Here is a 56,438-nt window from a genome sequence, read left to right on the forward strand (position 1 = left end):
TAGCGGCGCCATGGCATGTGGCCCACGCCGGCGGCGACCGGGGCGAAGGTGCGCACGATCGGCACGAAGCGGGCGAGGATGACGGTGATGCCGCCGAAACGCTCGAAGAAGGCGTTCGTCCGCTCGACGTTCTTCTTGCTGAACAGGCCCGATTCCTTGCGTTCGAAGACTGCGGGTCCGCCCTTGTGGCCGATGAGGTAGCCGACCTCACCGCCGACGAACGCCGAGAGCCCGATGAGCAGCGCGACGATCCACACGTTGATGCCGAACACCCCGTGCTCCGAACCCGCGATCGGGTGCGACAGGAGTCCTGAGATCACGAGCAGCGTGTCGCCAGGAAGCAGGAACCCGACCAGAAGGCCCGTCTCCGCGAAGACGATGAAGCACACCACGAGAAGCGCCCAGGGGCCGGCCGAGCCGATGATCGTGGCGGGGTCGAGCCAGGGGATGAGAGCGGCGTGATGCATGGATTTCCCGTCGTCGTGCGCTGTGCGGCGGTCAAGTCGTCGGTCGCAGGGGGTGCGACAGATCGGTGCGGAAGGTGGGACTTGAACCCACACGCCCTAGGGCACAGGAACCTAAATCCTGCGTGTCTGCCAATTTCACCACTCCCGCGCGCTGGGATAAGTCTACTGATCGGGGGATCGTGCGTTGCTGGGGATCCGCCCGCAGGAGCACCGCCGCCGCTGTGGATAACTCCGGCGCGTGTCACCCGATCCTTGCGAGGATGCTCGGGTGATCCAGCCCTCCGTCCTCGTCGCCGAGCGCGTTCGTCAGCGGCTACGCGCCGAAGGAACGGATCCGACGTTCGACTCCTCGGCAGCGCGCTCGGTCACGCTCGCCGAGGTGCGCAAGTTCAACGATCTGGCGCTGGCGCGGGGCGCGGCGGTGATCGACGACGAAGCAGCATGCGTGCGTGACGTGCTCGCGGCGGTCAGCGGCTTCGGGCCGTTGCAGTCGCTCCTCGACGACCCTGAGATCGAGGAGATCTGGCTCAACGGCCCCGAGAGCATCCACGTCGCACGCGGAGGGGTCGCCGAGCGGATCGAGATGCGTCTCACGGAATCGTCGTTGCGCGATCTCATCGAGCGGATGCTGCAGTCGACAGGGCGCCGTGTCGACATCAGTCAGCCGTTCGTGGATGCGTCTCTTCCTGATGGCGCGCGACTGCATGTCGCGATCGCGGATACTGGCGGAGTCGCATGTTGTGAAGTGCACTATTCGGCGATGGGCGAGGCACTCAAGTAGAGCGGGACAGGTGCTGACGGCGCGCGTCGAACTGCTCGATCCGTCCGACCTTTGCGCGGCCACTACGATCGGCAGATGATCGGACGGCACGACCGGCAAGAGACGGACGAGCAGATGCAACTCGCTCTGCGCGCTATGCAACAAGCCAGGGGCGCGTATCGGGAACTCGTGGATCAGCTACCAGCTCCGGTCTTGGGGTCAATGCTGGACGCCGAACGTGTACACACGGCCAGAGAGCCTCTGGACACACTCGTGATGATGCACCGAGCGCGGGCCACTGAGAACCTTGATCGGGTCCTTGAGGTGATGTTCGATGACGATAATGGGCGGGTGTTGGCGTATCCGTTCTCGCCCTATGCACTGATCCGGGCTGCGGTTGAGGCCGCAGCAACGGCCATGTGGTTGGTCAAGTCGAATCGCAAGGCTGACCGAGTTCTCCGGGCGCTTCAGCTCGCTTACCGCAACGCACAGGAGGCGCTCCGGTTCGCTGAGGTGATCAAGGGAGTCCGGGACTCTGCCCCTGCGCGTCACGGGACGGCCCAAACCATCCAACGGCTGAACGAGCTCAAGGCCACCGTCGGGCCGCTACGGCAGGTGGAGTTGAGCTCACCACCGAGGTACACAGCCATACTCACGGCCGTTTCGCCGAAACCTCGCGGCTCAGAACCCGGCTACGACCTGTCTTCGCCACTCGTCGTCTGGAAAGCGAGCAGCGCCTTCCTGCATGGGAGCGAACAGGTCATGCGCGCGCTGAGTGATGTCCGCCAGATGGAGGATTTCACCGATGGTGTTGCCTCCTTCGAGATCACGCCAAGCCTGCAGATGCTCGCGGTTTCAATACGCACGTGTGTGGAACTTATCTCCAAAGTCGATGAGCGCTACGTCTACCTCGCCACGCATGACTACAGCGGACACCTCGTCGACCACTGACCAGTCGGAAGCAACTGGAGGGCGGGCCCGGCAGGCGCGCAGCCGAGGCTACTGCTCGGTTCACACCTGTCGCGGTCAGATTCTGCACCTCACCCCGGAAAGGGCGAGTTCGCCATAGTCGCCGCTGCATCCCTTCCAACCGCCAGCAACTCACTCATCGTCGCGGGTATTGAAGCGCACGTCAGGTATGCCCCAAGCCGCTGGCGCTATCCGCTCCGGCAGAGCGCGCATCCGCCGAGTGGTCGAACGGCGAATGCTCGCTTCCGGACCGAGGTTACAATCGAGGCTCGCGCACAAGGAAGGTTCCTCGTGGAACGAACCAATAGACCCGCGCTGGCATGAACAAGTCAGCGCGCAAGAGCCCCGCGTCGGGAAAGACGCGAGGATCGCAGCCTCCAACGAGGACCGAGTGGGTGGTCGAGCACCGCTGGGGTTTGATTATCTCTCTCTCCGCTGTCATCTTCTGTGTCAGTGGCGTCTTCGGTATCCTCTTCGTCCCCGAAGCCATTCTCCAAAACTGGTTCCCCTCTCTTGACGACGAGGAACGAGCGAAGTTCCTTTGGCCGGCGGCGCAAGCTGTGCTGTTCACCTTGGGTGGGGCTATCGCCGTTTTCGGTGTCGCGTTGAGCATGGCGAGGCATCGCGAAGAGCTCTTGGCGCGATCTCGTGCGGAAGCGACTTTGCGACTGGATCGAAAGAAGGAGCGCACCAGGCAGCGCGAAGCAGAGCAGCAGAGACGGATTGCGCAGGAGATCAGTTTGCGTGAACGATTCGTCACAGCGACTGACCTCCTAAGCGACGCCACCGCGCCCGTCAAACGCACCGCGGGTATGTATGCACTTGCTGCCGTTGCGGACGCGTGGCTGGAGCTTGGTGAGCGCGATGAGTGCCAGACATGCCTCGATGTTCTCTGCGCGTATCTCAGGGCACCGCTCCCGCACGATCGCGCATCCTCTCAGCCGGAAGAGAGCGCCGTCAAGCGTGCTGGCTATGACCTCATCCGCGCGCGGCTGATGCCGTCTGCAGCCGGGGAGTTGCCATCCTGGTCGGGCTTCTCCTTCAACTTGACCTCGGCGGTGATCGATTTCTCCGTGAACCTCACTCGGCTTCTCTGTGTCGGTGCCACTCGGATCAGTTTCGAGCAAGCAATCGTCACCGGAGGTGGGGTGCTCCTCTTCGACTCGACCACAATGGGCGGGGCCGCGTATCTTCGATAGATGTTCGCGACGGGGGGCGTGTGATCGCGTCGAACCTCGACCTTCACGCCGAGTCCCGAATCTTGCTGAGCGGGGCCACGGTCTCCACGGACTCAAGCATTGCAATCACGGACAGTTACCTCCACGACGACACATCCGTGTCCATTAGCGACGCCCGAGTTGAAAACGGCGGCCGTATCACCGTCCAAGGGATAAAGTTGCGCGGCTCCGCAAACCTCCTCGCGGTGCGCATCAGATCGTACGGGGATAAGAGCCGTGTCCACTTCCAGGAATTCGATCTCTGGGATAAGTCTGCTGTCGTCGCGAGAGGCGCGAGAGCAGAGGCGCGCGGCGTGATTACGGCGCGGGCGATTCGTCTCATGGATCAGAGTTCGTTCGATCTGTCACGTGCTCGGGTGCGAAACGACGCCAAGGCGGAGCTCATCGGCTTCACGACTTTGGGCAAGTCGACGCTTATGATCCATGAGCTGAAGCTCGAAGGTGGATCGGTGATCGTGGCACAGGGAACGCTTGAGGATGATTCACGAGTCCAAGCCGGCTTCGAGGTTGTCGGAGCGAGAGCAAAGCCAGTGCTCTCGAAGATCCGCCTGCGAGGCAAGTCCGAGCTTCGTATCGAACGAGCCCATTCCGATGAACTCGGTCGAGTCTGGATTGGCAGTGATCGGATCGCGGATCCAGATTCGCGGGTCCTCGGATCCGTGGCCTCTCACGGCGGGGTCCTCATCACTACCGCCACGCCTTAGTTCGTCGGACGGGAGCGATCTTCTTCTCCATGAACGTTGCTCCCGCAGGAGAGCGGGAGTACCATCCGAGTTATGTGAGTCCGGCGCACCGGGCCCCGACCCCGCCAGGAGGCGGTCATGCGTATTCTCCCTTGGGTTCAGCCGACCCCGGAACAGTTGACGATTCTGCTCGAGAACCGGCCGGGCGTTTTCGTCGTGAACGGTGCAGCGGGAAGCGGCAAGACCACGACCGCGCTGCTTCGACTGACAGCCCTCTGTGGTAGATGGTTGAGCCGTAAACGGCGACTGAATCTTCCTGATCCCGTTCGCGTGCTCGTGTTGACGTACAACACGACGTTGGAGGGATACATCCATGAGCTCGCCAAGGCGCAAGTCGCGGGCAACGACCTTCTCGCCGCAGCGGTGCGCGATCGCGACCTCATTCTCGATGTTAAGACGTTCGCCCAGTGGGCAGTCGATCTATTGCCTCCCGGCGCATCACCGGATGCGGATGATACGAAGGCGTTGCTGGGCCGGTTCGCCGATGTCTTCGGACTGACGCCGCGGTTCGTCCGCGACGAAGCGGAGTATGTCCTTGGTCGGTTCCGCGAGGGCGAGTTGGAGAGCTACATCTACTGCACGAGGGACGGGCGTGGTGCGTCTCCGAGGATGGACGCCAAGACCCGTCGGCGGCTGCTCGACGAGGTGATCTACCCGTACCTCGCAGAAAAGGAAGTGCATGGTGTGCGGGACTGGCACGACGTCACAGCCGAAGCGGCAGCCGTCGAGACAGGGCACTGGGACATCGTCATCGTCGATGAGGCGCAGGATTTTGCGGCCAACCAGATCCGCACTCTCGCTGCGCATCTCGCGGACGATCACAGTGTGACGTTCGTGATGGACGCCGCGCAGCGGATCTATCCGCGCTCTTTCACATGGAAGGAAGCCGGCATCACGGTCGCTGCCTCACGAAGGTTGGAGCGCAACTATCGCAACACCGCTCAGATCGCAGCCTTCGCTCGTTCCCTCCTCGATGGCATGAGTGTCGGGGACGGGGGTTCTCTTCCCGACTTCAACAGTGCGACAGCAACCGGCCCGAAACCCCGCCTCCTTGTGGGCCGCTTCAGTAGCCAGCTTTCCTGGGCAGTGGAGCATGTGGTGAAAACGGCCAACCTCCGCGACGAGTCGGTGGCGTTTTTGCACCCACTCGGCGGCGGATGGTTCAGTTTCGTCAAGACTGGGCTCGCTGCCGCGGGGGTGCCGTTCGTGCAGCTCACCCGGGCGAGCACGTGGCCGGCGGGTGAAGAGACCGTTGCCTTGTCGACCATTCACTCCGCGAAGGGGCTGGAGTTCGACCACGTCATCATCCTCGGGTTGAACCAGCAGGTCACCCCGCACGGCGATGAAGAAGGAGACGCGCAGTTGGAGTACCTTCGTCGGCTCCTTGCGATGGCGATCGGACGCGCGCGGAAGACCGTCACGATAGGGGTGAAGGGCGGTGAGGAGTCAAACCTGATCGCACTCCTCGACCCCGCTACGTACAAGCGGGTGGAGCTGTGACAACGATCGAGGACTTCGTTGCCGAGCGGGAGATCACGGAGGTGCTGCACTTCACTACGAACCACGGACTCATCGGGACTGTTTACGCCCGCGCGCTCCTGAGCCGCGACGAGCTCACCGCAGATGATCTCCTAGGAAGCGTTCGCTTGTTGAACTGCTCCACTCGAAAGGACCCGGACTGGACAGGTCACGTGAGCCTGTCCATCACCGCGGTCAATAAAGACTTCTTCGGGTTCTCCACAGGATGGCATCCGCCCAAGGACGGTCTCTACTGGGTGGTGCTGTCCTTCTCGCCCTCTCTGCTCTCCGACCAAGGCGTCGTGTTCACCACCACTAACAACACCTATGCCGCGACGGTGAAGCGCGGAGAAGGTCTCGACGGGCTCGCTGCGCTCTACGACCCCGAGGTGCCCTGGGGCTACTTCGGGTACGTCGCTCGACGCAATGCCACGACCCCGGTCAACCAGCCGACGCACGTGCAGGCGGAGGTGCTCTACCCCGGCCGGGTCGATCTTGCGCACCTTCAGGCGATCTACGTTCCCACCGACGACCACATCGACGATGTTCGAGCAATACTCATGTCCCTTGGCTGGACTGCCGACGTTCCGGTCAAAGTCCGTCCGGAGGTTTTCAAATGAGCAATCGACGCGATCGCACTCGTTCCTCGATGGTTTGGGCCGCATGGGCAGACGCTCTCGGATTCATCTCCGAGCTGACAACAGCCCAGAACCTACAACGTCGCACGCGCGGTCGAGAACTGACTTTTCCGATGTCGTGGAGCCGCATCGTAGGCGGCCGGGCTGGCGTGCGCGTAGAACTCCCCGAAGGATGCTACTCGGACGATACGCAACTAAGGCTGTCCACGTCTCGAGCGATCGGGAACCACGGTTTCGACGTGGAAGCTTTCGCCCGAGTCGAGCTTCCCGTGTGGTCTAGCTACGCACTCGGGGGCGGTCGAGCGAGCAAAGCTGCCGCCACCGCGATGTCTAAGCAGCAAGCGAACTGGGCGACCAACTTCTTCGATGGATGGGAGAAGGCCGGCGGAAACGGTGCAGCCATGCGCATCCAGCCGCACGTCTACGCTGCCGCAAACCTGCGTTCCGACGCCTATCTCGACGACGTAGTCCGCAACACTATTGTCACTCACGGCCACCCCCGGGCAATCGTTGGTGCCGTCTTTCACGCCGCCGCCCTCGGATACGCACTCGACCAAGGTGTGGTGCCGTCGCCAGCTGTCTTCGGGGAGCTACTCGAAACAACCAGCAGAGCTTTCGTGGCCTTCGTCCGTCAACCAGAACTCGCCGCCTACTGGCGGCCGCAATGGGAACGAAAGGCGGAAGCCTCTCTCGAGCACGCCTGGAACGCCACGGTCTCCGAGCTCGCCGATATCCTGCGAACCGCGATGCCCGCGCTGGCCGCACTTCGCGACGCTGCCGGCGATCGAAACCTCGCCAGCGTCCGCTACGACGACCTCGTCCGAATCCTGCGCCTTGACGACGAAACGATCCGCGGAAGCGGCACGCTCACTGCCGCTGCCGCGCTGCTGCTTGCTGTGGCCTTCCCGCAGCACCCGGCAGAATCCGCTCAAATCGCCGCCGCTCGCCTTAACACGGACACAGACACCATCGGGACGATGGCGGCCGCGATCGTCGGCGCGGCATCCCCGCGCACCCTCCTGAGCCCCGTGCTCGATGAGGCGTACCTTGTCGATGAAGCGGACCGGCTCTACGACGTGTCGCAAGGGCGCCGCGTAGAGATGTTCCCGTACCCAGACCTGCTGCGCTGGCAGCCCCCGAAGTCTGCGCTCGAGGCGGTCGGCCTTGTCGACGGGCAGCTCGCCCTCGCCGGCTTGAGTTGGCTCAGCGTCACCGGACCGCCAGCAAAAAACAAGGACAGCGTCTGGGTCTGGGCGCGGACCGCATTCGGCCAGTCTGTGCTCGTGAAACACCGTGCCCATCCGCGAGAACTCCCGTTGCCCAATCGACCCGCGGTCGGCTCTTCAGCGCGCATGCGGTCAGAGGAGGGGGTTCTCTTCCCGGAGCTCGAGTACGTCGCCGATGCCGAACTCGCAGACCATCCTCAACAGGCCGCTCCGCTTCCTGCACCCCTCTTCGGCGATGAGCTCGACCCTGCATCGTCGAGGCTGAACGAGCTGATCGAAGTCCTCCGCGAAGAGAACTACAGCGAAGCGGCTGTCGGCCGGGCTCTGCTGGCGGTTCTTCACGAAGGCACACGCGCGGAGCTTGACTTCCTCCTCGAGCACCTCACCTCTCGGTAAGCGGCACGCCGGGGCCGCGCCGGCACCCCGACGTTGCTCTGCCATGCCGCGGCTCGAACCAACTCATCGATTGCCTCGCGCACTGTGCGGCTGTCCGACGGCTCTGCGCGAGAATCCAACTCCCCGAATGTCCCACTTATCTCGAGGACAAGGTCCGGAGCGATCTCGGCGAGCTGAGTATTAAGCCCTTCAAGCAGTGACTACCATCCTGGTCGCGCCCCGAGACGCGTGAAGAGGTCGTGTTCGAATCGCTTGATCAGGCGCCGCGTAGCGGACGGATAGTCTTCATCGACTTCGGTCCCGTCTCTTCGCGCATGGTGCGTCCGCGCCGCACGGGAGAGCTGGCGACGACGGGAGCGCGCACGAAACTGAGTTCCGCCGCGTGGTGCTCGCTGTCGGCACGGGGTCGCCGCTCGCCGACGCGCTCACGGAGATGGCCGCGCGACTGCAGCTTCCGGGGCTCTCCCGTGCGATCGACCAGGTGACCGCCGCGCTCGAGCATGGCGCGCCGCTCTCGGCCGTCCTGCATGCGCAGGCGGGGGACGCTCGCGAGGACGCCAAGCGGGTCCTCATCGAACAGGCCGGTCGGAAGGAGATCCTGATGCTCCTCCCGCTCGTCTTCCTGATCCTCCCGCTGTCCGTGCTCTTCGCCATCTACCCCGGTCTCTTCATCCTGCGACTCGGCATCGGCTGAGCGACCACGAAAGGACGACATGCACACCTCTCGACCACGGAGCACCACCAGGGATGCCTCGCTCACCCCCGATCTCATGGACGATCTCGTCGGCGACGAATCGGGGGACGTACCCGGATGGGTGCTCGTCACACTGATGACGGGACCTGCACCCTGGTCCGTCTCAAACAGGCGAGGAACGCGCTGGCGGTGGCAACCTTTCTTTCGCGCGACCCTAGGGTGGAGAGATGTCAATGTTCCGATCCAAGAAGCCGCAAGCACCGGAGCCCGTATCGGTGGAAGTGCCTAAGAAGGGAGTGCGAGTCGCGGAAGTGTTCACGCCTTCGGTTCCCGCAGGCCGCGGTTTCGTCGGTCGAGAGGTCGAGATGAAAGACCTACGTACCAAAGGCCTGAGAGTCCCCGGAACTCAGATAGTTGTCTGGGGTGAGTCCGGGGCTGGGAAGTCATCTCTCATCAACAAGGCACTCCTAGATGAGGGCCTCACTGCGGTCAAGACGTCGTGCACGCCGGACTCGACGTATTCTGAGATTCTGGCCTCTGCGTTCGCGGGTACGGGTGCTTTCTACGTTGCAGAGAGCACCGAGGGCACTGAGGGGAGCGTTGCTCTCGCGAGCACCTTTGGTAGCGAACTGATCGGAGCGAAGGTCGAGGTCACTGGGGCGGCGAGTGTGGCTTCAGGAGTAACTCGCCAGCCGATCACGGCGCCACAGCTGAGCCCGCAGCGACTAGTAGCAGAGTTGGGTGCCCGAGATCTTTCCTGGGTGATCGAGGACTTCCACAAGGTTGCCGAGACCGAGCGCACCAAGATTGCTCACGCGCTCAAGGTCTTTGCCGATGAGGGCGCTCGCTACGAGTCCACCCGCGTGATTGTGCTGGGAGTCTCGGAGTCCGTTGACGAACTCGTCGCTGGCGCGACAAATGTTGGAAGCCGGTTGGTCGACATTCAGGTTCCCCCGCTCGGACACGACGAACTCGGCAAGATCCTCGATGTTGGAGGCAGACTCCTCAATCTTGATTTCTCGACCATTCGAAGCGAACTGCTTGACACTGCGGTCGGCACGGCAAGTATCACCCACGCGCTTGCGCTCGCCTGTTGTGATGAACGCGAGGTGACCAAGACCGTCGACGAGACCACTGTCTTCTCCAAGAAGGACTTCGTTGCGGCGGCACAGGGGTACGTTCGAACCCGGTCGGGTACCGTTCGTGCGCGCTTCCGTAGCGCGTTGAAAGTGCATCGCAAACGCACCTACGACAACACGGAGATCATTCTTCGTGCGCTGACTCAGTTGCCAGAAAGCGGCGGAACAGTGGGTGAGATTCTCGCCATTATCAGGCGGGAGCACAAGGATTACCCTTCGTCGAATGCGACCCACTACCTTCGCGAACTCCAAGAGGAGCAACGGGGCGCGCTGATTCGCAAGACCGCGTCGGGCGAGTTCAGGTTCGACGAGCCTCTGCAGCACGCTTACGCCAAGTCGTACTTTGGCTTGGCTTCCTCGTCCCATCCCGCGAAGGAGCAGCTCGCCACAAGCGCCTGGCAAGATGCACTCGATGCGCTTGTCGTGAACTGGGCGAGCATCGCTGCTGACCTTGCAGCCGACCACGACTCCCTTGTCGACGCCGAGGATGAGCCCACCGACTAAAATCAACGCCACGGTCCGGTGGGGCGGAGCGTCAACCTTGCGGGAACTGAACCTACTCACGCTGATGACGAGGGCCGCGGCCTGGTCATCAGTGTGACTCGACCGGCGGCCCGCCAGGTCTACGCCATCGTCGCCGTAGACGTTATGGGCCGTGAGACACTGAGGCGTCGAGGGGAGCCGCATGGCCGGCGTGTCTGATGAGCGGCGAGTCGAGCTCGAACAGCAACTTGTTGATGTGCAGGCTGAGCTCGCAGAGATCTCGAAGCAACGGCTGAGCTTCACCGCCAGCATGTTCGACCCGCTACGGGAGAAGTCGGAGGAGCTCGAAGCGACGGCCGACCGCATCCGCAACGAGCTGGGCGCTCCCGCTGCCCAGGGGCGTCCGCCCCGCGCGGACGGGCGCGGATGGGCGCTCGTCGCAGCTAGCGCCGTCGCCATCGTCGCTGCCATCTGGTTCTTCATGCGGTGACGGGCGCTCGCGTTTGTCGATCGGGCGAGCTGGTGAGCTTCGGTGCCACCGCCGCCCGTGGGGCCGCCCGGCCGGGATCTAGCACCATTCACACTGATGACCGCCGGTCTCGTGGTGCTCATCTGGGCGGTCGCCGGCCCGGCGCTCAGCGCACTGTTCGAGCAGGCCATCCAACGCGTCTCCGGTCTCTGACAGGTCTCCCTGATGACTGTCGATCCACCGCGGCGCCTTCTCGGCGATGAACGCGGATCGAGTCCCGTGGAGTTCGTGCTCGTGGGCACGCTCCTCACCCTTCTCACTCTCGCTGTCATGCAGCTCGCGCTCGCCGTCTACGTGCGCAATGTCGTGCACGACGCGGCGGTCGAAGGGGCCTACTACGCGGCCCTGGCAGACACGCCCATGGAACAGGGCGTGGAGCGCGCCCGCGCGGCGATCACCCTCGCGGTCGGGGCCGAGTACGCCCACGATGTGACGGCCGTTCGATCGACGGCACTGGATCGCGCGACGATCGAGGTGCGCGTCCGAACGACGCTCCCCGTGATCGGGCTGCTCGGGGTGCCCTTCGCGTTGGAGGTGCAGGCGCATGCGCCGGAAGAGTCCTTCGATGATTGATGACGAGGGTTCCGCGGCACTCGAATTCATCACGGTGGGCGTCATCCTGCTTGTGCCGTTGGTCTACCTGATCATCGCGCTGGGCGCGATTCAGGAGCAGACACTGGGAGTCGGGGCGGCCGCGCGCCACGTCGCGCGCACGATCGTGCTCGCACCGGATGCCGCCACTGCAGCAGTGCGGAGTGAGCTCGTGCTCGCCGACGTCACCGATCAGTACGGCATCGATGAGGAATCGACCGAGGTGTCTGTGGCGTGCGTGCCCGTCGGGACGGAGTGTCCGTCGGCCGGCGCCGTCGTGACCGTCACGGTCACGACGTCGGTGTCCCTGCCACTGATGCCGGCGGTCTTCGGATCGGACTCGGCGGCCGCGATCCGAGTCGAGGGGTCGGCGGTCCAGAAGGTCTCTCGCCTGTGGGGCACGGGATGAGAGGGGCGAGTGACGACGGAAGCGTGCTGCTGCTGACGCTCGGCTATGCCCTGCTGGCGCTCGCACTCATCTTCGTGAGCGTCTGCGCGACCGACCTCTACATCTCGCAGAAGCGGCTGGATGCGATCGCTGACGCCGCAGCGCTCGCCGGAGCGGACGGCTTCACCCTGGCTGTGGACGGAACGACGGCACGGGCGGGCCTCACCGATCAGGGGGTCAGAGAGCAGGTCGACGCACTGCTCGCCGCGCTGCCGTCACCCGTGGACCTCGATTCAGCGTCGAGCCCCGACGGGCACTCAGCACGTGTGACCGTCTCGACCCTGTGGCATCCGCCGCTCGTGTCACTGTTCGTGACCGACGGGGTGCGCCTCGAGGCGACGGGGACGAGTCGCACCGCTCTGGGGTGATCGTTCGCTCGGGTCGACCTGCACGAGGGCGACCTCCGCCGGATGCGACGTCAGCTCACCAGACGATCGCGCAGTCGTCGCACCCGCCCGGCGAAGCCCTGCGGCACCTGCGACGGCAGCGCGTCGATCGCCCACCAGCGCACGTCCTCCGACTCGTCGCTCACGATCAGGTCGGCATCGTCGCTGATGACGACGCCGATCCCGATGTCGAGATGGGATGCGCACCGACCGAACGCCGAGGACAGCGCGTGATGATCGAGGTCGTACACGAGCGGTTCCGCGCTGGCGGAGACGTCCACACCGGTCTCCTCCCGCAGCTCGCGCAGAGCGGCATCCGCCACAGAGGTGTCGTCGGGTTCGAGATGACCGCCTGGCTGCACCCAGAACTGCCCCTTTGCGTGGAAGACGAGCAGCGTGCGAGTGAGTGAGCGGTCGAACACGAGCGCCGAAGCGGTCGCGTGATCGGGACCGTCGTCGCGGGAGACCGGCCCATGATCGTCGGCGAAGAACGTCGCGAAGTCGGCCGCGGCATCGCGATCGTGATCCGTCGACGACGGAGCCGCGACGACCAGGCGGCGCACGTCTGCGCGGAGGGCAGCGGTCATGACTCCTCCTGTGTGCTGCGCGGAACGAAACGCGGGATCCAGCGGATGAATCCACCCGCGCCGATCAGGCCGATCGCACCCATCGCCGCTGCGGCGATCGGCAGTGACGCGATCGCGACGATCGCCGACACCAGCAGCGGAGCGGCCGCTCCGCCGGCATCCGTCAGCGTGCGCCACGAGCCGAGGAACGCGGCGGGCTCCTCCTTCGGCGCGACGTCGGCGCCGAGTGTGAGCAGAATGCCGCTCGAGAGCCCGTTGCCCACCCCGAGCACGGCGGCGAACATGCCGAACCACAGGACCGCGGCTTCCAGGTCGTGCGTGAAGGAGAGGGCCAGGAACCCCGCGCCCATCAGCACCATCGCCGGCATAGCCGCCCACAGACGCCCGAACCTGTCCATCACCTGGCCGCTGGCGTAGAACAGGGCGAAGTCGATCGCTCCCGAGATTCCGACGACGAGGGCGATGGTCGAGGCGTCGAGTCCGAGTGAGAGTCCCCACAGGGGAAGCACGACCTGACGTGCCGATCGCACCGCGGACAGCGACGCGGCGGCGAGTCCCAGTCGTCCGAGCACGCTGCGCTGTTGCCACATCGTGCGGAATATGCCCGCGCGCGCGGTCGTCGGAATCGAGCCCGTGACCGGTTCGCCGGAATCATCCGCGAGTGCGGCGGTGCGCACAGGGATCGTCGGGGCGATCGTCTTCTCGGGATCGGGGCCCAGCAGCACGAGCAGCACCATCACGACGAGACAGCCCAGGAAGAACCAGATCGCGGCTGATTCCGAACCGAACAGCTGCAGGAGCCCAGCGGCGACGAACGGCCCGATGAAGATTCCGAGGCGGAAGCTGCCACCGAGGAGCGAGAGCGCGCGAGCACGGAACGCGAGGGGAACCCTCGTCGTCATGAACGCATGACGCGCCAGGCCGAAGGCGGCCGCGCAGAACCCCAGGAGGAACACGGAGGCGGCCAGCACGCCCAGCGAGGGGGCGAACACCATTCCGACGCCGGCGACGATCGCTATCGCACCCGCGATCACCATCGTGAAGCGCTCGCCGATGCGCGCGACGGCCCAGCCCGCAGGAAGGTTGCCGCACAGCTGACCCACGACGAGGGCGGATGCCACCAGGGCGGCGAAGGCGACGTCGGCGCCCATCCGCGCAGCGATCACCGGGATAAGAGGGATCACCGCGCCTTCACCGAGCGAGAACAGCACGGTCGGGAGGTACACCATCGGTCCGAATCGCCTGAGGACCGTGGATGCGCTGCTCACCCGATTCACGCTACTCCCGTTCGAACGCCGTCCCCGCCCGCAGGGGCGGCACGTTAGGCTGGACGCGACATGCTCGAACTCGATCTCTCCGCCGACATCCAGGCCCTGCGACTCACCTACGGTGACATCCGCGAGGTCATCGATGTCGAGACCCTCCGCTCCGACATCGCGCGCCTCAGCGAGGAAGCCGGCGTGCCGGACCTCTGGGACGACCCCGAACGCGCCCAGAAGGTGACCAGTGCTCTGAGCCACCGCCAGTCGGCGCTCGCCAGAGTCGAGGGCATCGGTCGTCGGCTCGACGATCTCGAGGTTCTCGTCGACCTGGCGAACGAGATGGGCGACGAGGACTCCGCGGTCGAAGCACGCGCCGAGCTCAACGCGCTCACCGAGATCATCAATCAGCTCGAGGTGCAGACGCTGATGGACGGCGAGTACGACGAGCGCTCCGCCATCATCACGATCCGCTCGGGTGCAGGCGGCGACGACGCCACCGACTTCGCCGAGATGCTCATGCGCATGTACCTGCGTTGGGCCGAGCGCCACAAGTATCCCGTCAAGGTTCTCGACACCTCATACGCCGAGGGTGCCGGCATCAAGTCGGCGACGTTCGAGATCGACGCTCCCTACGCATTCGGAACGGTGTCGGTCGAGGCAGGGACGCATCGCCTCGCCCGCATCAGCCCGTTCGGCTCGGCGGACAAGCGGCAGACGTCCTTCGCCGCTGTCGAGGTCATCCCTCTCATGGAGGAGGCGACCGAGGTTGACATCCCCGAGAACGACATCCGAGTCGACGTCTTCCGCTCGTCGGGTCCCGGCGGGCAGTCCGTCAACACCACCGACTCCGCCGTGCGCCTGACTCACCTCCCGACCGGCATCGTCGTCTCGATGCAGAACGAGAAGTCGCAGATCCAGAACCGTGCTGCCGCGATGCGCGTGCTTCAGACCCGACTCCTGCTGCTGCAGAAGGAGGAGGAAGCCGCGAAGAAGAAGGAGCTCGCCGGAAACATCACGGCGAGCTGGGGCGACCAGATGCGCTCGTACTTCCTCTACGGTCAGCAGCTCGTGAAGGACCTCCGCACCGGACACGAGTCGGGCAACCCGGCTGCCGTGTTCGACGGCGATCTCGACGGGTTCATCTCGGCCGGCATCCGCTGGCGCAAGCGCAAAGACGAGGACTGAGCGACGCTCGTCTCAGCGGTCGGCGCCTTCGAGGGTGCCCGTGATCTCGTCGTAGCTGATCACGATGCACTGGACTGCGCGGTCGTTCATCCGCTTCCATGACGACTCAGTCGGCACGAACCAGTAGTTGTCGAGCTCCGAATCGGCGTAGGGGATGCCGACGAACTCCTCGAAAGCGACGTCGCACCTCTCGGCCGCGATGGTCTGCAGTTCGTCGTCCCCGGGGAATTCGCCCTCTGGCACATCGAAGATGAAATAGACCTCGTCGGTGTGCGGCGCGTCACACGGAACGATCGGAAGCTCGTACACCTCTTCCTCCCATTCGATGAGCGGAATGCAGTGACCGACCTCGAGTTCGTTGACCGTCACGGTCTCGGTTCCCGCGCTGCCGGGAGAGCCTTTGGCGGTGTCGTCGGGTTCTGTGCTCTGGGTCGCCTGAGGGGTCGAGGTGGACGTCGGCACGATCGACGACAGCCCCGAGGAGCCCAGGGTCAGCAGCATCATGGCGATCGCGACGACACCACCCAGCACGGCCACCGCGATGCCCACCGCTCCCGGCCACTTCGCACCCCGGAGGAACAGGGAGATCAGCGAGAGCACGAATCCGATCCCGAGCAGAACCCCACCAGCCATCGAGATCGGCGGGATGCACGAGAGGACCACTCCGAGCGCGGCCATGCCGAGACCGATGATGCCGAGCACAGAGACCTTCGTGTTCGCCTTCGGAGGCACAGGGCCGTACGACCCGAACCCTGCCGTCGCATCGGGGGAGGCGACGACGCCTGCCGAGGTCGCGGGCATCGACGCGCGCCCGTACTGCGGCACCTCTGCGGAGGCCCCGGGGGAGGGATTCGACGACTGCCAGGCATAGGGCGGTTCGAAGATCGGGTCCGCCGATGCGGCGACCGGGGGCTCCTCAGTGGCATGCTGGCCGTGCTCCTGTGGCGTGTTCGCCACGGACGACGTCTCGGTGGTCACGGTGTGCTCAGTCCAGACTGCGCCGTCCCACCAGCGCTGCCGGCCCGCTCCGTCGTCGTACCACCCTGCCGGGACCGTCATGATCGCCGTTCCGCTCGGGTCTCAGCCGGCCGACGGAGCGACGTCGATGCGCGCGATGTCGCGTCCGGCCTCGTCAGTGACGACGAAGACGTAGGACTCGCTCTGGGCGATGTCGAAGGTGATCGGGCCGCTGACCGTCTGCCCCGGGTCGAGGAGCTCGTTCGGTGCGCCCGTCACGAAGAAGTCGACCTGACCCTCGACTCCCTCTGCCGTCTCCAGAGAGGTGAACAGCGGGTTCGCGGCCGTCGTGCCCTCGACACCGGTCCACGTCGTCTCGAGGGTCACGTAACCGCCGTTGGTCGAGGGGACGCTCGAGCCGTCGCTGGTCGCCCAGCGCGCCTCGGTGACAGTGATCTCGCCGCTCCCGCCCAGGAAGGTGAGTGCGACGGTGTCGCCGATCGTGCCCTCTTCGACCTGCGCGGACCCCGTGCCGTCGTCGGTCGTGCCGTCGTCGATTCCGGTGTCGGAATCGCTCGACGGCGGCGCGGACGGCAGATCGCGCACGGCCTCGGACACCGTCGCGAAGACGATGACGAAGAACATGACGACCGCGATGATCGCGCCGATGATCGAGAGGATGAGTCCGGAGATGCCGGGCCACTTCCTGCCCTTGAGGAAGAGCGAGATGAGCGAGACGATGAAGCCCACGCCGAGCAGGAGCCATCCGAGCCAGAAGATCACCGGGATGCACGACAGGATCGTTCCGAGCGCCGCGAGTCCGAGCCCGACGAGCCCGAGGACGGACGGGCGGGCCGGAGCCACCGGGGTCGTGGCGCCGTATGCGGGCGGGTATCCGGCGGGCGCACCGTACTGCTGTCCGGCGGGAGCGTACGCGGCGGCGCCGGGGTACGAGGGTGAGGGTGCCGCCGATCCCGGGTATGCGGGCGCGGCGGGGTACTCCCGGGGATACGAGGGGGCTGCGGTGCCCGGGTAGGAGGGTGCACCACCTTCGGAGGGACCCGCGGTGTTCGCATACGGGGGCACGATGTCGTCGGTCGGCGTCGGGGACTCCGGAGAGGTGGAACCCTGCTCATGCGTGGTGCCGGCCTCGTCGACAGGGGCATCGGTCACGGGCGCGCCGTATGCGGGCGCGGCGCCCGCGTCCTGGTGGGCGGACGGCTCGGCCGGAGTCTCCGCGTCGGCGCGGGAGTCGGAGGGTGCGGGCGTGTTCCACGACTGGCTCTCGACCGCGGCGACCGACTCGATCGCAGCGGCCGTCTCCGCGGCTGCTGCCGAATCGGGAATCGCGTCGGACGAGGAGTGGCCCGATACGTCAGCCGACTCGGAACCTCGGTCCGTGGTCGCTTCGCCGGTCAGACCGCCGGCCGACTCGCCTGCTGCAGACGGGGCGGATTCCACGATGGGGGCGAAGTGCTCGGTCCACTGGGTGCCGTCCCACCACCGCTGACGCCCGGATCCGTCGTCATACCAGCCTGCAGGCGTCGTCATGGTTCCCCCTCGGAGTATCGTCCATGCTGACGGCACGGATCGGCACCTCCATGTATAGCAGTGGAGTGCGACACGCAGGGGGGTCGAGCGGGGTGTCGCTCGCAGGCAGACGAGGGTGCGCGCTTAGGCTCGAACCGCCATGATTCGGTTCGAGAACGTCACGAAACGCTATCGCGGGACCTCGCGGCCCGCTCTGTCCGATGTCGACTTCGAAGTGCAGCGCGGGGAGTTCGTCTTCCTCGTCGGCGCGTCGGGGTCGGGCAAGTCGTCCTGTCTGAGACTCATCCTCCGCGAGGACGTGCCGACGACGGGTCGAGTCGCCGTGCTCGGCCGCGATCTGCGTTCGCTTGCGAACCGGAAGGTGCCGTACTTCCGCCGCCACATCGGATCCGTGTTCCAGGACTTCCGACTGCTGCCGTCGAAGACCGTCTACCAGAACGTCGCCTTCACTCTGCAGGTGACGGGCTCGTCGCGCGGCTTCATCCAGCAGGCCGTGCCCGAGGCGCTCGCGCTGGTCGGACTCGACGGGAAGCAGAAGCGGATGCCGCACGAGCTCTCCGGCGGCGAGCAGCAGCGCGTCGCGATCGCACGGGCGCTCGTGAATCGCCCCCAGGTCCTGCTCGCGGACGAGCCGACCGGAAACCTCGACCCGGCGACGTCGGTCGACATCATGCAGCTCCTCGCCAGGATCAATGCCGGAGGCACCACCGTGCTGATGGCGACACACGAGGCGGGCTTCGTCGACCAGATGCAGCGTCGGGTCATCGAACTTCGCGATGGCGAGATGGTGCGAGACGAGGTGCACGGCGGCTACGGAGACACGTCGAACATCCCGCGTCTGGTTCCCGAGGAGGTGCGCGGCGCCGCCGCGGCCGCTGCACTCACTGCTGTGCAGGAGGTGCAGCGCCAGACCGCCGACCTCTCGCTGGTCCGCGCCGCGCTCGCTGAGGAGCTCAGCGCGCAGCGCAAGGCGGAATCGGCGTCCGCAGACGCCGTCCCGACCGCATCCGAGACTCCCGAGGCTCAGGCGGCGCCGATCGAGCCGCCGGTGATAGACGAGCAGCCGGCGGTCGCCCTCGCGGCGCGGACGCATCCCATCGTGCTGCCGCAGGTCGACGTCGCCGAGCTCGGGGTGGCCGATCGACTCGGTCTGTCCGACGACGGCACGGAAGAAGTGGGGCCGACGTCGTGAGAATCGGACTCATCCTCGCGGAGGCCCTCGGAGGGCTTCGTCGCAACATCTCGATGGTCATCTCCGTCGTGCTCGTGACATTCGTCTCGCTGACCTTCGTCGGCGCCGCGATCCTGATGCAGGCGCAGATCGGCACGATGCGCGGCTATTGGACCGAGCGGGCGCAGGTCGCCGTCTACATGTGCTCCGACATCTCGGAGCAGGACACCTGCGTCGACGGCGGCGCATCGGAGGAGCAGGTCGACGCCGTGCGAGCACAGCTCGACGGCGAGGCGCTCGCTCCTCTCATCAGCGAGGTCAGCTTCGATTCCAAGGAAGACACGTACGCCAAGCTCGTCGATCAGCTCGGCGAGGACCAGGCGAGCGTGATCTCGCCCGAGCAGGCGTTCGAGGTCTTCTTCGTCACCATGAAGGATCCCGGCCAGTCGCAGGTCATCTCCGAGGCGTTCAACGGTGTCGCGGGGGTGGAGCAGGTCCAGGATCAGCTCCAGTACCTCGAACCCCTGTTCTCCGCCTTGACGGTCGCGACCTACATCGCGGTCGGTATCGCAGCGCTCATGCTGATCGCCGCCATCCTCTTGATCGGCACGACCATCAGGCTCTCCGCGTACGCCAGACGCAAGGAGATCGGGATCATGCGCCTGGTGGGGGCGTCCAACCGCTTCATCCAGACGCCGTTCGTCCTGGAGGGCGTCTTCGCTGCCTTCCTCGGCTCGGCCCTCGCAAGCGCGGCCGTCGTCGCCGGCGTCCACTTCGGCGTCGACGGCTACCTCCGAGGACGCGTGCCGTTCATCACGACCTGGGTGTCGATGCAGGACGCTGCCATCGTCGTCCCGGTGCTGATCGGCATCGGCGTCGTGCTCGCCGCGCTGTCGGCGGGTTTCGCGATCCGTCGCTGGCTTCGCACCTGACCCGCGCGCCGGTATAGACTGACAGGCTGTCGTGCGCCCGTGACGGGCACCGGAACCATTGCGCGACGCGGATCAGGAGAGAATCATGCCCAGGGAACGCGGGGAGAAGGTCGTCGCGACCAATCGTCGCGCACGTCACGACTACAACATCGAGAAGTCGTACGAGGCGGGGATGGTGCTCACCGGCACCGAGGTGAAGTCACTGCGCCAGGGGCGCGCGAACCTGAGCGACGGATATGCGTTCGTCAAGGGGAACGAGGTCTTTCTCGACTCGGTGCACATCCCGGAGTACTCGCAGGGCCACTGGACCAACCATTCGGCGAAGCGCGTCCGCAAGCTGCTGCTGCACCGTGAGGAGATCGCGAAGCTGCAGCACGCGGTCTCCGCCGGCGGCTACACGCTGATCCCGCTGAAGCTGTACTTCTCCGACGGTCGCGCCAAGGTCGAGATCGCTCTCGCCAAGGGAAAGCGCGAGTTCGACAAGCGCCAGACCCTCCGCGAGCGTCAGGACACCCGCGAAGCCGAGCGCGCGATGCGCCTGCGCAACCGCGTGGGGGAGTGATCAGCGCGCGGGCGTGAATCCGAACACGCGTCCGAGGAAAGCGAGCTCCCTCTCGAGGGCGTCGATGATCGTCTCGCTCGACCGGAAGCCATGGCCCTCACCCGGGTACAGCACGTACTCGTGCTCCACACCACTCGTCGCCAGCGCATCGCGGATCGCCTCGGACTGTGCCGGTGGCACGACACGGTCGTCCGCACCCTGCATCAGCAGCACCGGCACGTCGATCCGGTCGGCGTGCGTCAGGGGCGAACGCGCGACGTAGAGTGCCTCCGCCTCGGGCAGCGGACCCACCAGCCCCTCGATGTAGTGCGCCTCGAAGTCGTGGGAGTGCGCGCTCAGCATCCGCAGGTCGACCACTCCGTATCGGCTGATCCCCGCGGCGAACGTCCCTCCCCGCACCAGCGACGAGAGCACCGTCCAACCGCCCGCCGAGCCGCCTCTGATCGCGATGCGGGCGGGATCCGCGAGCCCGGCATCGGCGAGGCCGCGGGCCGCTGCGATCACGTCGTCGACGTCGACCACGCCCCATCCGCCGTCCAGCCGTTCGCGGTACGCACGGCCGTAGCCCGTCGATCCGCCGTAATTGACGTCGAGCACGCCGATGCCGCGGCTCGTCCAGAACGCGACGGCGGCGGACGCCGCGCCGGTCACATGCGCGGTCGGGCCGCCGTGGACGAGCACGATGTAGGGCGGGAGCTCGTCATCCGCGGCCGGAGCGTGGGCCGAGGGATTCGTCGGCGGGTACGCGAAGGCATGGACGGGCCCGTGCGAGCCGTCGACCAGGACCTCGGATGCGGGCGGCATCCACGCAGGATCGGTCGGCGCAGCTCCCGCGACGGCCTCGACGCGACCCGTGTCGACGTCGACGCACCAGACCCCGGGTTCTGTCGTCGAGCTGTTTCCGGAGAGCAGCACGCGGGAGCCCGCGACATCGTCGACACTCACGTGGCCGTCTGCGGGGAGGGGAATGCGGTGGGCGCTGCCGTCGGGGTCGATGACGATGACCCGGTCGCGACCGTTCGTGCGCACAGCCACGACGCGACCGTCGGCGAGCGGGCGGTACCAGCGATTGCCGAGCACCCAGAGGCCGTATCCCGTGTCGGCGTCGTCGTCGATGATCTGCTCCGCCGTGCCGACCGCCTGGGCTCCGCTGACACGCTGTCGGTGCAGAGCCCAGCGGCCCGAGGGATCGTCGGAGTACACGATCTCGTCGTCAGCCGTCCACTCGGGCTGCAGCGCGGCGCGAGTGGACAGCTCTGTGCGCGCGGTGCCGTCCGAGATCACCAACGACGCTCGCTGCCACGGCATCCGATCGCCGGACCACTCGACCCACGCTGCACGAGAACCGTCGGGAGACAGTGCCGGATGAGCGTAGAACGACTCGCCTTCGACGAGGGTCTTCAACAGCGCAGGCCGGTCGGATGCCGACCCGTCGGTCGGGATCTCGACGATGGCGCGTCGGTGAGGGGAGACGGACAGATCCTCCCGCACGGCGAACAGGCGGCCGCTCTGCAGACGCAGACCGCCGTGCGCCGGGCCCGGGGGTGTCAGAGGAACGGGGACACCGCCGCGGGGCATGCGGTGCACGCGCTGATCCTTGGCATCGACGAAGTACAGCGTGCCGTCGGCATCCGCGGTCCACGCCCCGCCGCCGTACTCGTGGACGCGAGACCGAGCACTCCATGGCGCGGGAAGGATCTCGGCACCCGTCGAACTTCGCACGGTCAGGCGACCGCCCTCGGCAGGGATCGACTCACCCCACCAGATCTCGTCAGCCACGAAGGCGCTGCCATCGATCCGCGGAGACGACGCGGCGATCCGGTCGGGGGTGAACGGAGAGGTCCAGGTACCGAACGGCGACGACATGGTTCGAGCCTATGGTGCGTCGACGCCCGCCGTCACCGCCAGGGTGGGAGGGGAGTCAGACCGCGCGCAGCACGGCGACGATCTTGCCGAGGATGACGGACTCGTCGCCGAGGATCGGCTCGAATGCGGAGTTGCGAGGCAGCAGCCAGGTGTGGCCGTCGCGTCGACGGAGAACCTTCACCGTCGCCTCGCCGTCGAGCATGGCGGCGACGATCTCGCCGTTCTCGGCGCTGCTTTGCGACCGCACCACGACCCAGTCGCCGTCGCAGATCGCCGCATCGATCATCGATTCGCCGGACACCTTGAGCATGAACAGGTCGCCCTTGCCGACGAGCTGCCGGGGGAGCGGGAAGATCTCCTCGACCTGCTGGTCGGCGGTGATCGGGACACCTGCGGCGATGCGGCCGACGAGCGGCACGAGCGCCGCATCGCCCACGGGGGTCGCCACATCGGCGGGATTCTCTCCGCTGGTGCCGGGGAGGTCGATGAGCACTTCCATGGCACGGGTCTTGCCGGGGTCGCGTCGCAGATATCCGCTCAGCTCGAGCTGGCCGAGCTGGTGGGTCACGCTGGACAGCGACTTGAGGCCCACGGCGTCGCCGATCTCTCTCATGCTCGGCGGGTACCCGTGACGGCTGATCGACGTCTGGATGACCTCGAGGATCGCCATCTGCTTGGGACTCAGGCTCTTGCGGCGACGGGTGCGCGGGACGTCGGCGTCGGGGGCGGAGATGTCGCTCATGGTGCTCCTCAGGTGTGCGATTCCGGCGTCTCAGTTCGAATGTCGGAGGCCCGTGGTGGGGTGTTGACATCGAAACCGTATCCGAGAATCGCGCCGAAGTGGAAGATCTGTTCGAGCGTGTCGGCCGATTCCCGGACTTCTGTTTCGAAGAACGCTTGACAGATGTTCGAATTCGAAGATAACTTCGGAACGTAGCTTCGCATTCACGGCTCCCGGCCGAGGCGCGAATGCGAACGCTACGCCAACTTCACCGCCCACGCGGTAGATGCAGAGGAGCACGACATGAGCACCATCACCTTCAGCAGTGCAGCAGTCCTTCCGGCTCGTCCGGCGACGCGGCTCAAGCTGACGGCGCGCGGTCGACGTGTCGTTCTCGCTGTCGCGGCCGTGCCGCTCGCAGCCGGGATCGCATTCGCCGCACTCAGCGGCGGCAGTGCGATGGCCTCAGGCGAGCAGACTGCCACGGCATCGTTCGCGACGGTGACGGTGATGCCCGGCGACACGCTGTGGTCGATCGCTGAGAGCGTGGCCCCCGGCGCGGATCCGCGCGACGTGATCGGTGACATCACGCGTCTGAACCTGCTGCGCGGCGGCGAGCTGCAGATCGGCCAGGAGCTGGCGATTCCGGCGCAGTATTCGGAATGAACCCGTGAGGGCCGTTCGATCGAGCGGTGCGGCGCGGATGCGCGTTCACACTCCGTCACCACGAGCGTCTGTGTAGCGAAGGCGGCCTACCATGGGAAGGGTGACTGCATCACTCGCCGACCTCCCTCTTCGCGACGACCTCCGAGGGCTCACGCCCTATGGAGCGCCGCAAGCGCCTCTTCCGATCGCACTCAACGTCAACGAGAACACGCATCCGGTTCCCGACGCGGTCGCCAGTGACATCCTGGACGACATCGCGGTCGCGCTCCGCGATGTCAACCGCTACCCGGATCGCGAGTTCACCACGCTCCGGGAAGGGTTCGCGGAGTATCTCGGTCATGGTCTCGAACCGGCTCAGATCTGGGCAGGCAACGGGTCGAACGAAGTCCTTCAGCACATTCTGCAGGCGTTCGGAGGGCCGGGCCGCACGGCGTTCAGCTTCGCCCCGACCTACTCGATGTATCCGCTGATCTCGAAGGGCACCGGAGCGCGTTGGGTCGCCGGCACCAGGCAGCCCGATTACACGATCACCCCCGAAGAGGCGGCAGCGCAGGTGCGAGATGTCGATCCTGACGTCATCCTGCTGTGCTCGCCGAACAATCCGACAGGCACGCCGCTGGGCCTCGACGTCGTCGAAGCCGTGTACGAGGCGTCGAACGGAATCGTCGTCGTCGACGAGGCGTACCAGGAGTTCGCGCCGCACGACGCGGCATCGGCTCTGACCCTTCTCGAGGGACGACCGCGGCTCGCCGTCTCCCGCACGATGAGCAAGGCCTTCGCCTTCGCGGGTGCCCGCGTGGGGTACCTCGCCGCGGATCCTGCCTTCATCGACGCTCTGCGGCTCGTGCGCCTGCCCTATCACCTCAGCGCTCTCACGCAGGCCGCAGCCGTCGCCGCTCTGCGCAACTCCGACGTGATGCTCGGCATGGTCGAGGAGATCGTCGAGCAGCGGGATCGCATCTCCGCGACACTCGAGGCGCTGGGCTACACCCCGCATGAGTCCTGGTCGAACTTCGTCCTGTTCGGGGGCGTCGCAGAGCCCCAGAAGGTCTGGCAGCAGCTCTACGAGCAGGGTGTTCTCATCCGCGACGTCGGGATCCCCGGGCACCTCCGCGTCACCGCGGGCACCGAGGCGGAGACCACGGCATTCCTCGATGCCCTCGCCTCGATAGGATCGGCTTCATGAGCAGCCCCGCCCAGACCCCGCGCACCGCCACGCGTGTGCGCAGCACGTCGGAGTCCACCGTCGAGCTCGAGCTGAACCTCGACGGCACCGGTGCGAGCCGTATCGACACGTCGGTGCCGTTCTTCGATCACATGCTGACGGCTTTCGCGAAGCACTCGCTCACGGACCTCACGGTGCGCGCCTCGGGGGACACGCAGATCGACGCACACCACACCGTGGAGGACATCTCGATCGTTCTCGGTCAGGCCATCCGTGAGGCGCTGGGCGACAAGTCCGGCATCTCGCGATACGGCGACGCTCTCGTGCCGCTCGACGAAGCGCTCGCGCAGGCTGTCGTGGACATCTCGGGGCGTCCCTATCTCGTTCACACGGGGGAGCCTGCCGGTTTCGAGCACCACCTCATCGGCGGCCACTTCACCGGTTCGCTCGTGCGCCACACGTTCGAGGCCATCACCTTCAACGCGGGACTCACGGTGCACGTACGCGTTCTCGGGGGCCGCGACCCCCACCACATCGCCGAAGCCGAGTACAAGGCATTCGCTCGGGCGTTCCGCCAGGCCAAGGCCCTCGACCCCCTGGTCGACGGCATCCCGTCGACGAAGGGCGCACTGTGAGCAGGGCTCCCCGGGTCGCCGTCTTCGACTACGAATCCGGCAACGTCCACTCGGCTGTCAAGGCGCTCATCGCAGCCGGTGCTGATGCGGTGCTGACGCGCGACCGCACGGAGGCCCTCGAGGCCGACGGTCTCGTGGTGCCCGGAGTCGGCGCGTTCCAGGCCGTCCGCGATGCGCTCTACGCGCACGGCGGGGACGAGATCATCGATCGCCGGCTCGCAGGCGGGCGCCCGGTGCTCGGCATCTGCGTCGGCATGCAGGTTCTGTTCGCGCACGGTGTCGAGCGCGGGCACGATTCCGAGGGTCTCGGCGAATGGCCGGGAGCGGTCACGGAGCTCAACGCGCCGGTGCTGCCGCACATGGGGTGGAACACGGTCGAGCCGGGCGCTGAGTCGGTGCTGTTCAAGGGCATCGAGAACGAACGCTTCTACTTCGTGCATTCCTACGCCGCGCAGTCGTGGGAGCTCGATGTCATCCCGCCGTTCCCTCAGCCGGTGCTCACGTGGTCGACGTACGGCGATCCGTTCCTCGCCGCGGTCGAGAACGGGCCGCTCTCCGCGACGCAGTTCCATCCCGAGAAGTCCGGAGAGGCCGGAATCCAGCTGCTCCGCAACTGGGTCGACAGTCTTCGGTCCTGACGCGTCGGCAGCCCGCTGAGCCGCCGTCGATCCGAACCTCGGACGACCGGTCCGTCGGGTCCTCTGCCGAACGGCTCAGAAGCCTCGGGCGACGGCGGCCGCGGCAGAGAGCCACGACCGCTGCGTCGGCGCCGCAAGTGCACGAAGACGGAGGTGACCGTCGACCATCTCCCGATCGAAGGGGATGCCGACGACTTCGCGCGCGAGCGGCTGATATCCGGCGATGACGTCTGCGACTTCGGCGGGGGATGCCTTCGGGTCCGCCTGGCTGACGACGACCACTGACTCGCGAGCCAGCCGTGCGGATCGCTCGTCGCGGTCTTCGAGTGCCTCGAGCAGCAGCGCCCCGGCCTCGGCATGGTCGTCACGTGTCGTCGTCGCCACGACGATCTGGTCGGCGAGGTCGATCATCCGCAGCCACATCGGATCGGACTCGTCGTTGCCGGAGTCGATGATGATCAGACGGTAGAACTTGGCCGCGATCGCGTGGATGGAGTCGACGTCACTGGGCCGGAGCCGATTCTCGTGGGCCAGTCGGACTGGCTTCGACCGCAGGACGTCGTATTTCTCCTGCGGCTGGTGATGCACGAAGTGCGCGAGGTCGGCTGACTGTCCCTGGGCTCCCAGCAGGCGCTGGGTCTGCGGAAGCAGTTCGAGCAGTGTGCGATCGTGCGCCCCCGTCTCGGTGCGCCAGCCGAGGGTGCCGCGGGTCTGGTTGTTGTCCCAGGCGAGAACCCCGGCGCCGCCGTACTGCGCGAAGACCGCCGACAGCAGCACGGTGGCCGGTGTCTTTCCCGCCCCGCCCTTCCCGTTGACGACAGCGACGGTGCGGGGGCCCGGCCAGTGGCGGCTCACCGCGTGCTCGTCGTCGCGGACGGCGCGTTCGCGAGCGCTCGGGCCGAGGGTGAACCCGACGCGGTTGAGCAGCCCGCGACCGCCCTGACGCGCTGGCTCCTCACGGCGCTCCTCCTGAAGGAACGAGCGACGCCCCACGCCCTGCTCGCGCTGCTGACGACGCGAGGATGCCGAGGACGCCGACTCTGCAGCGGCGGCGTTGGGCGCGGACGGGGCCGAGGCGGGCACCGGCAGCGGCGGAGCGGGCGGTACGTCGGAAGACTGGGGGCGCGGCGCCGTGGCCGCCGGAACGGCGGGCCGCGCGGTGCTGTCCTGAGTCGAAGAGCTCTGCTGTTCCGACCACGCGGTCGGAAGCGATCCGGTCGCAGCGGGCGCACCGGAAGGTGCCGGCGTCGTCGGTACCGCAGGGGCTGCGGGCGATGCGGCTGAGGGCGCGGGCGGTACTGCAGGGGCGGCGGGTGGCGCAGCGGGGACCGAAGGCGGTGCGGAGATCGGTACAGCGGGCGTGGCCGGTCGCGCATCATCGGAAGGAGGAGTTGCGGCGGAGGCTGCTGCCCATGCCGCTGCGGCTCGTGTTCCCGGCGCGGGGGCGGGCTGGGGTGCCGGTCGGGGGTGCGGGGCTGTGGGCTCCGCGTCGGGTCCAGCCGGCATCTGAGCGCGCTCATCCGGAGTCTCGGGAGGCAGCGCATTCCCGCGTCGCAGGGGTCCGCCTCCTCGCGCTTCCGCATCGCGCACCATGGAACATCTCCTCACACACCGAAACAGGGGCGTCATCGAGGCTACCGCGTGGCACGGGAGGTTCTCTGCTGTCATCGTTTTGGAGCGGGCCGATACGCGGGCTAGTGTCGATTCTCGTGCCGACGAATCGGTCTCTCCATCTCACCTGAGGACGTCATGAACGACTTCGCGCAGTCTCCCGCTCTCACCCTGCTTCCCGCCGTCGATGTCGCCGGGGGCAAGGCCGTCCGCCTCACTCAGGGTGAGGCCGGCACCGAGACCAGCTACGGCGACCCGCTCGACGCCGCGGGGGAGTGGGTCGCACAGGGGGCGAAGTGGATCCATCTCGTCGACCTCGATGCCGCTTTCGGACGCGGCAGCAACGCGCCGATCCTCCGCAAGGTCATCAAGCAGTTCAAGAACGTCAACGTCGAGCTGTCCGGCGGCATCCGTGACGACGCGACGCTCGAGGCGGCTCTCGAGAGCGGCGCGACCCGCATCAACCTCGGCACGGCCGCGCTGGAGAACCCCGAGTGGGCCGCCGACGTGATCAGCCGTTACGGCGAAGCGATCGCCGTCGGGCTCGACGTCCGCGGTACGACGCTGGCCGCTCGCGGGTGGACGAAGGAGGGCGGCGACCTCTGGGAGGTGCTCGAGCGCCTCGAGGATGCCGGGTGCAGCCGTTACGTCGTGACCGACGTCACCAAGGACGGGACCCTCAAGGGGCCGAACCTCGAGCTGTTGCGCGAGGTCACAGCCCGCACCCCGAAGCCCGTCGTGGCATCCGGAGGCATCTCGAACCTCGATGACATCGTGGCGCTCCGCGAACTGGTGCCGCTGGGCGTCGAAGGCGCCATCGTCGGCAAGGCACTCTACGCCGGCGCGTTCACGCTGGCTGAGGCGCTGGATGTCGCAGGGGACTGACGACGCCGGGGACCACGGTCCCCACGACCGTCATGGGTCGCACGAGCACCCGTCCAGCGATCGGGGCGACTCGGCCGGTGTGCCCTGGGAAGGCCGCAGCTTCCAGTCGAACCCTCATGCCGCCGACGACGGATCGGCCGACCCGGCTCTGCTCGAGGCGCTGCTGCGTTTTCGGGCGGGCGAGGGCGCTCAGACCGAGGTCGTCGACGCGTTCCGTTCGGCGCGGGTCCTGATCCCGCTCATCGCCGAGAAGGGCGAGGAGGGCGTGGCGCCGAGCGGTCTCGCTGTCGACAAGACTCAGGAGCTCTCGATCGTGACGGTCGCGGCTCCCGACGGTCGTCGCGTGCAGCCGGTGTTCTCGTCGGTCGAGGCGATGCAGCGCTGGGACGCGACGGCCCGCCCGATCCCGGTGGAAGCCGTGCGCGCCGCTCTCGCAGCGTCGGCGGAGGAGACGGATCTGATCGTTCTCGACCCGACGTCGGACACCGAGTTCGTCCTCCGCCGTCCCGCGGTGTGGGCAGTCGCGCAGGGTCATCGGTGGGAGCCGAGTTTCCTGTCGCCCGAGGTCTTCACTGCTCTGCAGGAGAGTGTCGCGCATGAACTCGCCGTGATCGACGTCGCCGTCGCGGCCGGAGACCCGGACGCCCGTCTGCGCGGACCAGAACTGATCGTCATCCTCGAGCTGGTCGACGGGCTCGAGCGCGAGGTGCTCGATGCCGTGCTCGCGCGCCTGGCGCAGCGGTGGGCGGCGGATGATCGCATCGCGGTGCTCGCCGACTCTCTCACCGTGAAGCTGCGTCGCTCGGCCTGACCGGCTCGGTGCTGCCACCGACCGGTCAGCCGCAGCGGCCGGCAGTCCCTAGTTGACCGGGCCTGTCCACTTCTCGCCCGGACCCTTGCCGATCGGGTCGGGAATGGTCGACGCCTCGCGGAACGCGAGCTGCAGCGAGCGCAGCCCGTCTCGGAGGGACCGCGCGTGCATGTCGCTGATCTCCGGTGCGCCGGCGGTGATCAGCCCGGCGAGGGCATTGATGAGCTTGCGCGCCTCATCGAGGTCGAGCTGCTCCGCCGCGTGCGGGTCGTCGGCGAGGCCGAGCTTGACCGCCGCGGCACTCATGAGGTGGACGGCTGCGGTCGTGATGACCTCGACCGCCGGCACATCGGCGATGTCCCGCGTGGCGGAGGACGCCGCCTCCTCCTGCCGTGCCCAGCGCTCTTCGCGCTCGCGTGCAGCCTCATCCGATGCCTGGTTCGTCACTTCGCCTTGCCTTCTGTTAGACTTTGTCGGGCTCCGGAGCGTCATGCTCCGGTACGAAAGAGGATTCACTTCCCACCCGCGCTTGCCGTTCCAGGCTACCGGGTCTTGCACTCCACCGGATCGCGTCGTCAGACGGGGTCCGGCAGGCAGGGTGCGGAGCCGGCGTCTGAATGCCGGTGGGTGGGACGATTCTGATTTCGCCCGGGGTGCTGACAGCATCCTGGTGGCCGAATCCCATCGTCTAAGGAGCTACGCATCAGCGATCCCCGCACCAATGAGCGCATCCGCGTCCCCGAGGTCCGCCTCGTCGGTCCCGCGGGTGAGCAGATCGGCGTCGTCCGCATCGAGGCGGCGCTGCGCCTTGCGCAGGAAGCAGATCTCGACCTCGTCGAGGTCGCGCCCAACTCGAAGCCGCCCGTGGTCAAGATCATGGACTACGGCAAGTTCAAGTACGAAGCCGCCCAGAAGGAGAAGGAAGCTCGCCGCAACCAGGCGAACACCATCCTCAAAGAGGTCCGCTTCCGACTGAAGATCGAGGCGCACGACTACACGACGAAGCTCAAGCGCGCCGAGGGCTTCCTCAAGGCCGGCGACAAGGTGAAGGCCATGATCCTGTTCCGTGGTCGCGAGCAGTCGCGTCCCGAGCAGGGCGTCCGTCTCCTCCGCAAGTTCGCCGAGGATGTCGCCGAGCTCGGAACCGTCGAGTCGAACCCGACCATCGACGGCCGCAACATGGTCATGATCGTGGCTCCGCTCAAGAGCAAGTCCGAGGCGAAGCAGGAGCAGAATGCGGTTCGCGACGCCCAGCGCGCAGCGAACAAGCAGGCCGCCCGCGAAGCCAAGACCGACGCCGACGAGCCGGCCGAGGCCGCAGCGGAATAACTCCCGCCCCCAGACTCCCGCACCGCGGGTTGACACCGTCGCCTGAGAAGGCGCCATACGAAGGAAGAGAAGATGCCGAAGCAGAAGACCCACTCGGGTGCTAAGAAGCGCTTCAAGATCACCGGCAGCGGCAAGCTGAAGAAGCAGCAGGCCGGAATGCGCCACAACCTCGAGCACAAGTCGAGCCGTCGCACCCGCCGCCTCAACCAGGACCAGGTGCTGTCGAAGGCTGACACCAAGGTCGCGAAGAAGCTTCTCGGTCGCTGACGCGCCCGAACGCACGATAGGAACACAGGAAAATGGCAAGAGTCAAGCGGGCGGTAAACGCCCACAAGAAGCGTCGGGTCATCCTCGAGCGCGCCTCCGGCTACCGCGGTCAGCGTTCGCGCCTCTACCGCAAGGCCAAAGAGCAGGTCATCCACTCGCTGGTCTACTCGTACCGTGACCGTCGCAAGCGCAAGGGCGACTTCCGTCGTCTCTGGATCCAGCGCATCAACGCCGCTGCACGTCAGAACGGCATCACGTACAACCGCTTCATCCAGGGCCTCGGTCTCGCGGGCGTCACCGTCGACCGTCGCATGCTCGCCGACCTCGCGGTCAACGACGCAGCGACCTTCACGACGCTGGTCGAGACGGCGAAGAAGGCTCTGCCTTCCGACGTCAACGCTCCGAAGTCGGCTGCGTAAGCAGCTCTTCACCACAGAGGACGCTCTCCTTCGGGAGGGCGTCCTCTGTCGTTCGCCCGGCGTTTGCGCAGGAACGGTCCTGCCGTTCTCTAGACTGTGAACGTGCTGGAGAACCCCCGTTCGCCCCGAGTCCGTGCCGTCGCCAAGCTGACCAAGCGCAGCGCGCGCGCAGAGACAGGGCTCTACCTCCTCGAAGGTCCCCAGGCGGTTCGCGAGGCGCTGACCTACAGTCCTGAGGCGATCGTGGAGCTGTTCGCGACCCCGACCGGCTGGGAGAAGCATCCGGACATCCGCGCGAAGGCATCGGACGCCGGCATCGACGTGGAGTACGTCACGGAGTACGTGCTGAACGCGATGGCCGACACAGTCACTCCGCAGGGGCTGGTGGCCGTCGTCCGGCAGGCGCCCACGTCGGTGCGGGACATCTTCGCGGCATCCCCCCGTCTGGTGGCGATCTGCGAGGAGATCAGGGACCCGGGAAACCTCGGCACGATCATCAGGGCCGCCGATGCGGCGGGAGCCGACGCCGTCGTGCTGACGGGCCGCACGGTCGATCCCTACAACCCGAAGGTCGTGCGCGCCACGACAGGTTCGCTGTTCCATCTGCCCGTGTCCGTGGGCGCAGAGCTCTCGGATGTGGTCGAGAAGGCTCACGCCGCGGGACTCCGGATTCTGGCCGCGGACGTCAAGGGCGAGGATCTTCTTCATGCCCGGGCGGACGGAGTGCTCGCCGAGCCCACGGCGTGGCTGTTCGGCAATGAGGCGCGCGGTCTCGAGGACGAGGCGCTCGCGCAGGCCGACCAGGTGCTGAAGCTGCCGATCTTCGGCCGCGCCGAATCCTTGAACCTCGCCACGGCAGCGAGCGTCTGCCTCTACGAGAGCGCGTTCGCGCAGCGGGCGGCATCCTCGGCCTGATCTCCGGCGGACGAGCGGCCGCCCGTCCTGCTGGTAGGTTTGTCCCTGCTCGAGCGGAGAAGGGGACCCAGGGTCGATGCAGATTCTGATCGTGGAGGACGACGAGCGTGTCGCCGCTGCACTCGAGGCCTTCCTCGCGCGATCCGGGTACGCCACCGTGCGAGCCGCGGACGGAGCCTCCGCGCTGCAGCAGCTGGGTGCGGACACCGAGGTGGTGCTCCTCGACCTCGGTCTGCCCGATGTCGACGGCATCGATCTCTGCCGTCGGATCCGCGCACGCTCCGAGGTGCCGATCGTGATCGTCACCGCACGCAACCAGGTCACGGAGCGCATCAGAGGGTTGCGTGCCGGCGCTGACGATTTCGTCGTCAAGCCCTACGACGTCCACGAGCTCCTCGCCCGGATCGAGGCGGTCACACGACGCTCTCGACCCGTGCGGCCGGAATCCGAGGCGCGCGTACGGCTGCAGGATGGCGAGATCGAGATCGACCTCGTCGCCAGGCAGGTGATCATCGGACGCGCTCCCATCGAACTCACTCGCAAGGAATTCGACATCGTGGCGGTGCTCGCCCGGTACCCCGGCGTCGCCGTGCCGAAGGAGAGACTCATCCGCGAGGTCTGGAACACCGACTGGCGCGGCTTCGGGCACTCGCTCGAGGTGCACGTCGGCGCGATCCGCAAGAAGGCGGGTCAGCGGCATCTGATCGAGACCGTGCGCGGTGTCGGCTATCGGTTGGCCGGGTAGCGTTCGATGCGCAGACGTCTCGTCGTCGTCTTCCTGGTGCCGCTCGTCGCGATCCTGCTGTCGTTGGGCGGCGCCACGGCGTGGAGCGCGACCCGCAGCATCCAGCAGGCCTTCTACACCGAGCAGCTCGGTGACCTCGGGTATTTCGTGACCAGCGCGCGGCAGGCGCTGCGGTCGGGCAGCGCGACGGTGATCGATGCGGAGGTCGCCCGCTTCCACGAGGTGTACGGGATCGATGTGATCGTCTTCGATCTTTCCGGTGGGGTGTGGTCAGCGCGCGACGGCGGCGGCGAAGTCCTGTCAGAGGACGATGCCGCACGGGTCGGCCTCGCGCTCTCGGGGCGCCGCGCCGAGGCGCCCGAGCCGGTGTTCCCCTGGATCGCGGCAGAGTCCTCGCTCGTCGAGCCGGTCTTCGACGACGGAGACGTGATCGGCGCCGTGATGCTCTCCGCGGACGTCGAGGCGCCACGGACCCAGATCCTGCAGCAGATTCTTGTGCTGACGGTCGTGTCGATCGTCTCGATCGGACTCGGCGTGCTCCTCGTCTTCCAACTCGCCCGGTGGGTGCTCTCTCCGGTCCGACGTCTCGATGAGGCGATGATCGCGATCGAACGCGGCGAGATGGATGCGAGGGTCGCGGAGGACACGGGGCCTCCTGAGCTACGCCGGATGACGCGCGTGTTCAACGGCATGGCGGATGAGATCGAGCGCGTCATGACGCGTCAGCAGGAGTTCGCCCTGAACGCCTCGCACGAGCTCCGCAATCCCCTCAACGCGCTGCTGCTGCGCGTCGAGCACCTCTCGACCGGTCTCGGAGCCGACTGGAAGGACGACGTCGAGGAGACGAGGGAGGAAGGGCGCCGGATGGCTCGCATCCTCGAGACGCTCCTCGGACTCGCGCGCGGCGGGCGCGCCGACACGATGATCTCAGCCGTCGATCTGACCACGCTCGCCGCCCGCCGCGCAGACGCCTGGAGCGAGGTCGCGTCACAGCGACGCGTCCGGATGCTCTCGACAGGAGTGGGCCCGGTGATGAGCATCACCGACCGCACGATCGTCGAGAGCGCGCTCGACGCCGTCATCGACAATGCGGTGAAGTTCTCGCCCGCCGAGTCGGCCGTCGAGGTCGACGCGCACCGCAGCGGTGGACTCTGCGTGCTGACAGTCCGCGACCACGGCCCCGGCCTGACGCGAGAGCAGGCCGCGAACGCCGCCGACCGATTCTGGCGCAGCGACGACAGCGGCGGGGTTCCGGGGTCAGGGCTCGGCCTCGCGATAGCGACCGACCTCTTGGAATCGATCGGCGGCGAGCTGCGGGTCGATACGCCGGACGACGGCGGGCTGCTGGTGTCGCTGATGCTGCCGGACGGAGCCGAGGGATGAGCGGGCGGGAGAGCCGCCGCGCATGGTGGCGCAGAGGGGTGGCGACGGCACTCGTGCTGCTGCTCGCCGCCACGAGCAGCGCGTGCAGCGCTCGATCGACGGAGTGGAACGACTCTGCCTACGAGATCGCCGGCGGGGGATCCAACGGGGTCTATTACGCCTACGGCGACGAACTCGCTCGGGAGCTGTCGGAGTCCTTGGGCATCCGCGTGTCGGCGGCCGAGACCGCCGGGTCCGTCGACAACCTCCTGCGGGTGAGCTCGGGGGAGGCCCTCCTCGGGTTCGCGCAAGGGGATGCCGCGGCCGACGCCGTCGCCGGAGTGGGAGCGTTCGACGAGCCCATGCCGGTGCAGGCTGTCGCTCGCCTGTACGACGAGTACCTCCACGTGGTCGTACGCGCGGATTCGGACATCGCCGCCCTCGGCGACCTTGCGGGCAGGACGGTGTCGCTCGGGGCCGAGAATTCCGGCGTCAATGTGATCGCTGCGCGAGCACTCGACGCCGCCGACGTCGACGTCGCGACGATCACGGATCCCCGGCTCGATCTCGGTGAGTCGATCAGCGCGCTCGAGAGATCCGAGATCGACGGATTCTTCTGGGTCGGCGGCATCCCGACACCGGGCATCGCGGAGCTCGCGACGACGACGCCCGTGCGGCTGGTGCCGATCGAGCAGACATGGGTCACCGCGATCAACGCTCGATACTCCGATGCGTATCGGCCGTCCGACTTCCCCGTCGCGCTCTATGGACTCGACGAGTCCGCGCCCACGATGGCGGTGCCGAACTATCTGGTCACCTCGTCCGACACTCCGGACGGCGTCGTACGGGACGTCCTCACGAGCCTCTTCACGGTCCGCACCGATATCGCGCAGCGGGTTCCGGTCGCGTCCCTGCTCGACCGCAGGCAGGCGATCTTCACGGGGCCGGTCGACCTGCATCCGGGGGCCGTCGAGTACTACCGGGACCAGCGGGACTGAGGCCTCAAGAAATCCTCAAGAAGTCTCATACCGGCATGTCACTCTGCCAATGTGGGGGTCGATCGCGCTCGATTCAACGGAGAATTCAGATGCCACAGAGCCCACGCCCCTCATTGAGGCGCGGACTCGGCCATTCTCCGGAGTCGTCCTGCGATCGGATCCGGTCGGAGGCTTGCTGCCACGTTCTACTCGGGGGAGGAACGGAGCAGCAGGGACGCCCCCACGGTCCGCGGGGGCGGACCGTGGGGCACTCCGGTTCTCGGGCGGGATCGGCCCCATCGCGTGGTTACGAACGTGTAAATGTCGACGCATCACTGTGGAGCCACGTGAGCGACCTGGCTAGTTTGGAGAAATGATGACCACCGGTAAGCCCCTCGTCGTTGTCGACAATGTCCAGAAGCACTACGGCGACTTCCAGGCGCTCACGGATATCGACCTCACGGTGAACGCCGGCGAGGTCGTCGTGGTGATCGGTCCCTCAGGCTCGGGCAAGTCGACACTGTGTCGCACGATCAACCGCCTCGAGACGATCACGAGCGGCACGATCAGCATCGACGGCAAGGCGCTCCCCGCTGAGGGAAAGGGCCTCGCGCATCTGCGAGCAGACGTCGGCATGGTGTTCCAGTCGTTCAACCTCTTCGCGCACCTCACGATCCTCGAGAACGTGACGCTCGGCCCGATCAAGGTCCGCGGCATGAAGAAGGCCGATGCCGACAAGGAGGCGATGATGCTTCTCGAGCGCGTCGGCGTCGCCCAGCAGGCCTCTAAGCTTCCCGCACAGCTCTCCGGCGGACAGCAGCAGCGCGTCGCGATCGCCCGCGCTCTCGCCATGCAGCCCAAGGTCATGCTCTTCGACGAGCCGACCAGCGCGCTCGACCCCGAGATGATCAACGAGGTCCTCGACGTCATGGTGGAGCTCGCCCGTGACGGCATGACGATGATCGTCGTGACCCACGAGATGGGCTTCGCTCGCAAGGCCGCCAACCGGGTCGTGTTCATGGCCGACGGCAAGATCGTCGAGGAGGCGACGCCTGAGGAGTTCTTCACGAACCCGAAGAGCGACCGCGCCAAGGACTTCCTCTCCAAGCTCCTCACGCACTGACGAGCCTCACAGACCTTTGCACACACAGCACACGAAGGAGACGCACATGCGACGCACACGGACACTGGCAGGAATCGGGATCGCGACGGTTGCACTGTTCGCGCTGACGGCCTGCAACAGCGGCAGCCCGTCCAGCCCCGGCGCCGGAACCGGCGGCGAAGAGAGCGAGGACTCCACCTGGTTCGAGGTCGCTGACGACGTCCAGCTCGAGGGCAGCCCGACGTTCGACGCCATCCAGGAGCGCGACAAGGTGATCGTCGGCGTCAAGGAGGACCAGCCCGGGCTCGGCTACCTCGATGTCACGACCGGAGAGCGCACCGGCTTCGACGTCGACATCGCACGGTGGATCGCCGCATCCCTGGGCTACGACGAGGACAAGATCGAGTTCAAGCCGATCGCTTCGGCGAACCGCGAGCAGGCGATCACCAACGGTGACATCGACTACTACGTCGGCACCTACTCGATCAACGACAAGCGCAAGGAGCTCATCGACTTCGCGGGTCCCTACTTCATCACCGGTCAGGGACTCCTGGTCGCCGCCGACGCGGACGACGCCGAGGCTCTCGAGGACTTCAACGGCAAGACCGTCTGCTCGGCGACCGGCTCGACGCCGATCCAGAACATCAAGGCGAACTTCCCCGAGATCAAGACGCAGGAGTACGACCTGTACTCCGCCTGCGTCCAGGACCTCATCGACGGCAAGGTCGACGCCGTGACCACCGACCAGGCGATCCTGATCGGCTACGCGGCCCAGTACCCGGATGACGTCAAGGTGACCGGCGGCCTCTTCACCGAGGAGCGCTACGGTGTCGGCCTCACGAAGGGCGACGACGCGCTGCGCACGCACATCAACGAGCTCTTCACCGACGGTGGCGACATCTGGCAGGCGATCTTCGACGCGAACCTCGGTTCCAGCGGCATCGAGGTCGAACAGCCCGAGGTCGACGCGTACTGATCGACATGGGCGGCCCCCTCAGGGGGGCCGCCCATTCACTCTGAAGAAGGGAGGGTGGCGTGGACGTCATCTTCGGCAACCTCGACCTGTGGGGACAGGCGATCAGCAACACGCTGATCGTGTTCTTCGCGGGCGGGATCATCGCACTGATCCTGGGTCTGATCGTCGGGGCCATGCGTGTCTCCCCGGTGCCCATCGCCCGCGGCGTCGGCACGGTGTACGTGAACACCGTGCGCAACACCCCGCTCACCCTCGTGTTCTTCTTCTTCATCTTCGGGTACCCGCAACTCGGGTTGCCCGAACTGTCGAACCTCGTGCTCGGCATCCTCGCCATCGGCATCTACACGGCGACCTATGTGGCCGAGGTTCTGAGGGCGGGTATCAACACGGTGCCCGTCGGTCAGGCCGAGGCCGCGCGGGCCATCGGACTTCCCTTCGGACAGGTGATGGGTCTCGTGATCCTGCCGCAGGCGTTCCGCTCGGTCGTCCCGCCGATGATGAGCGTCTTCATCGCGCTCCTGAAGAACACGACCGTCGCAGCCGGGTTCTCGGTCGCCGAGCTCGCGGCTCTCCGGTCGACCATCAACGATTCGGCCGACCGTCCGGGCAACCCGATGGAGGTCCTCCTCTGGGTCGCCGTCGTGTTCGTCGCCCTGGTGCTGCTGTTGAGCTGGCTGCAGCGATATCTCGAGAACCGTTGGAGGATCGCGCGATGAGCTCTGTACTGTACGACGTCCCCGGACCCCGGGCGATCGCCCGCAACCGGATCATCGCGGTCGCCACCGTCGTCCTCGTCCTGGCCGCCATCGGCTTCATCGTGCTCCGCATGGTGGAGACGGGCCAGTTCTCGGCGGAGAAGTGGTACGTGTTCACGTTCTCCAACGTGTGGATGGGTATCTTCAAGGCCCTGGGCAACACGCTCGCCGCCTTCGCGCTCGCCGCCGTCCTCAGCGTCGTCCTCGGCTTCGTGCTGGCAATCGGGCGGCTCTCCGAGCACGCGTGGGTGCGGATCCCCGTGACAGCCGTCACCGAGCTCTTCCGTGCTGTTCCGGTGCTGGTGTTCATGATGCTGCTCTACTACGGGCTCCCCGTGGTCGGAATCAAGATGGATCCGTACTGGGCCGTCGTGATCGCACTGATGGCCTACAACGGCTCCGTGCTCGCCGAGGTGCTGAGGGCCGGCATCGAGTCCCTGCCTCGCGGGCAGAAAGAAGCGGGCTACGCGATCGGGCTCCGCAAGAGCGGCGTGATGCGTCTCATCCTCCTGCCGCAGGCGATCCGGGCGATGCTCCCGGTGATCGTCGCGCAGCTGGTCGTCACGATGAAGGACACCGCTCTGGGCTTCATCATCACCTACCCCGAGCTGCTGTACTACGCGAAGCAGCTGACGTCGCAGCAGGGTCGCCCGATCCTGCAGTCGGCCTTCGTCATCGGCGGCATCTACATCGTCATGTGCCTCATCCTGTCGGGCATCGCGAAGTGGGTCGAGATCCAGACCCGTCGCTCGCCGAAGGTGAAGGCGATCCACGCGGCAGAGGATCCCCGCCAGCACGGCGACGGCACCGACACCGAGCTCATCACGCTGCAGCGCGGGGGCAGCGGCTTCGGCGGCACCGGTGGTGTAGGCGGGCTGGACAGCTCCGATCCGAAGTGATGTCCACCGGCGCGGGGCGACCGCCTCGCGCCGGTAGACTCCTGTCTCGTGTCTGAGTCTCCCGAAATCACCCCGGAAGCGGTCGAAGCCGCCGTGGCGGCCGCGCTCGAAGCGATCGCCGCAGCCGCCGATACGACCGAACTGAAAGCCGCTCGCGCCGCGCACGTCGCCGACGGATCGCCGCTCGCCGTCCTGAACGCCTCGATGCGTCAGGTCGCCCCCGAGAACAAGGCCGCCTTCGGCAAGCTCGTCGGACAGGGCCGCGGTCAGGTCTCCAAGGCTCTCGCCGCCAAGGAGGAGGAGCTCGCCGCCGCGGAGGTCGCTGAGCGCCTCGAGGCCGAGCGGCTGGACATCACGGCGATCCCCTCGCGCACGCGCGTCGGCGCCCGGCACCCGCTGACCCTGCTGAGTGAGCAGATCTCGGACATCTTCGTGGGCATGGGCTGGGAGATCGCGGAAGGACCCGAGCTCGAGCACGAGTGGTTCAACTTCGACGCTCTGAACTTCGACGTCGACCACCCCGCCCGTCAGGAACAGGACACCTTCTACGTCGACCCGCCGTCGCGCCACCTCGTCATGCGCACGCACACGAGCCCCGTGCAGGTGCGCTCGATGCTCGACCGCGAGGTGCCGATCTACGTGCTCTGCCCCGGCCGCGTGTACCGCACCGACGAGTTCGACGCGACGCACCTCCCCGTCTTCACCCAGTTCGAAGGACTCGTCGTCGACAAGGGGATCTCGATGGCGCATCTCAAGGGAACGCTCGACCATGTCGCGCGTCAGCTCTTCGGCCCCGAGGCCAAGACGCGCTTCCGCACGAACTTCTTCCCCTTCACCGAGCCGTCGGCCGAGCTCGACCTCTGGCACCCCACCTTCAAGGGCGGCGCCCGTTGGATCGAGTGGGGCGGCTGCGGCATGATCAACCCGAACGTGCTCCGTGCGGCGGGGATCGATCCCGACGTCTACAGCGGCTTCGCGTTCGGAATGGGCGTCGAGCGGGGACTCATGTTCCGCAGCGATGTGCAGGACATGCGGGACATGGCCGAGGGCGATGTCCGTTTCAGCGAGCAGTACGGGATGGTGGTGTGATGCGCGTCCCGCTTTCGTGGCTGCGTGAGTACGTCGATCTGGCAGCGGATACGACACCGGAGGATGTCCTCGCAGCGCTCGTGACCGTCGGATTCGAGGAGGAGGACGTCCACCGCTTCGAGATCTCGGGTCCCGTCGTCGTCGGACAGGTCGTCTCGCTCGAGGCCGAGCCGCAGTCCAACGGCAAGACGATCAACTGGTGCCAGGTCGATGTCGGTGAGGCGAACGGCGGAATCCGTGGAATCGTCTGCGGCGCGCACAACTTCGTCGCGGGTGACAAGGTCGTCGTGACGCTTCCCGGTGCAGTGCTGCCGGGGCCGTTCCCGATCGCCGCCCGCAAGACCTACGGGCACGTGTCCGACGGCATGATCGCCTCTGCGCGTGAGCTGGGGCTCGGCGACGAACACAACGGCATCCTCGTCCTCGCGGACCTCGGTATCGATGCCCCCGTCGGCACAGACGCCATCAGCCTGCTCGGACTCGACGATGTCGCGGTCGAGATCAACGTCACGCCCGACCGCGGGTACGCGTTCTCGCTGCGCGGTGTCGCCCGTGAGTACTCCCACGCGACCGGAGCACCGTTCCGCGACCCGGCCGAGCGCGACTTCACCGAGCTCCAGCCGGGCGCCGGTCACACGGCGATCGTCGACGATGCAGCCCCCGTACGCGGCCGCGTCGGCGCCAGCGAGTTCGTCACGCGCGTCGTCCGAGACGTCGACCCCGCGCGGCCGACCCCGCCGTGGATGATCGCGCGGCTGTCGCTCGCCGGCATGCGCTCGCTCGGCATCCTGATCGACATCACCAACTACGTGATGCTCGAATTGGGGCAGCCGCTGCACGGGTACGACCTCGACAGGCTCTCCGGTGGCATCACCGTGCGTCGTGCGACGGCCGGTGAGACGATGACGACCCTCGACGGCCAGGAGCGGAAGCTCCACGTCGAGGACCTCCTGATCACCGACGAATCGGGTCCCATCGGTCTCGCCGGCGTCATGGGCGGCGGCACGACCGAGATGAGCGACACGACGCACAACGTGCTGATCGAGGCCGCGACCTTCGACCCTGTGACGATCGCCCGCACCGCACGCCGTCACAAGCTGCCCAGCGAGGCATCCAAGCGGTTCGAGCGCGGTGTCGACCCGCTCGTGCCGTTCGTGGCAGCCCGCCGTGCAGCCGACCTGATGGTCGAATTCGCCGGCGGCACGCTCACCGACGAGGGCGGCGCTCTGTTCGCCGAGGTGTTCGTATCGGACATCGATCTCCCGCGCGGATTCGTGCAGGGGCTCATCGGCGTCGACTACTCCGACGACGAGATCGTCGGCGCGCTCACGACCATCGGCGCAGAGGTCTCCGGGTCGAATGCCGGGTGGACCGTGATCCCGCCGACCTGGCGTCCCGACCTCACCGACAAGTGGTCTCTCGCCGAAGAGGTCGCTCGCATCCACGGTCTCGACCGCATCCCGTCCGTGCTGCCGACGCCGCCGTCCGGCCGCGGTCTCACCTCACACCAGCAGGGTCGTCGCCGCGTCGCCGACGCGCTGGCGGCTGCCGGTCTCGTCGAGACGCCCTCGTTCCCCTTCACGACGGAGGCGGAGAACGACCTGCACGGCTCGGCGTCGGGAGAGCATCTGCCCAGCATCCGGCTCGCGAACCCGCTCGACGGCTCCGCTCCGTTCCTGCGTCGATCGCTGATCCCCGGGCTTCTGCAGACCGCGCACCGCAACATCTCGCGCGGCCTCACGGACCTCGCGCTGTTCGAGACCGGAGTCGTGTTCCTGCCCGAGCCGGGTGTCGAGTACGGCACGGACGAGGTGCCGCCGCTCGGCGAGCGTCCGTCGGACGACACGCTCGCCGAACTGAACGCGTCGATCCCACCGCAGCACCGTCATGTCGCGGCGCTGTTCACGGGCAACGTCGTGACCAAGCAGCCGGGACGCGCCGCGGAGCCCTACGGGCTCTCCGAGGCGCTCGACGCCGCCAGAGTCATCGCGGCTGCAGCCGGAGTCGACCTCGATGTGGTGCAGGGGCAGCGCGCGGCGCTGCACCCCGGACGCACCGGCGTGCTCTCAGTCGGCGACGTCGAGATCGGCTACGTCGGCGAACTCCACCCCGAGGTCGCCGCCGGAGCAGACCTTCCCGGTCGTGCCACCGTGATCGAGCTCGACCTCGACGAGGTCATCGCTCTCGGCGGGAACCGTGCGGTCGCCGCCTCGCTGTCGACGTTCCCCGCTGCGACACAGGACGTGTCGATGGTGGTCGGCGCTGATGTGCCGGCGGGCGACGTGCGCGCTGCGCTGACCGAGGGCGCCGGTGCGCTTCTCGAGTCGATCCGCCTCGTCGACGATTACCGGGGGGACGGCGTCGCGGATGGTCAGAAGAGTCTCACCTTCGCGCTGCGCTTCCGCGCGGACGACCGCACGCTCACCGCAGCCGAGGCGACAGAGGCGAAGCTCGCGGGTGTCGCTGTCGCAGCTGAGCGCTTCGACGCGACCCTGCGCGACTGAAGCTCCGCCTGAACCGACCCGCACGCGGACCGCACTCGAATGGTGCGGTCCGCGTGCGCGTGTGCTCTCGGGATGCTGCCGACGCCGCCGAGCCGACCTGAGCGCGGTGGACCTGCGAGGTACCGTGTCGGGATGAGCATCCTGCCCCACAGCACTCCCGCGGCGGTTCCCGATGAGGTCCGACCGATGGGTGAAGCGCCGTTCCTCGAACCCGGCGACCAGATCTCCTGGCACTACCGCAAGCCCGGCTGGCAGCCCGGCGATGCGTCGACCATCACGCCCATGCGGGTGGTCCGCGACGATGAACGCGGTCTGGTGGCATGGCTCGCTCCGGGCACGCTCCAGGAGGGGCAGGGCACTCCGGCGGGCGAGCGCATCCGGACCGTTCCGCTCGAGCGTCGGTGGCTCGATCCGCGTACCCGGATCGTGGAGGAGTGGTGGGGCAACGGCATCCTCCGCATCGCTCCGGCCGGTGTGGCGTGGTCGGTGTGGCTGTTCTGGAGCGATGTGAGCGGTCCCGAGTGGGAGTTCGCCGGGTGGTACGTGAATCTCGAGAACGCGCATCTGCGCACCGACCGCGACACGTATTCATCGGATCACATCCTCGACGTGGAGATCCAGGCGGACGGTCAGGTGCACCTCAAGGACGAGGACGAGGTGATCGCGGCCGTCGAGCAGGGACGTCTCACCTCTGAGCAGGCCGCGCAGATCGAACGACACGCGGACGCGGCGATCGAGTCCTTCCATCACGGTGACTGGCCGTTCGACGCCGAATGGCGCGACTGGCGCCCGGATCCCTCGTGGACGGTCCCGGAACTGTCCGGCCTGTCGGATCTTCGCACGAGCTGACCGGCATCCGCCCTGAGCGGAAGACCCTTCCCCTCGCGCGGCGAAGATGGTGGCATAGGGTCATGACGGATGTTCTGATCCTCGGCGGCACCGGCTGGCTGTCCGGCCTCATCGCCAGACGGCTGCTCCTGAGCGGGGCGACGGTGATGTGCCTGGCGCGCGGAGGACGACCGTCTCCGGAGGGCGCGAGCCTGGTGCTGGCCGATCGTGACACCAGGGACGCCTATGATGCGGTGTCCGGTCGGGAGTGGGATCACGTGATCGACGTCTCGTCGAACGCGGCCCACGTCTCCGCTGCGGTCGCGGCACTCGGTGAGCGAGCGGGCCGCTGGACGTATGTCTCGTCGATGTCGGCATACTCCGACGAGGAGACGGTCGGTGCAGACGAGTCGGCGACGCTGCATCCGCCGGCTGAGAGGGGAGACGACGAGTACGGCCGGCAGAAGGTGGCCGCCGAGGACGCCGTGCGTGCACTCGGCGACCGCACCCTGATCGTGCGCCCGGGATTGATCGTCGGGGCGGACGACCCGAGCGATCGTTTCGGGTATTGGGCTGCCGCTTTTCTGCGTGCCGAGGACGGCCCGGTTCTGCTTCCGCCTGTCGAGGAGCGCGACGTGCAGGTGATCGACGTCGACGACCTGTCAGAGTTCGTCGCCATCACGAGGGCCACCGGCGTGATCAACACGATCGGCGATCGGCATCGGCTGGTCGAGGTCCTCGACGCCGTGCGCAGACGTGCGGGGCACCGGGGAGACACGGTCGCGGCATCTGACGCCTGGCTCGTCGAGCACGGTGTGGCGTATTGGGCGGGGGAGCGGTCGCTGCCGCTGTGGCTGCCGAGCGAGATGACCGGATTCATGACCAGGTCGAACGCCCGCTACCGCGCGGCAGGAGGTCGGCTTCGTCCGCTCGACGAGACGATCGCCGCCGTGGTCGATGGCGAGCAGGCGCGCGGCGTCGATCGGGACCGGCGGGCAGGGCTCACTCGCGCCGACGAACTCGCGCTGTTGCAGCTGATCGACTGATCGGGGCCTCGCTAGACTGCGATCAGTGACACGGGGTGCCGCATCCGCGGCTGAGAACAGACCCGTCGAACCTGATCTAGTTCGTACTAGCGAAGGGATGTCGCGTTGAGCGATCGTCTGCGTCCTGATTCCGAATCGACCTTGGCCACCTCGGCGGCTGAGCTCCTGACAGGGCTGCGCGACAGCCCACCCTTGACCCATTGCATCACCAACAGCGTCGTCACGGGCTTCACCGCGAACGTGCTGCTCGCCCTCGGCGCGGCGCCGGCGATGGTCGACATCGTCGGTGAGGCGGGGATGTTCGCCGGGGTGGCCTCCGGGGTGCTGATCAACCTCGGTACGCCGACTCCGGAGCAGCGTGCGGCGAGCCGTGAAGCCGCCGCAGGAGCCCTCGCCGCAGGTACTCCGTGGGTGCTGGATCCCGTCGCGATCGGCGCGCTGCCGGTGCGCACGGCACTCGCGCACGAGCTGGCCGACGCACGCCCCACGGCGATCAGGGGGAACGCCTCGGAGATCCTCGCCCTCGCGGGGCTCAGCGCTGGAGGGCGCGGCGTCGATGCGACGGACACGACCGATGCCGCGGCCGAAGCGGCACTCGCACTCGCTTCGCGGCACGGCGCGGTGGTCGCGGTGTCGGGACCGGTCGACCTGGTGACGGACGGAGCACGATTGCTCCGCATCGCGAACGGTCATGAACTGCTCACCCGTATCACCGGCGGCGGATGCGCGCTGGGCGCCGTCATGGCGGCGTTCCTCGGTGCGGCGCGCTCGACCGCTGCGGATCCGCTCACCGCCGTCTCGGCGGCGAGCCTCGTGTACACGATCGCCGCCGAGCGCGCCGCGGCGCGGGCCCCGGGCCCCGGCAGCTTCGCCGTCGCACTGCTCGACGCGCTCGCCGCCGTGCAGCCGGAGGACCTCGCCGTCGCCGCGCGTGTGCAGGAGCACGCGCTGTGATCGCGGACCTCTCCCTCTACCTCGTCACGGATCCCACCCTCTGCGGCGCGCGGGGCGTCGCGGAGACGGTGCGACTCGCCGTCGACGGGGGCGTGCGCATCGTCCAGCTGCGCGACAAGGAGGCGACGGATGCCGAGACCGCCGATCAGTTGATCGAGCTCTCTCGGGTGATCGACGGCCGTGCACTGCTCGTGGTGAACGACCGCGTCGAGGCGGCGCTGATCGCTCGCGCCAGGGGAGCGCGGGTCGACGGCGTGCACCTCGGCCAGGGCGACGTGTCGGTGCTGCGGGCACGCGAGCGGCTGGGACCCGAGGCGATCATCGGGTTGACGGCGAACACGTCGGAGCATCTCGACGCCGTGGCCGCGCTGCCGGCGGGAACGGTCGACTATCTCGGCGTCGGCGTGATCCGTCCCACCGCCACCAAGCCGGATCACCCGCCGGCCCTGGGAATCGACGGCTTCGGTGCGCTCGCCGCGAGGACCGCACTGCCATGCGTCGCCATCGGCGGCGTGGGAATCGACGACATCGAGCGCCTTCGGGATGCGGGTGCGGCGGGGCTCGCCGTCGTCTCCGCCATCTGGGCCGCCGTCGATCCGACGAGGACTGCCCGGGCATTCCTCAGCCGATGGAGGGCTTCGGGCACACCTCGCGTGCTCAGCATCGCGGGGAGCGACCCGTCGGGCGGGGCGGGGATCCAGGCCGATCTCAAGTCGATCGCCGCGAACGGGGGCTATGGCATGGCGGCTGTCACGGCGCTCACGGCGCAGAACACCAGGGGAGTCCGAGCGGTGCACGTGCCTCCTGCCGAGTTCCTCCGGCAGCAGCTCGATGCCATCTCGGACGACATCGTCATCGACGCGGTGAAGATCGGGATGCTGGCGAACACGGAGGTGATCGCCACCGTCGCCGCCTGGCTCGACGCCGTCCGTCCGCCGATCGTCGTGCTCGACCCGGTCATGGTCGCGACCAGCGGTGATCGCCTGCTCGATGAGGATGCCGAGCGCGCACTCCGCGGGCTCCTCGAGCGCGCTCATGTCGTGACGCCCAACCTCGCCGAGCTCGCCGCGCTCTCCGATCGTCCGATCACGGGGTGGGACGACGCGCTCGAGGCCGGGGCCGAGCTCTCCGCCCGCATCGGCGGGGCGGTGCTCGTCAAGGGAGGGCACCTCGACGGCGACGACGTTCCGGACGCGTTGATCGATGTCGCCGGAGGCGTCAGACACGGCTATCCCGGGTCGCGCATCATGACACACAACACGCACGGCACCGGATGCTCCCTGTCGTCGGCCCTCGCCACCCGCCTCGCCGGAGGGGAGTCCCCTGTCGACGCGGTGAAATCGGCGAGGACCTGGCTGCGGGAATCCCTGAGGCAGAGCGATGCGCTCGACATCGGGAGCGGTCACGGACCGGTGAACCACTTCGGCGGCCTCTGGCGACGAGGGGGACTCGAGGCCGCACCCGAGCGTGCCGACCTCCGCGATCGGTGGTGGGACCGGATCGCGCACGTGCGGGCCGACATCGACGAGCTGTCCTTCATCCGCGCTCTGGCCGACGGGACTCTCGACCGCGAACGGTTCCTCTTCTACCTCCGGCAGGATGCGCTGTATCTCCCGGAGTACGCCCGAGTGCTCGCAGCGGCCGCGCGGATCGCGCCCACACCGCACGAGCAGGCGTTCTGGGCTCAGTCGGCGCAGGGGGCGATCACCGGAGAGCTCGAGCTCCATGCATCGTGGCTGGCGCCGGGCGCGGGAGTGGAAGCGGCGACCTTCGCCGTCGATCCGGCGCCTGCGACCGTCGCGTACCTCGACCACCTGCGCTCCGTGGCCTTCGGCGGCGACTACGCCGAGCTCATCGCGGCCGTGCTGCCATGCTTCTGGCTGTACACCGATCTCGGAACCCGCCTGCACGCGGGGGAGTTCGACGCGTACGCCCGAGACCCGCAGCATCCCTACGCGTCGTGGCTCGCGACGTATGCCGATCCCGCGTTCGAGAAGGCGACGGAGCAGGCGATCGACCATGTGATGCATGCGGCGACGGAGTCGGATGCCGCGGGGCGGCGACGGATGCTCCGCGCCTTCGAGGTCTCCAGCGCGCACGAACTCGCCTTCTTCGCGGCGCCGGCACTCCTCGCGTCCGGCGGATGACGGACCCGATTTGCGCATGCCGCGACGAGCGCGCTATCGTCGCGGCATGCCTTCGGCCGCCACCGCTCCTCTGACGCTCGTTCCGAGCGTCATCGCCGTGCGCCGACGCCGCAGCGGCCGCCGACTCTAGGCGACCCTGCGCTTCTGCCTGCGTACGCACGGCGGTCGAGTGCCGGTGTCGCCGCCCCGGTTCCCGACACTGCACCCCGCGTTCGCCGAGGGGTCCGACCGTTAAGGTAGAAGAATGACGTACTCCGTCGCCGTCTCCGGCGCATCCGGCTACGCGGGCGGCGAGATCCTGCGCCTCCTCGCGTCTCATCCCGACATCGAGATCCGTACGGTGACGGCGCACTCGAACGCCGGTCAACCGCTCGTGCAGCATCAGCCGCACCTGCGGTCGCTCGCACACCTCGCCCTGCAGGACACCACGCCCGAGACGCTCGCCGGGCACGACATCGTCTTCCTCGCTCTGCCGCACGGGCAGTCCGGGCAGTACACCGACGCGCTCGGCGACACCCCGCTCGTGATCGACGCGGGAGCGGACCACCGACTGACGTCGCAGGATTCCTGGGACGCGTTCTACGGCGGCGACTTCCACGAACCGTGGGCCTACGGCGTTCCCGAGCTGCTCGTCGGCGGTGTCAAGCAGCGCGAGACGCTGCGCGAGGCGAAGCGCATCGCCGCTCCCGGCTGCAACGCCTCGACCGTGAGCCTGAGCCTGGCCCCCGGGGTCGCCGCAGGGGTGATCGACGCGGGGGACATCGTCTCGGTGCTCGCCGTCGGCCCGTCCGGAGCGGGGAAGAGCCTCAAGACCAACCTGCTCGCCGGCGAGATCCTCGGCACAGCCAATCCCTACGCGGTCGGGGGCACGCACCGGCACATCCCGGAGATCCGCCAGGCGCTCGCCGCGGCATCCGGCTCCCCAGCCGACGGCATCCGCATCTCGTTCACGCCTGTGCTGGTTCCGATGTCGCGGGGCATCCTCGCCACCTCGACCGCGCCGATCGTCGGCGATGTCAGCGATGCGGAGATCCGCGCCGCCTGGGAGGACGCCTACGGCGACGAGACCTTCGTGCAGCTGCTGCCCGCCGGTCAGTTCCCGCGCACGGCCGATGTCCTCGGTGCGAACACCGCCCTGATCGGTCTCGCGATCGATCGCGCGGCGAACCGCGTGACGGTGGTCACCGCGGTCGACAACCTCGTCAAGGGCACCGCCGGCGCTGCCGTCCAATCCATGAACCTCGCGCTGGGGCTGCCCGAGTCCCGCGCCCTCTCAGTGAACGGAGTCGCGCCGTGAGCGTCACCGCCCCCGCAGGATTCGAAGCGGCCGGAGTCGCCGCAGGTCTCAAATCGACCGGAAAGCCCGATGTCGCCGTCGTGGTCAATCGCGGCCCGCGCAAGGTCGGTGCGGCCGTGTTCACCAGCAACCGCGCCAAGGCGAACCCCATCATCTGGTCGCAGCAGGCCGTCGCCGATCGCGTGGTCGAGGCCGTCGTGCTGAACTCCGGAGGCGCGAACTGCTTCACCGGCAGCTTCGGCTTCCAGACGACGCACCAGACCGCAGAGAAGGCGGCCGAGCTGCTCGGCGTCGGCGCCGGCGACGTGCTCGTGTGCTCGACCGGCCTCATCGGAGTCGGTGACGAGGTGTTCCGGGGCAAGGTCCTCTCGGGCACCGAACAGGCGATCGCCGAGCTGTCGACAGACGGCGGCGAGGTCGCGGCCGAGGCCATCATGACCACCGACAGCGTGTCGAAGACCGCCGTGGTCAGCCGAGACGGCTGGACCATCGGCGGCATGGCCAAGGGAGCGGGCATGCTCGCTCCCGGGCTCGCCACGATGCTCGTCGTCATCACGACGGATGCCGTGCTCGAGCCTCTCGAGGCGGATGCCGCGCTGCGATTCGCCACCGGCACGACGTTCGACCGCCTCGATTCGGACGGATGCATGTCGACCAACGATCAGGTCACACTGCTCGCGAACGGCGCTTCCGAGGTGGTGCCCGACCTCAAGGACTTCTCCGCCGCGCTGGCAGAGCTGTGCCAGGAGCTCGCGGTCAAGCTGCAGGGCGATGCCGAGGGGGCCAGCCACGACATCACCATCGAGGTGCAGCACGCCGCGACCGAGGCGGAGGCGGTCGAGGTCGGCCGCTCCGTCGCGCGCAACAATCTCTTCAAGGCCGCCATCTTCGGCAACGACCCCAACTGGGGGCGGGTGCTCGCAGCGATCGGCACCACGAACGCCCAGTTCGACCCGTACGACGTCGACGTCTGGATGAACGGCGTCCGGGTGTGCAGCGAGGGCGGCCCCGACCGTCCGCGCGAGGAGGTCGACCTCACCCCGCGTGCCACGCATCTCGTGATCGATCTCAAGGTCGGCGATGCCACCGCGACGATCCTCACGAACGACCTCACCCACGATTACGTGCACGAGAACAGCGCCTACGCCTCATGACCGACATTCAGGACACCACCCCGGACGTCGCCGCCGTGAAGGCCGCGACGCTCATCGAGTCGCTCCCGTGGCTGAAGAAGTTCCGCGACCAGATCGTCGTCGTCAAGTACGGCGGCAATGCGATGGTCTCCGACGAGCTGCAGGAGGCGTTCGCACAGGACATCGCGTACCTGCGCTACGTCGGCGTGCTGCCGGTCGTCGTGCACGGCGGCGGACCGCAGATCTCCGACATGCTCCAGCGACTCGAGATCCCGAGCGAGTTCAAGGGCGGCTACCGGGTCACCAACACCGAGGCGATCAGTGTCGTGCGCATGGTCCTCACCGGCCAGGTGAACCCGCAGCTCGTCTCGAAGATCAACTCGCACGGTCCGATCGCCACCGGGCTGAGCGGGGAGGACGCCGGCCTGTTCGGCGGTCGTCGTCGCGGTGTCGTGATCGACGGCGAGGAGATCGACCTCGGACGCGTCGGCGACGTCGTGGAGGTCGACCCGACGCCCGTGCTCGATCACCTCGCGGCGGGACGCGTGCCTGTCGTCTCGAGCATCGCGCCCGACCTCGATCACCCCGGCCAGTCGCTCAACGTGAACGCGGATGCCGCGGCGGCAGCCCTCGCCGTGGCGCTCAACGCTCGCAAGCTCGTCATCCTCACCGACGTGCCGGGGCTCTATGCCGACTGGCCCAACCGCGACTCGCTCGTGTCGCACCTCACCTCGGAGGCTCTCATCGAGATGCTGCCGACACTCGAATCCGGCATGATCCCGAAGATGAAGGCCTGCCTGGATGCGATCGAAGGCGGCGTGGATGCCGCCGCGATCATCGACGGACGCGTGCCGCACTCGGTGCTCGTCGAACTCTTCACCAGCAAGGGAATCGGAACTGAAGTGGTCTTGGGAAGCGCAGGGATGAACGCATGAGCAACTGGCAGGATGACGCAGCGAGCGATCTGGTCCTCAACGCGGGCCCGCGCCTGGCGATGCTCACACGAGGCGAGGGGTCCTACCTCTGGGACTCCGAGGGCAAGCGCCACCTCGACTTCCTCGCCGGCATCGCGGTGACCTCGCTCGGTCACGCGCACCCGGTGTTCGTCGAGGCCGTGTCGAGACAGGCCGCGACTCTCGCGCACGTGTCGAACTACTTCGCGACGCCCTCGCAGCTCGCGCTCGCCGCACGGCTGAAGCGCCTCGCGGGCGCCGGGATCGACGGCCGCGTGTTCTTCTCGAACTCCGGCGCCGAGGCGAACGAAGCGGCGTTCAAGCTCGCCCGACTCCACGGGGGAACGGACAAGCCGCGCATCCTCGCACTCGAGAACGGATTCCACGGGCGCACGATGGGGTCACTCGCGCTGACGGCCAAGGCCGCGATGCGCGCGCCGTTCGAGCCGATGCCCGGGGGAGTGGAGCACATCCCGACGACCGTCGAGGCTCTGGAAGCCGCGATCGACGACCGGGTCGCCGCCGTCATCGTGGAGCCGATCCAGGGCGAGGCCGGCGTGGTCGAGCTTCCGGACGGCTATCTGCAGGCCGCCCGTTCGCTCACGCTGAAGCACGGGGCGCTGCTCATCGTCGATGAGATCCAGACGGGTGCCGGACGCACGGGGGCCTGGTTCGGCTTCAGCCACGAGGGCATCACCCCTGACGCGATCACGCTCGCGAAGGGCATCGGGGGAGGCTTCCCGATCGGCGCTCTCGTCACCTACGGTGCGGCGAGCTCGCTCTTCACGCCGGGTTCGCACGGATCGACGTTCGGCGGCAACCCGCTGGCCACCGCCGTCGCCGACGCCGTGCTCACCGAGATCGAGAACGCCGGACTCGTCGAGAACGCTGCGCGTCGAGGCGAGGAGATCCGACAGATCATCGCGGACATCGACTCGCCCCTCGTCACGGGAGTGCGTGGCCGAGGGCTCCTCATCGGAGTGGCACTCGGCGCCCCCGTCGCGAACGACGTGGTCGCCGCTGCTCAGGAGCGCGGCCTCATCGTGAACGCAGCCAACCCCGAGACGGTGCGCATCGCCCCGGCTCTCACGATCGGAGACGCTGAACTCGCCGAGTTCCGCAAGCTCTTCGCCGATTCGCTCGCTGACGTACAGACATCCCTCGCCGAATCCGGAAAGGCCCTCGCATGACCCGCCACCTGCTGCGTGACGACGATCTGACCCCCGCCGAGCAGGCGGAGATCCTCGATCTCGCCATCGAGCTGAAGAAGGACCGCTGGGCGAACAAGGCTCTCGCCGGTCCCCAGACGGTCGCGGTGATCTTCGACAAGTCGTCCACCCGCACCCGCGTCTCCTTCGCGGTGGGCATCGCCGACCTCGGCGGCACGCCGCTGATCATCTCGACCGCGAGCAGCCAGCTCGGCGGCAAGGAGACGCCGTCCGACACCGCGCGGGTTCTCGAGCGCCAGGTCGCGGCGATCGTCTGGCGCACCTATGCGCAGGCGGGGCTCGAGGAGATGGCCGCCGGCACCACGGTGCCAGTCGTCAACGCCCTCTCGGACGACTTCCACCCGTGCCAGCTGCTCGCCGACCTGCTCACGATCCGAGAGCACAAGGGTGAGCTCAAGGGGCTGACCCTGACGTTCTTCGGCGACGGGCAGAGCAACATGGCGCACTCCTACGCACTGGCCGGTGTCACTGCCGGCATGCATGTGCGCATCGCGTCACCTGCGGAGTACGCCCCGCGCGGCGACGTCGTCGAGGCGGCCGACCGCCGGGCTGCGGAGACCGGCGGCTCGATCACGCTGTTCACGGATGCGGTCGAGGCTGCGGCCGGCGCCGACGTCGTGGTCACCGACACGTGGGTGTCGATGGGCAAGGAGGAGGAGAAGCTCGCGCGCATCCGCGATCTCGGCGGCTACAAGGTGACCCCCGAGACGATGGAGATCGCCGATTCCGAGGCCATCTTCATCCACTGCCTTCCCGCCGACCGCGGCTACGAGGTGGACTCCGAGGTCATCGACGGACCGCAGAGCGTCGTCTGGGATGAGGCCGAGAACCGTCTCCACGCGCAGAAGGCCCTGCTCGTCTGGCTGCTCGGCAAGAAGGACGCGTGATGGTCGACTCGAAGAACGAAGGCACGAACGAAGGCGCACTGTGGGGCGCCCGCTTCGCGAGCGGGCCGTCGCCCGAGCTCGTCGAGCTCAGCAGATCGACGCATTTCGACTGGATCCTCGCCCCGTACGACATCGCGGGCTCGCATGCGCACGCGACGGCGCTCGCGGCTGCCGGCTACCTCGAACCTGCTGAGGCGGCCAGGATGCATGAGGGGCTCGATGCCGTGGCGCGCAAGGTCGCCGACGGCACGCTGCAGCCCGTCCCCTCCGATGAGGACGTGCACGGTGCGCTCGAGCAGGCGCTGATCGCCGAGCTCGGTCCCGAACTGGGCGGACGCCTGCGCGCCGGACGCAGCCGCAACGATCAGATCGCCACTCTCGTGCGCATGTACCTGATCGATCACGCTCGAGTGATCGCGCGCGACATCCTCCGTGTCATCGACGCGCTCGTCGCGCAGGCCGAGGCCCACCCCGACGCGATCCTCCCCGGCCGCACGCATCTGCAGCACGCGCAGCCGGTGCTCCTCGCGCACCACCTCCAGGCCCATGGCTGGCCGCTCGTGCGCGAGCTCGAGCGTCTCGTCGACTGGCGTCGTCGCGCAGGCGTCTCGCCGTATGGCGGGGGAGCGCTCGCGGGCTCGACCCTCGGACTCGATCCTGCGCTGGTCGCATCGGAACTCGGACTCGATCGACCGGCGGAGAACTCGCTCGACGGCACCGCGGCACGCGACGTCGTCGCCGAGTTCGCCTTCATCACGGCGATGACGGGTGTCGACATCTCGCGCCTGAGCGAGGAGATCATCCTCTGGAACACACGCGAGTTCGGCTTCGTCACGTTGCACGACGGGTACTCGACGGGGTCGAGCATCATGCCGCAGAAGAAGAACCCCGACATCGCGGAGCTCGCTCGCGGAAAGTCGGGGCGCCTGATCGGCAATCTGTCGGGGCTCATGGCGACGCTCAAGGGCCTCCCGCTGGCCTACAACCGCGACCTGCAGGAGGACAAGGAGCCGGTCTTCGATTCGGTCCAGACCCTCGAGGTCGTGCTTCCCGCGTTCGCCGGCATGATCGCGACGCTGCGCTTCGACACCGAGCGGATGGCGGCACTCGCCCCCCAGGGATTCTCGCTCGCGACCGATGTCGCCGAGTGGCTCGTGAAGCGCCGGGTGCCGTTCCGCGACGCGCACGAGATCTCGGGCGCGCTCGTGCGGGCCTGCGAAGAACAGGGGATCGGTCTCGAGGACGCTTCCGACGAGCTGCTGCTCTCGGTCTCTCCGCATCTGGTCCCCGAGGTGCGTGAGGTTCTCACGATCGAGGGTTCCGTGGGATCGCGCACCGGAGCCGGGGGAACGGCTCCCGTCCGAGTCGCCGAGCAGCGTGCCGAGCTCGTCGCCAGAGCCCAGGCTGCGGCGCACGCCCTGGGCCTGTAGTCGGTTGTGCACCGCCGGTCGACGCGATGTGCGGCGACCAGCGGGGCTCCTCAGTGCAGCGCGACGTCGGCGGTCGACCTCGTCCACCGGGTGAAGCGCACGACGAGTCCGGCGCGGGTCGGGCCGGCGAGGAACGGGCCGGCGGATGCAGCGGCGTCGCCGGTGAACGGAGCGACGCGAACCAGTCGCCAGTCCTCGTCGTCCGTGCGTGCGCGCACGATCACCGCGTCCGGCCACCGGCTCACGCGGACGGTGATCTCTCGGCCGTGCCAGTCGTCGACGTATCCGACGGACCAGTCGGAGCGGATGTCGGTGACGACGGCGCCGAGTCCGAGGTGCTCGTCGGCGTACTCGATGCCCGCTTTGATCCAGTGCTCGTCGTCGATGCGCACGAAGACTCCTGCCTGGTCGAACTGGCCGTCCCATGGCGCGCGGAATGAGACGTCCATCGCCTCGCCCACGGCCAGGGGAGCCAGCAGCGCGTGCTCGGTGTCGTGGACGAATCCGTACGCCGTGTGTCGCCAGGCGTCGCTGCCTTCCGCGGCGGTCACGTCCAGGTGCTCGACCCCGTCGGCGGAGATCGTGGTGAGTGCGGCGGGTGAGTGGGTCCAGGAACCTTCGTCCCACCGGATGATGTCTGATTCAGGCATGTTCCGAGCATATAACCTAATAGGGCATAAATATTAGTTATTCGTGATACGGTTATCACATGGTCATCGCCGTACTCGCCGACATCGTGGGATCGCGCAAGCTCGACGATCGCACGGCGGCGCAGCGCGTGCTCGATGACACGATCGCTCGGGTGGAGGCCGACCTGCCTCTGGCACATCACCCGCTCACCCCCACGGTGGGGGATGAGCAGCAGGGTGTCTATCTTCGGCTCGAAGACGCTCTGGTGTCGCTTCTCATGATCCAGCTCGCTCTTCCCGACGGCATCGCCTTCCGTTTCGGCATCGGGATCGGCGAGGTGCGCACCGTCGACTCCGTCCACGGCGAGCTCGCCGACGGGCCGGGGTGGTATGCGGCGCGCGCGGCGATCGAGACCGTCCACGCGAGAGAGGCACGCACCGTGCCGCGCACCCGGATCTGGATTGTCGGAGCCCCGGGGCAGGATGAGGTCATGGAGAGCGTGATCGCAGCATCGAACGCCTACCTCCTCGTCCGTGACGAGCTGGTCGGCGCCATGAACGAGCGCGAGCGCCGCCTCACCTACGGACGGATGGTCGGCAGATCGCAGCACGACCTCGCCGCCGAAGAGGGCATCTCGCAGCCCAGCGTCTCGAAGTCGTTGCGCAACGCCGGCAGCGCCGCACTCATCGAAGGTGCGGTCGCGCTGAGGGGAGCGAGCGCATGATCGTCGCCGGATTCATCCTGCTCGCGGTCGGATCCGCCGATCTCGTCCGCCAGTTCGCTCCGCATCGATGGGCCGGGTACCTGACGGTGGCCGTGATGTTCCTGCTGCTCGGCAGCGTGAGCGACGCGCTGCTGCCCATGCTCGCAGGGCTCGTGGTCGGAGCGCTCTGGGTATGGTGCATGCCGTCGGAGCGCCGCGCACCGCTCGGGTTCTGGCCCGCGGTGCTGCTCGGTCTCGTGAGCATCGGATCGGTCGTATGGCTGGGGGCGCGCACTGATGCCGGCCTGATCGGCACCGTGTGGAACCTCCGTTCACCGTTCGGCGACGTCCCGTTCGATCTTGCGATCCTGACGCTCGGCACCGGGGTCTTCCTCCTCGAGTCGGCGAACCTCGTGGTGCGCGCAGCGCTCG

Annotated in this window: 57 protein-coding genes, 1 tRNA gene, 1 pseudogene and 1 riboswitch (2 of these 60 only partly in view); of the genes and pseudogenes, 48 read left to right on the plus strand and 11 right to left on the minus strand. The window is 67.4% G+C overall.

Annotation, left to right across the window (positions count from 1 at the left end):
• Both ACZZZF_RS18110 and ACZZZF_RS18115 read right to left on the minus strand, forming a co-directional pair.
• Nucleotides 1-467, minus strand: the 5' portion of a protein-coding gene (locus ACZZZF_RS18110) for a DedA family protein (protein ID WP_187250481.1). 304 nt of this gene lie to the left of the window's left edge; only the first 467 of its 771 coding nucleotides appear in the window; the start codon lies at nt 465-467; its stop codon lies beyond the left edge, outside the window.
• Between the two features lie 66 nt (nt 468-533).
• Nucleotides 534-615 (minus strand) — tRNA-Leu (locus tag ACZZZF_RS18115).
• A gap of 120 nt (nt 616-735) precedes the next feature.
• Between ACZZZF_RS18115 and ACZZZF_RS18120 the strand changes: the two genes are divergently transcribed.
• The 13 genes and pseudogenes from ACZZZF_RS18120 to ACZZZF_RS18180 all read left to right on the plus strand — a co-directional run bounded on the left by ACZZZF_RS18120 (nt 736) and on the right by ACZZZF_RS18180 (nt 12,207).
• Entirely contained in the window at nt 736-1,248 is a 513-nt protein-coding gene (locus tag ACZZZF_RS18120) for an ATPase, T2SS/T4P/T4SS family (RefSeq protein ID WP_463499848.1), read from the plus strand.
• Between the two features lie 75 nt (nt 1,249-1,323).
• On the plus strand, nt 1,324-2,178 hold the full coding sequence (locus ACZZZF_RS18125) for a hypothetical protein (RefSeq protein ID WP_463499850.1): 855 nt from the start codon (nt 1,324-1,326) through the stop codon (nt 2,176-2,178).
• Between the two features lie 413 nt (nt 2,179-2,591).
• Nucleotides 2,592-3,395, plus strand: a complete 804-nt coding sequence (locus ACZZZF_RS18130; RefSeq protein WP_463499852.1) for a hypothetical protein — start codon at nt 2,592-2,594, stop codon at nt 3,393-3,395.
• A 20-nt stretch (nt 3,396-3,415) separates the two neighbouring features.
• Nucleotides 3,416-4,138, plus strand: coding sequence for a hypothetical protein (locus ACZZZF_RS18135; protein ID WP_463499854.1), 723 nt, complete (start codon nt 3,416-3,418; stop codon nt 4,136-4,138).
• 117 nt (nt 4,139-4,255) lie between these two features.
• Nucleotides 4,256-5,677: a 3'-5' exonuclease gene (locus ACZZZF_RS18140; protein WP_463499856.1), complete on the plus strand. Its 1,422-nt coding sequence runs from the start codon at nt 4,256-4,258 to the stop codon at nt 5,675-5,677.
• A complete protein-coding gene (locus tag ACZZZF_RS18145; RefSeq protein ID WP_463499857.1) occupies nt 5,674-6,315 on the plus strand; it encodes a DarT ssDNA thymidine ADP-ribosyltransferase family protein in 642 nt (213 codons plus the stop codon). Before ACZZZF_RS18140 ends, ACZZZF_RS18145 begins: the two co-directional genes overlap by 4 nt.
• Nucleotides 6,316-6,344: 29 nt before the next feature.
• The gene (locus tag ACZZZF_RS18150) at nt 6,345-7,955 is read left to right on the plus strand and encodes an ADP-ribosylglycohydrolase family protein (RefSeq protein WP_463499964.1); all 1,611 of its coding nucleotides are present in this window, start codon (nt 6,345-6,347) and stop codon (nt 7,953-7,955) included.
• A gap of 373 nt (nt 7,956-8,328) precedes the next feature.
• Nucleotides 8,329-8,649: pseudogene (locus tag ACZZZF_RS18155) on the plus strand (type II secretion system F family protein); the annotation flags it as partial.
• A 227-nt stretch (nt 8,650-8,876) separates the two neighbouring features.
• Nucleotides 8,877-10,292 carry a P-loop NTPase family protein gene (locus ACZZZF_RS18160; RefSeq protein WP_463499859.1) on the plus strand — a complete coding sequence of 472 codons (1,416 nt, stop codon included), beginning with the start codon at nt 8,877-8,879 and terminating at the stop codon, nt 10,290-10,292.
• Between the two features lie 181 nt (nt 10,293-10,473).
• On the plus strand, nt 10,474-10,761 hold the full coding sequence (locus ACZZZF_RS18165; protein WP_400342084.1) for a hypothetical protein: 288 nt from the start codon (nt 10,474-10,476) through the stop codon (nt 10,759-10,761).
• Nucleotides 10,762-10,965: 204 nt separating this feature from the next.
• A complete protein-coding gene (locus tag ACZZZF_RS18170) occupies nt 10,966-11,373 on the plus strand; it encodes a TadE/TadG family type IV pilus assembly protein (RefSeq protein ID WP_295102822.1) in 408 nt (135 codons plus the stop codon).
• Nucleotides 11,366-11,800 (plus strand): TadE family protein, encoded by a 435-nt coding sequence (locus tag ACZZZF_RS18175; RefSeq protein WP_233277342.1) that lies wholly within the window; start codon nt 11,366-11,368, stop codon nt 11,798-11,800. The genes ACZZZF_RS18170 and ACZZZF_RS18175 overlap by 8 nt, the downstream gene beginning before the upstream one ends.
• Complete coding sequence (locus ACZZZF_RS18180) at nt 11,797-12,207, plus strand: hypothetical protein (RefSeq protein WP_463499860.1); 411 nt, start codon at nt 11,797-11,799, stop codon at nt 12,205-12,207. Before ACZZZF_RS18175 ends, ACZZZF_RS18180 begins: the two co-directional genes overlap by 4 nt.
• A gap of 50 nt (nt 12,208-12,257) precedes the next feature.
• Here the strand turns inward: ACZZZF_RS18180 and ACZZZF_RS18185 are convergent, their stop codons facing one another.
• A complete protein-coding gene (locus ACZZZF_RS18185) occupies nt 12,258-12,812 on the minus strand; it encodes an NUDIX hydrolase (protein ID WP_363521705.1) in 555 nt (184 codons plus the stop codon).
• Nucleotides 12,809-14,041: an MFS transporter gene (locus tag ACZZZF_RS18190; RefSeq protein WP_463499966.1), complete on the minus strand. Its 1,233-nt coding sequence runs from the start codon at nt 14,039-14,041 to the stop codon at nt 12,809-12,811. Before ACZZZF_RS18190 ends, ACZZZF_RS18185 begins: the two co-directional genes overlap by 4 nt.
• Before the next feature lie 108 nt (nt 14,042-14,149).
• Between ACZZZF_RS18190 and prfB the strand changes: the two genes are divergently transcribed.
• Complete coding sequence (prfB, locus tag ACZZZF_RS18195) at nt 14,150-15,259, plus strand: peptide chain release factor 2 (protein WP_053096937.1); 1,110 nt, start codon at nt 14,150-14,152, stop codon at nt 15,257-15,259.
• Nucleotides 15,260-15,271: 12 nt separating this feature from the next.
• Here prfB and ACZZZF_RS18200 read toward each other — a convergent pair whose 3' ends face one another.
• A complete protein-coding gene (locus ACZZZF_RS18200) occupies nt 15,272-16,318 on the minus strand; it encodes a DUF2510 domain-containing protein (RefSeq protein WP_463499862.1) in 1,047 nt (348 codons plus the stop codon).
• Between the two features lie 21 nt (nt 16,319-16,339).
• Nucleotides 16,340-17,767 (minus strand): DUF2510 domain-containing protein, encoded by a 1,428-nt coding sequence (locus tag ACZZZF_RS18205; protein WP_463499864.1) that lies wholly within the window; start codon nt 17,765-17,767, stop codon nt 16,340-16,342.
• A gap of 139 nt (nt 17,768-17,906) precedes the next feature.
• On the opposite strand from ACZZZF_RS18205, the gene ftsE reads away from it, so the two are divergent.
• The 3 genes from ftsE (at nt 17,907) to smpB (ending at nt 20,432) form a co-directional block, all read left to right on the plus strand.
• A complete protein-coding gene (ftsE, locus tag ACZZZF_RS18210; protein WP_053096931.1) occupies nt 17,907-18,959 on the plus strand; it encodes a cell division ATP-binding protein FtsE in 1,053 nt (350 codons plus the stop codon).
• Nucleotides 18,956-19,870 carry a permease-like cell division protein FtsX gene (ftsX, locus tag ACZZZF_RS18215; RefSeq protein WP_463499866.1) on the plus strand — a complete coding sequence of 305 codons (915 nt, stop codon included), beginning with the start codon at nt 18,956-18,958 and terminating at the stop codon, nt 19,868-19,870. The genes ftsE and ftsX overlap by 4 nt, the downstream gene beginning before the upstream one ends.
• Before the next feature lie 85 nt (nt 19,871-19,955).
• The gene (smpB, locus tag ACZZZF_RS18220; protein ID WP_053096927.1) at nt 19,956-20,432 is read left to right on the plus strand and encodes an SsrA-binding protein SmpB; all 477 of its coding nucleotides are present in this window, start codon (nt 19,956-19,958) and stop codon (nt 20,430-20,432) included.
• On the opposite strand, the gene ACZZZF_RS18225 is transcribed toward smpB, so the two are convergent.
• Nucleotides 20,433-22,298 (minus strand): S9 family peptidase, encoded by a 1,866-nt coding sequence (locus tag ACZZZF_RS18225; RefSeq protein ID WP_463499868.1) that lies wholly within the window; start codon nt 22,296-22,298, stop codon nt 20,433-20,435.
• 55 nt (nt 22,299-22,353) lie between these two features.
• On the minus strand, nt 22,354-23,040 hold the full coding sequence (lexA, locus tag ACZZZF_RS18230) for a transcriptional repressor LexA (protein WP_056280140.1): 687 nt from the start codon (nt 23,038-23,040) through the stop codon (nt 22,354-22,356).
• Nucleotides 23,041-23,322: 282 nt separating this feature from the next.
• Here lexA and ACZZZF_RS18235 point away from each other — a divergent pair, with 282 nt between their 5' ends.
• The 4 genes from ACZZZF_RS18235 to hisH all read left to right on the plus strand — a co-directional run bounded on the left by ACZZZF_RS18235 (nt 23,323) and on the right by hisH (nt 26,123).
• Nucleotides 23,323-23,685, plus strand: coding sequence for a LysM peptidoglycan-binding domain-containing protein (locus ACZZZF_RS18235; RefSeq protein WP_053096921.1), 363 nt, complete (start codon nt 23,323-23,325; stop codon nt 23,683-23,685).
• A gap of 91 nt (nt 23,686-23,776) precedes the next feature.
• Nucleotides 23,777-24,871, plus strand: coding sequence for a histidinol-phosphate transaminase (locus tag ACZZZF_RS18240; RefSeq protein ID WP_171821927.1), 1,095 nt, complete (start codon nt 23,777-23,779; stop codon nt 24,869-24,871).
• Nucleotides 24,868-25,485, plus strand: coding sequence for an imidazoleglycerol-phosphate dehydratase HisB (gene hisB, locus ACZZZF_RS18245; protein ID WP_053096918.1), 618 nt, complete (start codon nt 24,868-24,870; stop codon nt 25,483-25,485). The genes ACZZZF_RS18240 and hisB overlap by 4 nt, the downstream gene beginning before the upstream one ends.
• Nucleotides 25,482-26,123, plus strand: a complete 642-nt coding sequence (hisH, locus tag ACZZZF_RS18250) for an imidazole glycerol phosphate synthase subunit HisH (protein WP_056280145.1) — start codon at nt 25,482-25,484, stop codon at nt 26,121-26,123. Before hisB ends, hisH begins: the two co-directional genes overlap by 4 nt.
• 75 nt (nt 26,124-26,198) lie before the next feature.
• Here hisH and ACZZZF_RS18255 read toward each other — a convergent pair whose 3' ends face one another.
• A complete protein-coding gene (locus ACZZZF_RS18255) occupies nt 26,199-27,206 on the minus strand; it encodes a MinD/ParA family ATP-binding protein (protein ID WP_053096914.1) in 1,008 nt (335 codons plus the stop codon).
• Between the two features lie 666 nt (nt 27,207-27,872).
• Here ACZZZF_RS18255 and priA point away from each other — a divergent pair.
• Both priA and ACZZZF_RS18265 read left to right on the plus strand, forming a co-directional pair.
• Nucleotides 27,873-28,619, plus strand: coding sequence for a bifunctional 1-(5-phosphoribosyl)-5-((5-phosphoribosylamino)methylideneamino)imidazole-4-carboxamide isomerase/phosphoribosylanthranilate isomerase PriA (gene priA / locus ACZZZF_RS18260; protein WP_053096912.1), 747 nt, complete (start codon nt 27,873-27,875; stop codon nt 28,617-28,619).
• Entirely contained in the window at nt 28,603-29,430 is an 828-nt protein-coding gene (locus ACZZZF_RS18265; RefSeq protein ID WP_463499870.1) for an SseB family protein, read from the plus strand. The genes priA and ACZZZF_RS18265 overlap by 17 nt, the downstream gene beginning before the upstream one ends.
• 48 nt (nt 29,431-29,478) lie before the next feature.
• On the opposite strand, the gene ACZZZF_RS18270 is transcribed toward ACZZZF_RS18265, so the two are convergent.
• Nucleotides 29,479-29,877 carry a DUF1844 domain-containing protein gene (locus ACZZZF_RS18270; protein ID WP_053096908.1) on the minus strand — a complete coding sequence of 133 codons (399 nt, stop codon included), beginning with the start codon at nt 29,875-29,877 and terminating at the stop codon, nt 29,479-29,481.
• 231 nt (nt 29,878-30,108) lie between these two features.
• Here ACZZZF_RS18270 and infC point away from each other — a divergent pair, with 231 nt between their 5' ends.
• The 23 genes from infC to argH all read left to right on the plus strand — a co-directional run bounded on the left by infC (nt 30,109) and on the right by argH (nt 54,673).
• Nucleotides 30,109-30,759: a translation initiation factor IF-3 gene (infC, locus tag ACZZZF_RS18275; protein ID WP_072591506.1), complete on the plus strand. Its 651-nt coding sequence runs from the start codon at nt 30,109-30,111 to the stop codon at nt 30,757-30,759.
• Between the two features lie 72 nt (nt 30,760-30,831).
• A complete protein-coding gene (rpmI, locus tag ACZZZF_RS18280; RefSeq protein ID WP_017828564.1) occupies nt 30,832-31,026 on the plus strand; it encodes a 50S ribosomal protein L35 in 195 nt (64 codons plus the stop codon).
• A 32-nt stretch (nt 31,027-31,058) separates the two neighbouring features.
• Complete coding sequence (gene rplT, locus ACZZZF_RS18285; RefSeq protein WP_045252681.1) at nt 31,059-31,445, plus strand: 50S ribosomal protein L20; 387 nt, start codon at nt 31,059-31,061, stop codon at nt 31,443-31,445.
• Nucleotides 31,446-31,547: 102 nt separating this feature from the next.
• Complete coding sequence (locus ACZZZF_RS18290; protein WP_295105155.1) at nt 31,548-32,360, plus strand: TrmH family RNA methyltransferase; 813 nt, start codon at nt 31,548-31,550, stop codon at nt 32,358-32,360.
• A 76-nt stretch (nt 32,361-32,436) separates the two neighbouring features.
• Nucleotides 32,437-33,105: a response regulator transcription factor gene (locus ACZZZF_RS18295; protein WP_431738871.1), complete on the plus strand. Its 669-nt coding sequence runs from the start codon at nt 32,437-32,439 to the stop codon at nt 33,103-33,105.
• 6 nt (nt 33,106-33,111) lie between these two features.
• Nucleotides 33,112-34,488 (plus strand): sensor histidine kinase, encoded by a 1,377-nt coding sequence (locus tag ACZZZF_RS18300; RefSeq protein WP_053096902.1) that lies wholly within the window; start codon nt 33,112-33,114, stop codon nt 34,486-34,488.
• Nucleotides 34,485-35,465, plus strand: coding sequence for a TAXI family TRAP transporter solute-binding subunit (locus ACZZZF_RS18305; protein ID WP_463499872.1), 981 nt, complete (start codon nt 34,485-34,487; stop codon nt 35,463-35,465). The genes ACZZZF_RS18300 and ACZZZF_RS18305 overlap by 4 nt, the downstream gene beginning before the upstream one ends.
• 355 nt (nt 35,466-35,820) lie before the next feature.
• A complete protein-coding gene (locus ACZZZF_RS18310; RefSeq protein WP_053099175.1) occupies nt 35,821-36,567 on the plus strand; it encodes an amino acid ABC transporter ATP-binding protein in 747 nt (248 codons plus the stop codon).
• Nucleotides 36,568-36,613: 46 nt separating this feature from the next.
• Nucleotides 36,614-37,522, plus strand: a complete 909-nt coding sequence (locus tag ACZZZF_RS18315; RefSeq protein ID WP_053096898.1) for a glutamate ABC transporter substrate-binding protein — start codon at nt 36,614-36,616, stop codon at nt 37,520-37,522.
• 59 nt (nt 37,523-37,581) lie between these two features.
• On the plus strand, nt 37,582-38,238 hold the full coding sequence (locus tag ACZZZF_RS18320) for an amino acid ABC transporter permease (protein WP_053096897.1): 657 nt from the start codon (nt 37,582-37,584) through the stop codon (nt 38,236-38,238).
• Nucleotides 38,235-39,176 (plus strand): amino acid ABC transporter permease, encoded by a 942-nt coding sequence (locus ACZZZF_RS18325; protein ID WP_053096895.1) that lies wholly within the window; start codon nt 38,235-38,237, stop codon nt 39,174-39,176. The genes ACZZZF_RS18320 and ACZZZF_RS18325 overlap by 4 nt, the downstream gene beginning before the upstream one ends.
• 48 nt (nt 39,177-39,224) lie before the next feature.
• Nucleotides 39,225-40,265: a phenylalanine--tRNA ligase subunit alpha gene (gene pheS / locus ACZZZF_RS18330; protein ID WP_072591503.1), complete on the plus strand. Its 1,041-nt coding sequence runs from the start codon at nt 39,225-39,227 to the stop codon at nt 40,263-40,265.
• Nucleotides 40,265-42,769, plus strand: a complete 2,505-nt coding sequence (gene pheT / locus ACZZZF_RS18335) for a phenylalanine--tRNA ligase subunit beta (protein WP_463499873.1) — start codon at nt 40,265-40,267, stop codon at nt 42,767-42,769. Before pheS ends, pheT begins: the two co-directional genes overlap by 1 nt.
• Nucleotides 42,770-42,901: 132 nt before the next feature.
• Entirely contained in the window at nt 42,902-43,618 is a 717-nt protein-coding gene (locus ACZZZF_RS18340) for a DUF402 domain-containing protein (protein WP_463499875.1), read from the plus strand.
• Nucleotides 43,619-43,680: 62 nt separating this feature from the next.
• Nucleotides 43,681-44,643, plus strand: coding sequence for an NAD-dependent epimerase/dehydratase family protein (locus tag ACZZZF_RS18345; protein WP_463499876.1), 963 nt, complete (start codon nt 43,681-43,683; stop codon nt 44,641-44,643).
• Between the two features lie 21 nt (nt 44,644-44,664).
• A riboswitch (TPP riboswitch) is annotated at nt 44,665-44,758 on the plus strand.
• On the plus strand, nt 44,749-45,597 hold the full coding sequence (gene thiM, locus ACZZZF_RS18350; RefSeq protein ID WP_463499878.1) for a hydroxyethylthiazole kinase: 849 nt from the start codon (nt 44,749-44,751) through the stop codon (nt 45,595-45,597). (Overlaps the previous riboswitch by 10 nt.)
• Nucleotides 45,594-47,744 (plus strand): bifunctional hydroxymethylpyrimidine kinase/phosphomethylpyrimidine kinase, encoded by a 2,151-nt coding sequence (locus ACZZZF_RS18355; protein WP_463499880.1) that lies wholly within the window; start codon nt 45,594-45,596, stop codon nt 47,742-47,744. Before thiM ends, ACZZZF_RS18355 begins: the two co-directional genes overlap by 4 nt.
• A 244-nt stretch (nt 47,745-47,988) precedes the next feature.
• A complete protein-coding gene (gene argC, locus ACZZZF_RS18360) occupies nt 47,989-49,041 on the plus strand; it encodes an N-acetyl-gamma-glutamyl-phosphate reductase (protein ID WP_295104141.1) in 1,053 nt (350 codons plus the stop codon).
• The gene (gene argJ, locus ACZZZF_RS18365; protein ID WP_463499882.1) at nt 49,038-50,195 is read left to right on the plus strand and encodes a bifunctional glutamate N-acetyltransferase/amino-acid acetyltransferase ArgJ; all 1,158 of its coding nucleotides are present in this window, start codon (nt 49,038-49,040) and stop codon (nt 50,193-50,195) included. Before argC ends, argJ begins: the two co-directional genes overlap by 4 nt.
• Nucleotides 50,192-51,109, plus strand: a complete 918-nt coding sequence (gene argB, locus ACZZZF_RS18370; RefSeq protein ID WP_053096875.1) for an acetylglutamate kinase — start codon at nt 50,192-50,194, stop codon at nt 51,107-51,109. The genes argJ and argB overlap by 4 nt, the downstream gene beginning before the upstream one ends.
• Nucleotides 51,106-52,317: an acetylornithine transaminase gene (locus ACZZZF_RS18375; protein ID WP_463499884.1), complete on the plus strand. Its 1,212-nt coding sequence runs from the start codon at nt 51,106-51,108 to the stop codon at nt 52,315-52,317. The genes argB and ACZZZF_RS18375 overlap by 4 nt, the downstream gene beginning before the upstream one ends.
• A complete protein-coding gene (gene argF, locus ACZZZF_RS18380; RefSeq protein WP_463499886.1) occupies nt 52,314-53,243 on the plus strand; it encodes an ornithine carbamoyltransferase in 930 nt (309 codons plus the stop codon). The genes ACZZZF_RS18375 and argF overlap by 4 nt, the downstream gene beginning before the upstream one ends.
• Nucleotides 53,243-54,673, plus strand: coding sequence for an argininosuccinate lyase (gene argH, locus ACZZZF_RS18385; protein ID WP_463499888.1), 1,431 nt, complete (start codon nt 53,243-53,245; stop codon nt 54,671-54,673). The genes argF and argH overlap by 1 nt, the downstream gene beginning before the upstream one ends.
• A gap of 50 nt (nt 54,674-54,723) precedes the next feature.
• Here the strand turns inward: argH and ACZZZF_RS18390 are convergent, their stop codons facing one another.
• Nucleotides 54,724-55,323: a DUF1349 domain-containing protein gene (locus tag ACZZZF_RS18390; RefSeq protein ID WP_463499890.1), complete on the minus strand. Its 600-nt coding sequence runs from the start codon at nt 55,321-55,323 to the stop codon at nt 54,724-54,726.
• A 59-nt stretch (nt 55,324-55,382) separates the two neighbouring features.
• Between ACZZZF_RS18390 and ACZZZF_RS18395 the strand changes: the two genes are divergently transcribed.
• Nucleotides 55,383-56,027 (plus strand): SatD family protein, encoded by a 645-nt coding sequence (locus ACZZZF_RS18395; protein WP_053096866.1) that lies wholly within the window; start codon nt 55,383-55,385, stop codon nt 56,025-56,027.
• Nucleotides 56,024-56,438, plus strand: the beginning of a protein-coding gene (locus tag ACZZZF_RS18400) for a hypothetical protein (protein WP_463499892.1). The gene runs 434 nt beyond the window's last position; the window shows 415 of its 849 coding nt (coding positions 1-415); it begins with the start codon at nt 56,024-56,026; the stop codon falls past the right edge of the window. The genes ACZZZF_RS18395 and ACZZZF_RS18400 overlap by 4 nt, the downstream gene beginning before the upstream one ends.

Source organism: Microbacterium sp. AC215 (assembly GCF_979258645.1).

Bases quoted from the DNA above. Each gene is read 5' to 3' on its own strand.
- ACZZZF_RS18125 (WP_463499850.1), top strand. From the start codon at position 1,324: ATGATCGGACGGCACGACCGGCAAGAGACGGACGAGCAGATGCAACTC.
- ACZZZF_RS18140 (WP_463499856.1), top strand. From the start codon at position 4,256: ATGCGTATTCTCCCTTGGGTTCAGCCGACCCCGGAACAGTTGACGATT.
- ACZZZF_RS18150 (WP_463499964.1), top strand. From the start codon at position 6,345: ATGGTTTGGGCCGCATGGGCAGACGCTCTCGGATTCATCTCCGAGCTG.
- ACZZZF_RS18160 (WP_463499859.1), top strand. From the start codon at position 8,877: ATGTCAATGTTCCGATCCAAGAAGCCGCAAGCACCGGAGCCCGTATCG.
- ACZZZF_RS18165 (WP_400342084.1), top strand. From the start codon at position 10,474: ATGGCCGGCGTGTCTGATGAGCGGCGAGTCGAGCTCGAACAGCAACTT.
- ACZZZF_RS18170 (WP_295102822.1), top strand. From the start codon at position 10,966: ATGACTGTCGATCCACCGCGGCGCCTTCTCGGCGATGAACGCGGATCG.
- ACZZZF_RS18175 (WP_233277342.1), top strand. From the start codon at position 11,366: ATGATTGATGACGAGGGTTCCGCGGCACTCGAATTCATCACGGTGGGC.
- ACZZZF_RS18180 (WP_463499860.1), top strand. From the start codon at position 11,797: ATGAGAGGGGCGAGTGACGACGGAAGCGTGCTGCTGCTGACGCTCGGC.
- ACZZZF_RS18185 (WP_363521705.1), bottom strand. From the start codon at position 12,812: ATGACCGCTGCCCTCCGCGCAGACGTGCGCCGCCTGGTCGTCGCGGCT.
- ACZZZF_RS18190 (WP_463499966.1), bottom strand. From the start codon at position 14,041: ATGGTGTACCTCCCGACCGTGCTGTTCTCGCTCGGTGAAGGCGCGGTG.
- prfB (WP_053096937.1), top strand. From the start codon at position 14,150: ATGCTCGAACTCGATCTCTCCGCCGACATCCAGGCCCTGCGACTCACC.
- ACZZZF_RS18200 (WP_463499862.1), bottom strand. From the start codon at position 16,318: ATGACGGTCCCGGCAGGGTGGTACGACGACGGAGCGGGCCGGCAGCGC.
- ACZZZF_RS18205 (WP_463499864.1), bottom strand. From the start codon at position 17,767: ATGACGACGCCTGCAGGCTGGTATGACGACGGATCCGGGCGTCAGCGG.
- ftsE (WP_053096931.1), top strand. From the start codon at position 17,907: ATGATTCGGTTCGAGAACGTCACGAAACGCTATCGCGGGACCTCGCGG.
- smpB (WP_053096927.1), top strand. From the start codon at position 19,956: ATGCCCAGGGAACGCGGGGAGAAGGTCGTCGCGACCAATCGTCGCGCA.
- ACZZZF_RS18225 (WP_463499868.1), bottom strand. From the start codon at position 22,298: ATGTCGTCGCCGTTCGGTACCTGGACCTCTCCGTTCACCCCCGACCGG.
- lexA (WP_056280140.1), bottom strand. From the start codon at position 23,040: ATGAGCGACATCTCCGCCCCCGACGCCGACGTCCCGCGCACCCGTCGC.
- ACZZZF_RS18235 (WP_053096921.1), top strand. From the start codon at position 23,323: ATGAGCACCATCACCTTCAGCAGTGCAGCAGTCCTTCCGGCTCGTCCG.
- ACZZZF_RS18240 (WP_171821927.1), top strand. From the start codon at position 23,777: ATGGGAAGGGTGACTGCATCACTCGCCGACCTCCCTCTTCGCGACGAC.
- hisB (WP_053096918.1), top strand. From the start codon at position 24,868: ATGAGCAGCCCCGCCCAGACCCCGCGCACCGCCACGCGTGTGCGCAGC.
- priA (WP_053096912.1), top strand. From the start codon at position 27,873: ATGAACGACTTCGCGCAGTCTCCCGCTCTCACCCTGCTTCCCGCCGTC.
- ACZZZF_RS18265 (WP_463499870.1), top strand. From the start codon at position 28,603: ATGTCGCAGGGGACTGACGACGCCGGGGACCACGGTCCCCACGACCGT.
- rpmI (WP_017828564.1), top strand. From the start codon at position 30,832: ATGCCGAAGCAGAAGACCCACTCGGGTGCTAAGAAGCGCTTCAAGATC.
- rplT (WP_045252681.1), top strand. From the start codon at position 31,059: ATGGCAAGAGTCAAGCGGGCGGTAAACGCCCACAAGAAGCGTCGGGTC.
- ACZZZF_RS18295 (WP_431738871.1), top strand. From the start codon at position 32,437: ATGCAGATTCTGATCGTGGAGGACGACGAGCGTGTCGCCGCTGCACTC.
- ACZZZF_RS18300 (WP_053096902.1), top strand. From the start codon at position 33,112: ATGCGCAGACGTCTCGTCGTCGTCTTCCTGGTGCCGCTCGTCGCGATC.
- ACZZZF_RS18305 (WP_463499872.1), top strand. From the start codon at position 34,485: ATGAGCGGGCGGGAGAGCCGCCGCGCATGGTGGCGCAGAGGGGTGGCG.
- ACZZZF_RS18310 (WP_053099175.1), top strand. From the start codon at position 35,821: ATGACCACCGGTAAGCCCCTCGTCGTTGTCGACAATGTCCAGAAGCAC.
- ACZZZF_RS18315 (WP_053096898.1), top strand. From the start codon at position 36,614: ATGCGACGCACACGGACACTGGCAGGAATCGGGATCGCGACGGTTGCA.
- ACZZZF_RS18325 (WP_053096895.1), top strand. From the start codon at position 38,235: ATGAGCTCTGTACTGTACGACGTCCCCGGACCCCGGGCGATCGCCCGC.
- pheT (WP_463499873.1), top strand. From the start codon at position 40,265: ATGCGCGTCCCGCTTTCGTGGCTGCGTGAGTACGTCGATCTGGCAGCG.
- ACZZZF_RS18340 (WP_463499875.1), top strand. From the start codon at position 42,902: ATGAGCATCCTGCCCCACAGCACTCCCGCGGCGGTTCCCGATGAGGTC.
- ACZZZF_RS18345 (WP_463499876.1), top strand. From the start codon at position 43,681: ATGACGGATGTTCTGATCCTCGGCGGCACCGGCTGGCTGTCCGGCCTC.
- argC (WP_295104141.1), top strand. From the start codon at position 47,989: ATGACGTACTCCGTCGCCGTCTCCGGCGCATCCGGCTACGCGGGCGGC.
- argB (WP_053096875.1), top strand. From the start codon at position 50,192: ATGACCGACATTCAGGACACCACCCCGGACGTCGCCGCCGTGAAGGCC.
- ACZZZF_RS18375 (WP_463499884.1), top strand. From the start codon at position 51,106: ATGAGCAACTGGCAGGATGACGCAGCGAGCGATCTGGTCCTCAACGCG.
- argF (WP_463499886.1), top strand. From the start codon at position 52,314: ATGACCCGCCACCTGCTGCGTGACGACGATCTGACCCCCGCCGAGCAG.
- argH (WP_463499888.1), top strand. From the start codon at position 53,243: ATGGTCGACTCGAAGAACGAAGGCACGAACGAAGGCGCACTGTGGGGC.
- ACZZZF_RS18390 (WP_463499890.1), bottom strand. From the start codon at position 55,323: ATGCCTGAATCAGACATCATCCGGTGGGACGAAGGTTCCTGGACCCAC.
- ACZZZF_RS18395 (WP_053096866.1), top strand. From the start codon at position 55,383: ATGGTCATCGCCGTACTCGCCGACATCGTGGGATCGCGCAAGCTCGAC.